The 57671-nt window shown below is 54.9% G+C and carries 53 protein-coding genes (2 of these 53 cut by a window edge); 24 read left to right on the forward strand and 29 right to left on the reverse strand.

What is annotated here, in order from left to right; all coding sequences use genetic code 11:
• The 5 genes from GXP52_06900 to GXP52_06920 form a co-directional block, all read right to left on the reverse strand.
• Positions 1-911: the 5' portion of a PAS domain S-box protein gene (locus GXP52_06900; protein ID NOY87013.1), read on the reverse strand. It extends 1612 nt beyond the left edge of the window; the window shows 911 of its 2523 coding nt (coding positions 1-911); the start codon lies at positions 909-911; the stop codon falls past the left edge of the window.
• On the reverse strand, positions 901-2103 hold the full coding sequence (locus GXP52_06905) for an amino acid ABC transporter substrate-binding protein (GenBank protein NOY87014.1): 1203 nt from the start codon (positions 2101-2103) through the stop codon (positions 901-903). Before GXP52_06905 ends, GXP52_06900 begins: the two co-directional genes overlap by 11 nt.
• A gap of 458 nt (positions 2104-2561) precedes the next feature.
• Positions 2562-4406 carry an ABC-F family ATP-binding cassette domain-containing protein gene (locus tag GXP52_06910; protein NOY87015.1) on the reverse strand — a complete coding sequence of 615 codons (1845 nt, stop codon included), beginning with the start codon at positions 4404-4406 and terminating at the stop codon, positions 2562-2564.
• Positions 4407-4488: 82 nt separating this feature from the next.
• Positions 4489-6366, reverse strand: coding sequence for a PAS domain S-box protein (locus GXP52_06915; GenBank protein ID NOY87016.1), 1878 nt, complete (start codon positions 6364-6366; stop codon positions 4489-4491).
• A gap of 251 nt (positions 6367-6617) precedes the next feature.
• A complete protein-coding gene (locus GXP52_06920) occupies positions 6618-7103 on the reverse strand; it encodes a peptidylprolyl isomerase (protein ID NOY87017.1) in 486 nt (161 codons plus the stop codon).
• A 256-nt stretch (positions 7104-7359) separates the two neighbouring features.
• Between GXP52_06920 and GXP52_06925 the strand changes: the two genes are divergently transcribed.
• Complete coding sequence (locus GXP52_06925) at positions 7360-8397, forward strand: AI-2E family transporter (GenBank protein ID NOY87018.1); 1038 nt, start codon at positions 7360-7362, stop codon at positions 8395-8397.
• 270 nt (positions 8398-8667) lie between these two features.
• Here the strand turns inward: GXP52_06925 and GXP52_06930 are convergent, their stop codons facing one another.
• The 19 genes from GXP52_06930 to GXP52_07020 form a co-directional block, all read right to left on the reverse strand.
• The gene (locus GXP52_06930; GenBank protein ID NOY87019.1) at positions 8668-10143 is read right to left on the reverse strand and encodes an NADH-quinone oxidoreductase subunit N; all 1476 of its coding nucleotides are present in this window, start codon (positions 10141-10143) and stop codon (positions 8668-8670) included.
• Between the two features lie 12 nt (positions 10144-10155).
• Positions 10156-11790 (reverse strand): NADH-quinone oxidoreductase subunit M, encoded by a 1635-nt coding sequence (locus tag GXP52_06935; protein ID NOY87020.1) that lies wholly within the window; start codon positions 11788-11790, stop codon positions 10156-10158.
• Positions 11791-11942: 152 nt separating this feature from the next.
• A complete protein-coding gene (gene nuoL / locus GXP52_06940) occupies positions 11943-13874 on the reverse strand; it encodes an NADH-quinone oxidoreductase subunit L (protein ID NOY87021.1) in 1932 nt (643 codons plus the stop codon).
• 11 nt (positions 13875-13885) lie between these two features.
• Positions 13886-14188, reverse strand: a complete 303-nt coding sequence (gene nuoK, locus GXP52_06945) for an NADH-quinone oxidoreductase subunit NuoK (GenBank protein ID NOY87022.1) — start codon at positions 14186-14188, stop codon at positions 13886-13888.
• Complete coding sequence (locus tag GXP52_06950; protein ID NOY87023.1) at positions 14185-14691, reverse strand: NADH-quinone oxidoreductase subunit J; 507 nt, start codon at positions 14689-14691, stop codon at positions 14185-14187. Before GXP52_06950 ends, nuoK begins: the two co-directional genes overlap by 4 nt.
• 16 nt (positions 14692-14707) lie before the next feature.
• Entirely contained in the window at positions 14708-15154 is a 447-nt protein-coding gene (locus tag GXP52_06955; protein ID NOY87024.1) for an NADH-quinone oxidoreductase subunit I, read from the reverse strand.
• 11 nt (positions 15155-15165) lie between these two features.
• Positions 15166-16185, reverse strand: a complete 1020-nt coding sequence (gene nuoH, locus GXP52_06960; protein NOY87025.1) for an NADH-quinone oxidoreductase subunit NuoH — start codon at positions 16183-16185, stop codon at positions 15166-15168.
• 183 nt (positions 16186-16368) lie between these two features.
• Complete coding sequence (locus GXP52_06965; protein NOY87026.1) at positions 16369-17367, reverse strand: tetratricopeptide repeat protein; 999 nt, start codon at positions 17365-17367, stop codon at positions 16369-16371.
• 5 nt (positions 17368-17372) lie between these two features.
• Positions 17373-20150, reverse strand: a complete 2778-nt coding sequence (locus GXP52_06970) for a molybdopterin-dependent oxidoreductase (GenBank protein NOY87027.1) — start codon at positions 20148-20150, stop codon at positions 17373-17375.
• A gap of 64 nt (positions 20151-20214) precedes the next feature.
• The gene (locus tag GXP52_06975) at positions 20215-23259 is read right to left on the reverse strand and encodes an FAD-dependent oxidoreductase (GenBank protein NOY87028.1); all 3045 of its coding nucleotides are present in this window, start codon (positions 23257-23259) and stop codon (positions 20215-20217) included.
• Positions 23260-23327: 68 nt separating this feature from the next.
• Positions 23328-23753: an NADH-quinone oxidoreductase subunit NuoE gene (gene nuoE, locus GXP52_06980; protein NOY87029.1), complete on the reverse strand. Its 426-nt coding sequence runs from the start codon at positions 23751-23753 to the stop codon at positions 23328-23330.
• Between the two features lie 125 nt (positions 23754-23878).
• A complete protein-coding gene (locus tag GXP52_06985) occupies positions 23879-24346 on the reverse strand; it encodes a cyclic nucleotide-binding domain-containing protein (GenBank protein ID NOY87030.1) in 468 nt (155 codons plus the stop codon).
• A gap of 13 nt (positions 24347-24359) precedes the next feature.
• A complete protein-coding gene (nuoG, locus tag GXP52_06990) occupies positions 24360-27035 on the reverse strand; it encodes an NADH-quinone oxidoreductase subunit NuoG (protein ID NOY87031.1) in 2676 nt (891 codons plus the stop codon).
• The gene (nuoF, locus tag GXP52_06995; GenBank protein NOY87032.1) at positions 27032-28387 is read right to left on the reverse strand and encodes an NADH-quinone oxidoreductase subunit NuoF; all 1356 of its coding nucleotides are present in this window, start codon (positions 28385-28387) and stop codon (positions 27032-27034) included. Before nuoF ends, nuoG begins: the two co-directional genes overlap by 4 nt.
• On the reverse strand, positions 28314-28805 hold the full coding sequence (gene nuoE, locus GXP52_07000; protein NOY87033.1) for an NADH-quinone oxidoreductase subunit NuoE: 492 nt from the start codon (positions 28803-28805) through the stop codon (positions 28314-28316). Before nuoE (GXP52_07000) ends, nuoF begins: the two co-directional genes overlap by 74 nt.
• Positions 28802-29974, reverse strand: coding sequence for an NADH dehydrogenase (quinone) subunit D (gene nuoD, locus GXP52_07005; GenBank protein NOY87034.1), 1173 nt, complete (start codon positions 29972-29974; stop codon positions 28802-28804). Before nuoD ends, nuoE (GXP52_07000) begins: the two co-directional genes overlap by 4 nt.
• Positions 29975-29985: 11 nt before the next feature.
• Positions 29986-30495 (reverse strand): NADH-quinone oxidoreductase subunit C, encoded by a 510-nt coding sequence (locus tag GXP52_07010; protein ID NOY87035.1) that lies wholly within the window; start codon positions 30493-30495, stop codon positions 29986-29988.
• The gene (locus tag GXP52_07015) at positions 30492-31046 is read right to left on the reverse strand and encodes an NADH-quinone oxidoreductase subunit B (protein NOY87036.1); all 555 of its coding nucleotides are present in this window, start codon (positions 31044-31046) and stop codon (positions 30492-30494) included. The genes GXP52_07010 and GXP52_07015 overlap by 4 nt, the downstream gene beginning before the upstream one ends.
• A complete protein-coding gene (locus GXP52_07020; protein ID NOY87037.1) occupies positions 31043-31342 on the reverse strand; it encodes an NADH-quinone oxidoreductase subunit A in 300 nt (99 codons plus the stop codon). The genes GXP52_07015 and GXP52_07020 overlap by 4 nt, the downstream gene beginning before the upstream one ends.
• A gap of 355 nt (positions 31343-31697) precedes the next feature.
• On the opposite strand from GXP52_07020, the gene hemL reads away from it, so the two are divergent.
• From hemL to GXP52_07105, 17 genes are all read left to right on the forward strand, one after another.
• Entirely contained in the window at positions 31698-33002 is a 1305-nt protein-coding gene (gene hemL, locus GXP52_07025) for a glutamate-1-semialdehyde 2,1-aminomutase (GenBank protein ID NOY87038.1), read from the forward strand.
• Positions 33003-33251: 249 nt separating this feature from the next.
• Positions 33252-33434: a hypothetical protein gene (locus GXP52_07030; GenBank protein ID NOY87039.1), complete on the forward strand. Its 183-nt coding sequence runs from the start codon at positions 33252-33254 to the stop codon at positions 33432-33434.
• A gap of 1 nt (position 33435) precedes the next feature.
• Positions 33436-33669 carry an AtpZ/AtpI family protein gene (locus GXP52_07035; GenBank protein ID NOY87040.1) on the forward strand — a complete coding sequence of 78 codons (234 nt, stop codon included), beginning with the start codon at positions 33436-33438 and terminating at the stop codon, positions 33667-33669.
• A complete protein-coding gene (locus GXP52_07040) occupies positions 33656-34027 on the forward strand; it encodes a hypothetical protein (GenBank protein NOY87041.1) in 372 nt (123 codons plus the stop codon). The genes GXP52_07035 and GXP52_07040 overlap by 14 nt, the downstream gene beginning before the upstream one ends.
• A gap of 120 nt (positions 34028-34147) precedes the next feature.
• Positions 34148-34861 (forward strand): F0F1 ATP synthase subunit A, encoded by a 714-nt coding sequence (atpB, locus tag GXP52_07045; protein NOY87042.1) that lies wholly within the window; start codon positions 34148-34150, stop codon positions 34859-34861.
• Between the two features lie 47 nt (positions 34862-34908).
• Positions 34909-35232 carry an ATP synthase F0 subunit C gene (gene atpE, locus GXP52_07050; GenBank protein ID NOY87043.1) on the forward strand — a complete coding sequence of 108 codons (324 nt, stop codon included), beginning with the start codon at positions 34909-34911 and terminating at the stop codon, positions 35230-35232.
• 192 nt (positions 35233-35424) lie between these two features.
• Positions 35425-36615 (forward strand): hypothetical protein, encoded by a 1191-nt coding sequence (locus GXP52_07055; protein NOY87044.1) that lies wholly within the window; start codon positions 35425-35427, stop codon positions 36613-36615.
• A 30-nt stretch (positions 36616-36645) separates the two neighbouring features.
• Positions 36646-37512: a hypothetical protein gene (locus tag GXP52_07060; protein NOY87045.1), complete on the forward strand. Its 867-nt coding sequence runs from the start codon at positions 36646-36648 to the stop codon at positions 37510-37512.
• 177 nt (positions 37513-37689) lie between these two features.
• A complete protein-coding gene (locus GXP52_07065; GenBank protein ID NOY87046.1) occupies positions 37690-39099 on the forward strand; it encodes an ammonia-forming cytochrome c nitrite reductase subunit c552 in 1410 nt (469 codons plus the stop codon).
• A complete protein-coding gene (locus tag GXP52_07070; GenBank protein NOY87047.1) occupies positions 39089-39733 on the forward strand; it encodes a redox-sensing transcriptional repressor Rex in 645 nt (214 codons plus the stop codon). The genes GXP52_07065 and GXP52_07070 overlap by 11 nt, the downstream gene beginning before the upstream one ends.
• 187 nt (positions 39734-39920) lie before the next feature.
• The gene (locus GXP52_07075; GenBank protein NOY87048.1) at positions 39921-40511 is read left to right on the forward strand and encodes an SIS domain-containing protein; all 591 of its coding nucleotides are present in this window, start codon (positions 39921-39923) and stop codon (positions 40509-40511) included.
• Positions 40512-40551: 40 nt separating this feature from the next.
• Positions 40552-41514, forward strand: coding sequence for a hypothetical protein (locus GXP52_07080; GenBank protein NOY87049.1), 963 nt, complete (start codon positions 40552-40554; stop codon positions 41512-41514).
• The gene (gene rfaE2 / locus GXP52_07085) at positions 41511-41990 is read left to right on the forward strand and encodes a D-glycero-beta-D-manno-heptose 1-phosphate adenylyltransferase (protein NOY87050.1); all 480 of its coding nucleotides are present in this window, start codon (positions 41511-41513) and stop codon (positions 41988-41990) included. Before GXP52_07080 ends, rfaE2 begins: the two co-directional genes overlap by 4 nt.
• A 1-nt stretch (position 41991) precedes the next feature.
• Complete coding sequence (gene mfd / locus GXP52_07090) at positions 41992-45378, forward strand: transcription-repair coupling factor (GenBank protein ID NOY87051.1); 3387 nt, start codon at positions 41992-41994, stop codon at positions 45376-45378.
• A gap of 22 nt (positions 45379-45400) precedes the next feature.
• Positions 45401-46378: a hypothetical protein gene (locus GXP52_07095; GenBank protein ID NOY87052.1), complete on the forward strand. Its 978-nt coding sequence runs from the start codon at positions 45401-45403 to the stop codon at positions 46376-46378.
• Complete coding sequence (locus GXP52_07100; protein ID NOY87053.1) at positions 46378-47292, forward strand: hypothetical protein; 915 nt, start codon at positions 46378-46380, stop codon at positions 47290-47292. Before GXP52_07095 ends, GXP52_07100 begins: the two co-directional genes overlap by 1 nt.
• Positions 47292-47585: an RNA-binding S4 domain-containing protein gene (locus GXP52_07105; protein ID NOY87054.1), complete on the forward strand. Its 294-nt coding sequence runs from the start codon at positions 47292-47294 to the stop codon at positions 47583-47585. The genes GXP52_07100 and GXP52_07105 overlap by 1 nt, the downstream gene beginning before the upstream one ends.
• 153 nt (positions 47586-47738) lie before the next feature.
• Here the strand turns inward: GXP52_07105 and GXP52_07110 are convergent, their stop codons facing one another.
• Complete coding sequence (locus GXP52_07110; GenBank protein NOY87055.1) at positions 47739-49709, reverse strand: FAD-dependent oxidoreductase; 1971 nt, start codon at positions 49707-49709, stop codon at positions 47739-47741.
• 294 nt (positions 49710-50003) lie between these two features.
• On the opposite strand from GXP52_07110, the gene GXP52_07115 reads away from it, so the two are divergent.
• Entirely contained in the window at positions 50004-50345 is a 342-nt protein-coding gene (locus GXP52_07115) for a PilZ domain-containing protein (GenBank protein NOY87056.1), read from the forward strand.
• 2 nt (positions 50346-50347) lie between these two features.
• Positions 50348-50839: a cyclic pyranopterin monophosphate synthase MoaC gene (gene moaC / locus GXP52_07120; GenBank protein NOY87057.1), complete on the forward strand. Its 492-nt coding sequence runs from the start codon at positions 50348-50350 to the stop codon at positions 50837-50839.
• On the opposite strand, the gene nadA is transcribed toward moaC, so the two are convergent.
• The gene (nadA, locus tag GXP52_07125; protein NOY87058.1) at positions 50836-51750 is read right to left on the reverse strand and encodes a quinolinate synthase NadA; all 915 of its coding nucleotides are present in this window, start codon (positions 51748-51750) and stop codon (positions 50836-50838) included. The genes moaC and nadA overlap by 4 nt on opposite strands.
• A gap of 179 nt (positions 51751-51929) precedes the next feature.
• Here nadA and tatB point away from each other — a divergent pair, with 179 nt between their 5' ends.
• The 4 genes from tatB to moaA all read left to right on the forward strand — a co-directional run bounded on the left by tatB (position 51930) and on the right by moaA (position 55212).
• Positions 51930-52307: a twin-arginine translocase subunit TatB gene (gene tatB / locus GXP52_07130; GenBank protein ID NOY87059.1), complete on the forward strand. Its 378-nt coding sequence runs from the start codon at positions 51930-51932 to the stop codon at positions 52305-52307.
• Complete coding sequence (tatC, locus tag GXP52_07135) at positions 52300-53079, forward strand: twin-arginine translocase subunit TatC (protein NOY87060.1); 780 nt, start codon at positions 52300-52302, stop codon at positions 53077-53079. The genes tatB and tatC overlap by 8 nt, the downstream gene beginning before the upstream one ends.
• A complete protein-coding gene (locus tag GXP52_07140) occupies positions 53048-54115 on the forward strand; it encodes a hypothetical protein (protein ID NOY87061.1) in 1068 nt (355 codons plus the stop codon). The genes tatC and GXP52_07140 overlap by 32 nt, the downstream gene beginning before the upstream one ends.
• 92 nt (positions 54116-54207) lie before the next feature.
• Complete coding sequence (moaA, locus tag GXP52_07145) at positions 54208-55212, forward strand: GTP 3',8-cyclase MoaA (protein ID NOY87062.1); 1005 nt, start codon at positions 54208-54210, stop codon at positions 55210-55212.
• A 28-nt stretch (positions 55213-55240) separates the two neighbouring features.
• On the opposite strand, the gene GXP52_07150 is transcribed toward moaA, so the two are convergent.
• The 3 genes in view from GXP52_07150 to GXP52_07160 are tightly spaced (at most 6 nt apart) and all read right to left on the reverse strand, a layout consistent with a single transcriptional unit that may run on beyond the window.
• Positions 55241-56410 (reverse strand): DUF362 domain-containing protein, encoded by a 1170-nt coding sequence (locus GXP52_07150; GenBank protein ID NOY87063.1) that lies wholly within the window; start codon positions 56408-56410, stop codon positions 55241-55243.
• On the reverse strand, positions 56411-57547 hold the full coding sequence (locus GXP52_07155; GenBank protein ID NOY87064.1) for an aminopeptidase P family protein: 1137 nt from the start codon (positions 57545-57547) through the stop codon (positions 56411-56413). It abuts the gene before it with no gap.
• A 6-nt stretch (positions 57548-57553) separates the two neighbouring features.
• On the reverse strand, positions 57554-57671 hold the 3' end of the coding sequence (locus tag GXP52_07160) for a cupin domain-containing protein (protein ID NOY87065.1). The gene runs 206 nt beyond the window's last position; the window shows 118 of its 324 coding nt (coding positions 207-324); the start codon falls outside the window, past its right edge; its stop codon occupies positions 57554-57556.

A 57671-nucleotide genomic window follows, 5' to 3' on the forward strand; every position in this document is an offset into this window, starting at 1 on the left:
GGACAATTTTCGCATTTTCTCCCCAGCCCATGGTAGACCAGGTGGCATTTCTTCCCCACCAGCGGCATCTGGTGGCGAAACCATCTTTCCATCGTAGGATTGACCCTGATTATGCGCATCTCGGTGTCCATGATACTGATGCCGTCCTGAATGCTGTCGAAAACCCGGGCTAAAAACCGCTCTCTCTCCTCCAGGCTTTTCCTCATCCTTCCTATACCGCCTGCCAGGTACTCGAACTCCCGGATGCCCCGGTAGACAGGGAGACCACCCTCCTCTATGGAGTGGATTATCTGTCCAATCGGCCGGTTGATATTCCAGCGAAGCAACAGGTAGAGGAGTACCGCCGCGAGTACAAGTATGAGACCTGTGGCCCACTGGGCGTAGTGGATATTGACGATCAGACCGGCGTATTGGGAAGCGTCCTTTAGATGAAAGATCTGCCATCGCCAGGGACCAAAACCAAAGTGATAGACATAATATTCCTTGCCGGCCCATTTAACCCTGGCTGTTTCGCTTTCCGGAAACTGATGCTCAATACGCCTGATAAAGTCGATGGGAAACCCACCGTTAAGGACGAGCCTGTTCTCCGTCTCTGAATAGACGATCACGCTGAAATCTTTCTGCCGGCCGAAATCCTCAAGCTCGCCCAGTGTCTTTCCCTGATAGATCCGCTCCAGATTGCGATCCCTTAGCCCTCCTGACATTACCATGCTGTAGTACTGCCGGTTGACAATGTCGTAGGAAAGCTTCGAGGTCCACACCATATCCTCTTTTATGGAACTGGCCTGAAAATCACTGAGGGTTCCAAGGACGAAAATACTCAACCCGACCCCTATGAGCGACAGCATGAGTACCACCGGCGCGATGATTCTGAAATTAAGCCTGAAGATGATATCCAGTTTACTTTTCATCGGTGGGATGGGGTGCCCCGCGGAACACGGGGGGAGCCGTCTGGAGTTCACTGGGCCAAACTGTCTCTTTTGTCCCGCTTTGCCATTGAATGATCACCGGGAACTGCCTTATCTGCATCCCGGTCCTGTCCACCCCGTAACGGCCGATCAGGCTCATGGTATCCATGTTGGCCAGGGTTTTTCTCAATCGGGGGCGGTCCAATGATTTGGCTTTCCTGACTGCAGATTCCAGGATGACGCAGGACGCGAAGGCGGTGGCGGCGTGGTAGGAGGGAAGAAGGGCGAAAGCATCTTTGAACGCAGAGACAAACTCACGCGACCCCGGGAAGGACAGATCAGGATGAGGCTCCCACTGGGAGGAGGAAAATGTCCCATCGGCCATATCGCCGAGGCGGTCGTGATATGACTGAAGAACAGGCCCCACGGAGGCATAGAAAGCGGATGGTATCCAGCCGATCTGATTCAATGCTTTTCGAGCGTTGACGGCCTCATTAAAGTGACCGCAGATGATGAGGACATCCGCCCCTGAATCTCGGGCCTGTCTAAGGATTCCCTTCAGATCGACGGTCCCCTTGACGAAGCTTCCGCTGAAAACCGTATTCAATCCGTACCGCCCGGCCCATTTCCGGGTTCCGTCGGCAATGCTTAAAGAGAAGGCGTCATCGGCGTTGATGATGGCTATCCTATCAATATCATTCATGACGAGCATCTCAAGAAAACCGACCGTGTATCTGCCCGCCGGGGTATAAACACCGAAGACATTGTCGTAGCCCTGTTCCCAAATACTGTCCGAGGAGGCTCCCCCCACAAGGAGTGGATAACCATAGCGCGCCGTTACGGGAAGGACGGCCATGGTGATCTCGCTGGAGTATGGACCTAAAACCAGATCCACCTTTTCCTTTACGATCATCTCCTCGTACAGGGATGCTGCCTTTTTCCCGTCGCTTGCGTCATCCTTGATGATCATTTCAACCTTTCGGCCGAGAAGGCCGCCGCGTTCGTTCACCTGCCTTGCCCAGAGGGTGTATCCCATCTTCTGCATTACGGACATCTCGGTGTATTTTCCCGTCAGTCCCAGTGTCAACCCGATCCTGACCGGAGCCGACGCCAGGACCGGGCCTGCCGCCAACAACAACGCCGACAGACAAACACAGACCGGAATTGACCGTCTCATCCAAAAAGCTCTATTCATTCCCATTCAACATCCCTTGCCGGAACATCATTTCAAAAAAAACCGCATAATCCATAATTTATTGGTTCATCCGGTTAATGCGTACCCTTCCCTTCCGCCTGTCATTGCGAGCCGAACCTAATGCGAAGCAATCCCGAAGAATTTCGCAGGCTGCGCCAGGATCAAAAGCTTTTAACACAGTACAGCCCCTCACAGGCTGCTCCACAGGGTTTTAAAAGAGGGTTTTACAAGGAAGATCTTAAACCCATAAGGTCCTGGTTTAGCCCGTTAAGGATTTTGATTTAACCCCGTGTACCCTGTGTTAAACAAGTTTTTCCCTGTTCCGGTATTTATCCTATCCAGGTGCTCATTCTTACGATGATTCTAATTAATTATCATTTCACATGGATTATACCTTCGTAGATTACGATTCTGCAACCAAAATGGGGCCGGCTGTTACTGGAAAATTTATATGCAATTCAAGGGATTTTCTCCCATTTCCTGTGTGCGCTCTCCAGTGCCTCGGTTGCCAGGCATAAAAGCTCGTAATGTCCCTCGATATCCACCGACAGTCCATGGTTTTCCCTGGAAAGTTCCGCGATCTTTTCTGCCATGCCGGCGGTGGATGCCTCTACGAGCGATTCTTCATTTTCCCGAAGGCCCCGTTCCATCTTTACGATCATATCCTCTAGTTCCATGACCCTGGCTTCCAGCGGACGGAGGGCAAGGGAACGTTCACGGATCGACTCGGCCCTTGCCCTTCTCGCCGCCTTGCTTCGCTTTGAGCCACCTGCCTTTTTCCCTTTTTCCCGGCCCTGAGAATCCTGTCCGGAATCCTCGGCCCGCCAGCCCATTTTCTCGATGAACTGTGGATATGTTCCCTCGAAAACAGATACCGCGCCATTGTCAAACACTATGAGCCGGTTGGCAAACGCTTCAAGGAACCGCTCGTTGTGGGTCACCATGACAAGAGCCCCGTCAAACCGGTCCAGCGCCTCGAAAAGGGCTTCGCCGGACTCCATGTCAAGATGGTTGGTTGGCTCATCAAGAAGAAGAAGGTGAACGGGATCCAGCAGAAGTTTTCCCAGAAGGACTCTGCATCTCTCGCCGCCCGACAGAACGGAGATCCTTTTCAAGGCATTTTCGTCAACGAACATCATCCTTCCGCAAATGGAGATGGATTTCTGCAGGGACCCATCAGGGTCGGAGGACCTGATCTCCTCCACCACAGTCCGATCCGATCGAAGACGTTCCACGTTGGTCTGGGCATAATAACCCACCTTGAGCCTGGGGTGGGACTTAACCTCTCCTTTTATCGGACGAAGTTCCCCGGCAAGGAGGCGGAGCAGGGTGGACTTGCCCTTCCCGTTGGCGCCGATCACCCCGATGCGGTCACCCTTCCCCACAACCACATTCAGATCATCGATGAGTTTCACCTGTTGCCCGGGGTAGGAGAAGGACATGCCGGAGATCTCCATCATCACCCTGGACCTGAAGGGCAGCGAAGTGAAGGAGAAACGGAGAGAACGGATCTCCTCGAGCTTTTCGGCAATGCCGGCCTTCTCCAGGGTCTTTATACGGGACTGGACCAGGCCACCGAGCCTTGCTTTCGCTCTGAACCTCCGGATAAATTCCTCCGTCTGTTGCCTCTTTTTCTCGAGGTTGACTCGGGATTTCTCGAAAATCTCCTCCTCCATCCTGATCTGATGGTAGTATTTCCCGGTATTACCGCGGATTTTGCGGAATTTCCTGCGGTGAATCCCCATGGTGTGGGTGGTCACCTTGTCCATGAACCCCCTGTCGTGCGTTACAAGCAGCAGCTCCCCACTCCATGCGAGAAAAAACCTCTCCAGCCATCTGATGGCGATGATATCCAGATAATTGGTGGGCTCATCGAGAAGGAGGAGATCAGGCCTGGAGACCAGAAGCCTGGCAAGGTTCAGGCGGACCTGGTAGCCGCCGGACAACTCCAACGGGGAGCGCCCCTGGTCGGCGATGGAAAATCCCAGGCCGGCCAGGACCTTTTCAGCCTTCCATAGATCGTCCCGCTCACCGTGATTCAGGTCCTGCGCAGCCTCCATGAGAACGGTCGCCTGAGTAAAATGGAGTATTTGAGCGAGATGTCCGACACGGTAACCTTTGGGGATGGAGAGGCTCCCCGAGTCCGGGGTCTCCTCTCCGGTGATAAGACGGAGGAGCGTCGTCTTGCCGTGTCCGTTTCGGCCCACAAGACCCACCCGTTCACCCCGGTTGATGTTGAAGTTCACCTCGTCGAAGAGGACATGGGAACCATATGATTTGGAGAGGTTTACTACCTTGAGCATCTTTTCAGACCAGAAAGGTTTTTTTCATGATGTTTTTCAAGAGATCATTCGGCTTTAAACATCCGGGGAATCCGAGAAATGGTCAGGTCAGGTTGATTCCCGCCTCGCGGTACTCCTTAAACGAAACGGTGAACCGTGTCCCCCCCCGCCTGTCAAGCTCCATGGTGCCGCCAAGCTGTTCGACCAGGATATTGACCAGCTGCATACCAAGGGATTTAGTCCTGGTAATATCCAGGTCCTTCGGAAAACCTGCGCCGTCGTCGGCCACGGACAGAGTGTAGCTCTTTTCGCCGTTGGATACGAACCTGACTTTCATCTTTCCGCGGCGGCCGTCCGGAAAGGCGTGTTTGAGAGAATTACTCACCAACTCGTTGAGGATGAGGCCACAGGGAATGGCTGTATCCACAACCATGTTGACATCCTCGAGATCCAGTTCAAGGGACAGGGCATCGGGATCGATGCTGTAGGATGCGAAAAGATTTTTTACCAGGCTCCTGATATAATCGGAAAAATCCACGCTTGCCAGATCCCTGGCCTGGTACAGTTCTTCGTGGATCAGGGCCATTGTCTTCACCCTGTTCTGGCTCTCCTTGAAGATGCCTTTAACCTTCTCATCCCCGATATAGTGCGACTGGAGATTAAGCAGGCCGGAAATAACCTGCAGGTTATTCTTCACCCTGTGGTGAATCTCCTTCAGAAGGACATCCTTCTCGGCCAGGGAGTCTCTAATCCTGTCCTCGGCCAACTTGCGGTCCGTGATGTCCCTGAGGATGCCCAATACAGCCATGGAACCTGAGAACTCGAAGAGATGTGAATTGACCTCCACGGGTATTTCTGCACCACTCTTGGATACCAGGACCCTTTCGAAGACAGCGCTGCCCTCGGTCTGAAATCTCTTTTCTACCTCCACCCCGTCCGTTTCGGACTCCGGTTTTATGAAATCCCGGGGGGTCATTTTCAAAAGTTCCTCCCTGGTATAGCCGAGCATGGCGCTCATCTTGTGGTTGACTTCGAGAATTCTTCCAGGCCGCCCATCCTCCAACGATTCGTAGACCAAGAGGCCGTCGTTGGCTTTATTGAAGAGTACGCGGTATTTAATCTCACTGTCCTTGAGCGCTGTCTCCATCCGTTTCCGGTCGGTGATATCCTCGAGAACGCTCAATGTGTGGGACACCTTCCCGTTGTCGTCAAAAAGGGGAAGAATGGTCTCCCTTAAGTATCGACCCGGCAGGGGTGAAACAATGTCATGGGGACCGAACCGCCGCCCTTCCTCTCTCACCCTGGTGATTCTCTCAATAATTTCCCGCTTGTTCGGTCCATCGGGCATGAATTCTTCCGGTGTCCTCCCCAGGACCTCCTCGGGGTCAAACCCCGTCACCGCCTGGTATGCGCTGCTCACCCTGACAGTATGCATATCCGGATCATGCAGGACGAAGGCCAAAGGAGACCCGTCCAGTATCTTCTCATCAATCTCCTGCAACTCCGCCAGTTTCCTTTGTGCCTCTGCCAGTTCCGTCACATCCCTGACAATGGCAAGGACCTCCCCATCACCGAAAAGGACCATGCGGGCCTCGTATTGACATGGGAGACCATCCACATGCAGCTCATATTGAAAATATTGGGGCACGCCCGTTGCCAGAGTCCGTCCAATATATTCCAGAACATTCCCCGATACATCGGGAGGGAGGACATCCTTTATGTTTTTTCCCAGGAATTCTTCGGGGGGCAGAAGAGGGCTAATCCCGGGTGCGGGTTTGAAATCCAGGAGCGTTCCATTCGCGTCGAAGACAAAAAACATGTCTGGAACGGCCTCAAGGAGAACACCGGCGCCACCATCGACCCGGCTGTCAAGGATCTTTCCCTTCCCCGCCCACCGGGGGAAAAGGATCGGCCTCAGCAAACCGATGATGAAGACACACCCGGCTCCGATGAGAATGCCGGCCAGCAAAGGCCCTGTCACCGGCGTCTCCTGATCCCTGGAATTGCAGGCCCCTTCAATTCAGTCATCAGCGTCCTAAATTTAAGGTTCATCACAATAATGCGTACCTTTATTATTTCGCTGTCATTGCGAGCCCGAGTGAAACCGTAGGCGTGGCAATCTCATGCGGAGCTGTAAAAGGTCGTTCCGGCGCCCTCCGGCCGCCACGGGATCGCTTCACCCGGATATGGTTCGCGATGACAAATAGTGGGGTATGGTCCTCATCCAGGTGGTCAGGACCCACAGGATTCTCCATGCCGGTGGGAATGACCATGGGAAAGCTCCTCATCGGTGGAATTGCGAACACCCACGATCTTCACCTGAAAATTCAGTGTCTCTCCGGCCATGGGGTGGTTACTGTCTATGGTTATCTTTTCGCCCTCTACGGCGGTTATCGTTACGATAATAAGACCATCGTCTGTCGGCACCTGGAACTGCATTCCCGGCTCAAGGTCACCATCCACATCAAGGATGGTTCTGTCTATCACCTGGGTCAGAGACTCGTCCCGCCGGCCGTAGGCATCCTCAGGAGGTATGGTGACGGTCAGCTCATCCCCTGTCTTTTTCCCCTCCAGGGCCTTTTCCAGACCCTCAATGATATTTCCAGCGCCGTGAATATAATTCAGTGGATCCCGGCCGTTAGAAGAATCGATAACAACCCCCTTGCCGTTTTTGAGTGTATATTCGATGGAAACCACCTTGTTTTTCGCAATTCGCATTTTATCTCTCCATTTAACATGGTGGCGGGATAGCCCCAGGATGCACGCTCCGCGCACATCCTGCTTGATGGACTTCTTGCAACCCTATTATCCTATCTTTCCTGCCCTTTTACGGCAAGGCCCTAAAGCCGGCAAAAAACAGCAGCTGAGATGGATTGTCAATGGAGATGAGTGGTTCCCTATGAACGGTAAATATTATAGAGTCAGCGTATGGGTGTTCCGGGCATGAAGGTAAGGACGGGGGGCATGGATGGGGATTGAACGGAGTAGAATTTCCGTGGCCCTCCTGGCGGTGCTGGCAACGGTGGCAGTGGGTTTCGTATTGCAACAGGCCCAGTCTGTGATTCTTCCCCTGATAATTGCCTGGCTCCTATCCTTTATTCTGGCGCCCGCCGTCAACATGATGGCGGGAAAAAGGGTTCCAAGACCAATAGCCATATTCCTTGTCCTGGTCCTGCTGATCGGGATCCTCTACATTGCAATCATTTTTCTGAACGGACGCATATCCACCTTTATCTCCGCGTTTCCAAAATACCATAGCCGTTTCAACGAGATAACGCAGCTTGTCAGGGACAGATTCAACCTCGCCCACAATCCTCTTACTGAATTCAACTGGATGATCACCCTGCGCACATTCCTGGTGAAGCTCTCGGGGTCTCTCCTGTTCGTCATGAACAAACTGATTCTTGTGGTTATCTTCCTGGTATTCATCCTGCTGGGACATCCCTACCTCAGGTTCAAGATCAAGAAGGCCCTCTCAGACGAAAATGCCGAGAAGGTCACCCTTATAATCAACACAATATCCTCACAGTTCAGCCGCTACCTGGTTATACAGTTCATTATCAGCCTTGCCACCGGAATTCTCGTTTGGCTTTCACTGACCGTCATCGGGGTGGATTTCGCTGTAACGTGGGGCGCGTTGGCTTTTTTGCTCAATTTTATTCCGACCATTGGATCAATAATATCCGCGGTTCCTCCCATCCTTCTTGCCTTCATTCAGTTCTTCCCGGTATTCTGGCCCGGGGTGGCGACTTTTATCGCACTCCTGACTATTCATATGGTCATTGGAAGCGTCGTTGCCCCCAAGGTGGTTGGGGACAGGCTGAACCTGAGCCCGGTGGTGATCCTCCTGTCCCTGCTGTTCTGGGGCTGGCTATGGGGAATCATCGGGGCGCTCCTCTCCGTCCCCATCGCCTCGGCGGTCAAGATCCTGTGCGAAAACGTGGAGGAGCTAAGACCAATAAGCATAATGATGGGATCCGGTAAATCTTACCAGGATGAATTTTCCGAATAGGGTTGCTGACTTCGCAAAAAGTCCCGCCGGCAGGTTTGCCCCAAGACGGATCTCAAGGTCAAAAGCTTTTAACACGGCGCAGCCCCTCACAGGCTGCCCCACAGGGTTTTTAAAGAGGGTTTTACTGAAAAGATCTAACCATAAGATCCTGGTTTAACCCGCCAGGGATTTGGATTTAACCCTGTGTTAAATTTGCTTTTTCACCAACCTGGACTTCATTCAGAATTTCATTTTCAGGATGAACAGCTTTTTAAGAAGTTATTCGGGGGGTTACATGAGAGACAGGACCGACAGTCTCGCGGCCTCGAGAACCCCGCCGGGCAGGATTCCCAGAACGATGGTGCCGGTCAATGCCAGAGCTATCCCGGCCCAGAGCGCCAGCGAGCCCTCGGTAGCAGCAAACTCGCCCTCCGGTTCCTTCATGTACATTAGGACAATAATGCGCAGATAGTAGAAGGCCGCGACCACACTGTTAAGAATTCCGATAATGACAAGGGTGTAATACCCACCCTGTATACCGGCATAAAACACATACAGTTTGGCGGCAAAACCTGCCGTGGGAGGAATTCCCGCCAGGGAGAACATAAAAATCATCATGGCCAGCGCAGCGCCGGGAGCCCGCCGGGACAGACCCTGGAAATCATCCAGATTTTCTCCTGTCATATTTTCACGCTTAAGATATATAAGAATCGAGAAAGCGCCGATATTCATGAAAGTGTATGACATGAGATAAAACATGACGGATGATATGGCCCGATCGGGGTGACCGCCCACGGAAGCAACCACTCCAATAAGGATGTAGCCTACGTGGGCTATGGAAGAATAGGCAAGCATCCGCTTCACGTTCTTTTGTCTCAGAGCCGTCAGGTTCCCCACAGTCATCGTTAAAATGCTGAGGACTATGACAAGCATCTCCCAGTCCCCTTTCATCTGGGGCATAGCCTCCATGAAAATCCGGATAAGCGCAGCCAGGCCGGCAGCTTTGGGTCCCGCTGACATAAAGGCCGTCACAGGGGTGGGGGCACCCTCGTATACGTCAGGGGTCCACATGTGGAATGGGACAACAGAGATCTTGAAGAAAAACCCTATCATTACCATGAACAGCCCGACCATGAGGGGGATGTCTTTGAGTACTGCCGGGTGGGAGGTGATAGCGTCGGCGATTTTTCTAAGATGCGTGCTGCCGGTAACACCGTAGATATAGGACATTCCAAAAAGCATGATGCAGGTAGCGAGGGAGCCGAGGATAAAATATTTCAGGCCCGCCTCGTTGGACTTCAGATTCGTCCTGAAAAATCCAGCCAGAATATAGAGGGAAATGGAGAGTATCTCCAGGCCCAGGAAGATGGTGATCAGTTCCCTTCCGATGGCCATTACCATCATTCCAACCGTAGCCAGAATGAGAAGAGCATAATATTCCGAGTGGTCCTCTGTCCCATCCTCCTTGATGTAGCGAAGGGAAAGCGTCATGGTCAGAATCAGTCCGAACAGGAATATCACCTTGAAAAAGGAAGCATAGGGGTCAAGAACAAGCGAATCCCCGAAAGTGGAGACATTCAGGTTGAATTCGAACAATGCCACCCCGAGGGCCGCAATGGCACCGGCCATACCAATAAAGAAGGAAGCGCCATGCCTCTTCGTCCGGGTGACCAGTTCCCACAGAATAACCATGAACGCAGTCAGCGTGAGTATCAACTCCGGAGCTATGACCCTGAAATCAGGGAATGGAATCGTCAGACTCTGCATGGGCACTTTTCCTTAATTCAACCCCTCGTCTCGGGGGAGGGCATTGACACCGTTGAACATAATGGACTGTTTATCCATATTCACCGTAACGTTCATCGCAGGGACATTTGCCGCCGATCCATCGGATTGCAGTTTTTTCAGCTCGATCTCCGCGGTTTTTGCCGATTCTACCCGCGAGACCACCTGGTTCACCGCCGGCTCCAGAATTCTCAAAAACGGTTTGGGATATATTCCTACCCAGAACATCAGAACAACCAGCGGCGCGAGAGTTATTATCTCCCGCATGCTGACATCCAGAAGTTTCCGGTTCTCCTCGTGGGTGATTTCCCCGAACATGATCCTCTTGTACATGTGAAGCATGTACACCGCCCCCAGGATAATTCCGGTCGCCGCTAAAACGCCGAAGACGAACATCCCCGATTTGAAGGCGCCAAGGAGTATGAGAAACTCTCCAACGAAACCGTTGAGCCCAGGCAGCCCGATGGAGGAGAATGTAGCTATCCCAAGTATGCCCGCGTAAATGGGCATCACCGAGGCCAGGCCACCGAAATCATCAAGGAGCCGGGTATGCCTGCGCTCATAGATAATCCCAACCAGAAGGAACAAGGCCCCTGTGGAAAGTCCATGGTTTATCATCTGGAGGACTCCGCCCTGTATCCCCTGGATAGAGAGGGTAAATAGTCCCAGCATTACAAAACCCAGGTGGCTCACGGATGAATAGGCGACAAGCTTCTTGGCATCGGGCTGCACCCAGGCCACCAGCGCGCCGTAGATGATTCCGATAACCGAAAGGACCAGTACCACCGGTATCGCCTTGATCGCGGCATCGGGCAGGATGGGAAGGGAAAAGCGTACAAAACCGTACGTTCCCATTTTAAGCAGAACACCCGCCAGGATGACGGAACCTGCGGTTGGCGCCTCCACATGGGCGTCAGGAAGCCACGTATGAAATGGAAAGAGAGGAACCTTGATGGCAAACCCCAGGAATAGCCCCCAGAAGGCCCACATCTGAACATCCCTGGGCAGATTGGACGTAAAAAGCCGGATGACGTCAAAGGTATAGACCCCGGTGGCCGAATGGTACGAAAAATAGATGACCAGAAAACCTATGAGCATAAAAAGGCTGCCGACCAGGGTGTAGAGGAAGAACTTCACAGCAGCATATATCCGGCGCGGCCCACCCCATACACCGATAATCAGCGCCATGGGGATCAACTCTATTTCCCAGAAAACATAGAAGAGGACCAGGTCCAGGGCGAAGAACACACCCAGCATGGCGGACTGAAGGAGCAGGAAGGCAATCATGTATTCCTTGACCCGGTCCTTGATGGCAGAGAAGGAAGACAATATGGCGAGCATACCGAGGAGCGTGGTAAGCAGGGCCAGGAGAAGACTGATCCCGTCCACTCCCATGAGGTAGCTGATGCCCAGGCTTGGAATCCATCTTGCCCTTTCCACAAACTGGAACCCGGATTGCCCGACATTGTACTGGGCCAGAAGTAGAAGAGAGACCAGGAAATCCGCAACAGCGATTACCAACGCCGAATTCCGGATGAGGTTAACCTTTTTCCCCGGCACCAGAAGAGCGAGTATCAGCGCCCCCACTGCCGGCAGGTAAACTATGACTGACAATATAGGGAAGGTCATATGTTCCATGAAACCCTTTCTCCGCCCGACGATACCCGCCTGACACGTTGCTTGAAAGTCAGAATCTCAACCAACCTGCCGGGCCGATACCGGCGAAAGATACCTTTTTTCATTTCCCTTTTAACCAAAGGACACTCCAATATTGACAATCTTTAGACAAAAAAGGTCCAGAAAAGCACCAGAACCAGTCCAACAGTCATGGCCAGAGCATAGTTCTGAACAAGGCCGGTCTGAAGCCTGGAAAGCAGCCTTCCAGACCCATTCGCGCTGTTGGCGATTCCGTGAAGCGTTCCATCTATGACCCCGCCGTCGAACCCGGTCCACAGAAGGTTGCCAAGGCGATTAAGGGGCCTGACAATGACCATCCCGTAGAGTTCATCCACCCACCACTTATGGAAAAACAGGTCGTAAAGGAAACTGTAATCCTTCCTGATCTCCTCTGCAATCTGGGGCTTTCGCAGGATAATGACCAAGGCCAGCCAGATGCCCCCGACCGCCACCACAACCGACACCCCCATCAGGCCCAGTTCGAGAGTGATGGATTGGACGGTCTCGGCCATCTTTCCGCCATGCTCGGCAACGGCATTAAAAACGGGGCCAAGCCAATTGTGCAGGAGGTGCCACTTCTCAATGATGGGGAACCCGGCAAACCCACCGACAGTCGAAAGAAATGCCAGGATGACCAGCGGGACCGTCATGACCGATGGAGATTCATGTGCATGTTCCGCAACTTCAGGGTCGAGCCTCGACTCACCGTAAAATACCCGGTAGACCAGTCTGAACATGTAAAACGCGGTCATGAAAGCAGTAACCACACCCACAAACCACAGGAGAAAGCCACCTCCGTACTTTGAATTAAAGGCGGCATTGAGGATTTCGTCCTTGGACATGAACCCCGCCAGGGGAGGAATACCCGAAATGGCCAAGGATGCCACAACAAATGTCTTAAAAGTTGTAGGCATGATTTTCCTCAGTCCGCCCATCTTGCGTATGTCCAACTCTCCCGCAAGCCCATGCATTACGCTGCCCGCACACATGAATAGCAGGGCTTTGAAAAATGCGTGTGTCATGAGGTGAAAGATCGCCGTCGTATAAGCGCCGACACCAACCGCGAGGAACATGTACCCCAATTGGCTGATTGTGGAGTAGGCCAGGACCCGCTTGATGTCGTTCTGGACAAGAGCGATGGTAGCCGCGAAAAAGGCGGTCAGAGCCCCTATTGAAGCAATCAGCATCATAGTTGGCGGGGCCATTTCAAAGAGAACATGGCTGCGGCAGACCATGTAGACGCCGGCGGTCACCATGGTGGCGGCATGGATGAGGGCGGAAACCGGTGTGGGGCCCTCCATGGCGTCAGGCAGCCAGATGTGGAGAGGCAGTTGGGCGGATTTTCCGGTCGCGCCGAGAAAGAGCAGCAGGGTAATCAGGATGATCATGGGGTCGCCCTGGTTGAACACCTGGTGGGCTCTTCCGAAAACCTCCCCGTATGACAGGGAACCGAAGCGGATGGCGATAAGAAGCATTCCCAGCATGAACCCGAAATCGCCCACCCGGTTGACGATGAAGGCCTTGCGGCCTGCCGAGGAAGCGCTCTCCTTTTTATACCAGAATCCGATGAGCAGGTAGGAACAGAGCCCCACCCCTTCCCAACCGACGAACATGACCAGGAAGCTGTTGCCAAGCACAAGCATGAGCATGGCGAAAATAAAGAGGTTCAGATACAGGAAATAACGGGCGACACCCTCATCGTGATGCATGTAGCCGATGCTGTAGACATGGATAAGGAATCCGACCCCTGTAACCACGAGGATCATCACGGATGAAAGCGGATCAAGCAGGAACCCGACGGGAACCGAAAAATTCCCGGAACTGATCCATTCGAACAGGTTAATATTGAAAACCCTGGAACCGGCATCCATTCCCGTCAATCCTAAAATCGCCACCACCGAGGCAAGGAACGCCGCCGCCACCGAACCACATGCCAGCATCCCCACCGCTGACCTTGACAGGCGCCTACGGAAGATAAGGTTGGCGATCGCCGCCAGGAGAGGGAAAAGTGGTACCAGGACTACCGCTTCTGTCATCGTCTCTTCTCCTAGCCCTTCATCAGATTGATTTCATCAACGTTGACGGTCTCGCGATTGCGGAACATGGCCACAAGGATCGCGAGACCCACAGCCGCCTCCGCAGCCGCCACCGTCATCACGAAAAACACAAATACCTGACCCGCCATATTGTGGATATAGTGGGAAAAGGCGACCAGGTTGATATTCACGGCATTGAGCATCAGCTCAATGGACAAAAGAATTATGATAACGTTCCTCCTGAGGAGCACCCCCAGGAGACCGATGACAAACAGAATAGCCCCAAGGACAAGATAGTGAGTGAGGGTAATCATTCCGTTTTCTCCCTTCGCGCCAGGACCACAACCCCAAAAATGGCCACCAACAGTACCAGGGACGCCAGTTCAAATGGGAACAGAAATGTCGTGTACAGGCTTGTGCCCACAGCTTCGGTATTTCCACCGAAGATACGGCCGACAAGCTTGACAACCGGGCGGGAAAATGAACCCTGCACTGTTAGGATGACAAGTTCAAACATAAGTGCGATACCGGCGATCATCGCAAAGAACCGCTGGCGGTGAATAATCCTCAGTTCCCTGGTTTCGGAGAGGTCCAGCAGGGCAACAACAAAAAGGTATAGGACCATGATGGCGCCGGTATAGACAAGGATCTGAATGGCAGCCAGGAATTCAGCGTCCAGCAGTACAAAAAGACCCGCCACATGAAAGAAGCACGGAACGAGGAACACCACCGAATGGACCGGATTGTGACGGGAAATCGATAACACGGCCGTCACAATCGTGGCCACCGCAAAATAGTAAAACAACAATGAATACAAATCCATCGGCTACTCCCTACAGGTCCTCGTACCGGGGGTCATCCCCCTTGGTCAGCATCGACTCTTTGGTCACGTTCAGGTTGAAGGGGTCGGTGACGGACAACTCGTAATCGTTCCCCATCCAGACAGCATCTTCGGGACAGACCTCCTGGCAAAATCCGCAATAGATACAGAGTCCCAGATTGATCTGGTAGAAATCGATCAGCTTCTCGTGTTCCTCACCCTCGGAGGTCCTGATGATAATGGCACTGGAAGGGCAGATCTCCGCGCACAAACCACAACCCACACACCTCTCCTTACCGTCGGGGTGCCGCTTGAGTACCTGTGCGCCTCTGTATCGAGGGGGTGGTTCCCAACGCACCTCCGGATATCTGAGGGTGACCGGCTTGGAGAAGAAATACCTGATAGTAAGAGTCAGCCCCTGAATCAGGTCGGTTTGAAAAATGTTGGTCAGCAGGCCCACGGAGGTCTCTCCTATAAAATTCCGGACATCCGAAGGATGCCTGATAAAAAGACATTAAAAATTGCGAGAGGAAGAAGAACCTTCCAACCAAGCCCCATGAGCTGATCATATCGGAGTCTGGGAAATGTCCACCGCACCCAGACCATGAAGAAGAGGAAAAATCCAACCTTCAACAGGAACCAGACAATGGGCATAACGTAGGCCGCAAAAGCAACGGGCAGCGCCGAATCGATGATGGGCCCCACAATGGGAAGCGGGAGCCAGCCCCCGAAGAACAGAACGACCAAAACGCAGGATATGGATATCATGGAAATATACTCGGCCATGAAGAACAGGGCGAACTTCATGGATGAGTATTCCACGTGGAACCCCGCCACCAGTTCCTGCTCGGCCTCGGGAAGGTCAAAGGGAAGACGGTTGGTTTCGGCAAAGGACGCGACCAGGAAAAGGATAAAACCCAGGAACTGGGGAATGACAAACCATAGCCCCCGCTGTGCCTCCACGATCTGAAACATGGACAGAGATCGTGAGTACATAAGCACCCCTATAATGGAAAGTCCCAGGGTCAGCTCATAGCTGATCATCTGCGCGGCGGACCGCATGCCCCCCAGGAGGGCGTACTTATTGTTGGATGACCACCCGGCCAGAACGATGCCGTAAACACCGAGAGACGAGATGGAAAGGATGTACACAACACCGATATTGAGGTCGGAGATCTGGATATACGGCCCGATGGGGATGACGGCGAACGTCAGCAGCGCCGGAACAAATGCCATCAGCGGCGCCAGGATAAAGAGAACCTTGTCGGCCTTGGAAGGCATTATATCTTCTTTGAAAAAGAGTTTGACCGCATCGGCGATGGGCTGAAGAAGCCCAAAGGGACCTACATAAAGCGGCCCGTGGCGATTCTGGATATGTCCCGACACCTTCCTTTCAATCCACACCATGACCGGCACACCCGTTAAGGCAACGATGAGGACAGCCACTATTTTCAACAGGATGATAAGCAAGAAAAGCCAGATATTATCCATAACCTTCCCTTAGTATCCAGACCCTTAATTATTGACAGGGTCGTAAAAAGTCCATTCGTGGCTTTTTGCTCCACGGAAAGCGAAAAGTGCCATTTTCTCTTTCCTCACAAATCAACAACTTGCCCTGCAAGTTTTTGATTTGCACATCCTTCAATGGGCGCGTTGATGACTTTTTCGAAGTCATCAATATTCCATGGCGCCGGACCGCTTGATTTCTCCGACCTTTTCAAGGAGGAAAAAGGCGTCCGTATTCTCAGGATTGAGCTTAATAGCATCGTTAAGCAGCTCCTCGGCTTTGTCCAGCATACCAAGATGAACGTAGCTGTTGCCCAGGTGATACAGGGCGCTGGAATCCATTGGATCGAGTTCCTTAACCCTGTTGAAACTGGCCGCCGCATCCTCATGGGCCCCTTTCCTTGCCTGAGCCACACCCAGATGATAATAGGCAGCTGTAAATTGCGGGGACAGCGCCAGCGCCTGCTCGTATGCATTTATGGCATCCTGCATGTTGCCCTTGTGGAAGTAGACCTGCCCCAGCCAGTAGTAGGCCATGACGTACCCGGGGGAGATTTCCACCACTTTCCTGAGGGCATCCTCGGCCTCCTGCAGCATTCCTTTCTGGAAATAAACGGTCCCCAACACGTACATGGACCTTGCGAAGGTGGGTGATATTTCGAGGGATCGCTGCAGTTCCTCCACCGCGTCGTCGAGCTTGGCATTCTTCTGGTGAAGGAGGGCCAGACGGTAGTGAATCTGGGCGGTGTCGGGGATCATCTTTCTCACCCGGTTGAAATGAAACTCCGAGTCGGGAAGAAGACCCATGGCGTAGCAGGTCATTCCAAGGCGATAGTGGACCGCGGGAGATGTGGGATTTGCGGCCTCAGCCTTCTTGAAACACTCCAGGGCGGCCGAGAGCATCCCCTTGTCGTAGTAGGCGACCCCCATGTAGTATCGGGTCATCTGAAAATCGGGTACCAGTTCGAGGGTTTCCTCCCATCGCTTCAGGGCCTCGTCAAAGTGCCCCTGGTGGTAAAGGGAGCTTCCCTCGCGGTAGAGCCGCTCGGCCTTCTCCTGGTTGGACAGGGCCTCCTGGTCATCGACCGTCGCTTCGAGCTTGTTGCCGCACTCTTTACAGTAGCGGCTGTCCTCCGGGATCAACAGATTGCATGCCGGGCAGATCATCTTCGTTACCCTCCCGAGACTTCCGGCCCTGTTTCATTCGAGGCCTGCAGTCTCTTTTTCTGGATCTCCTGAACAGTCTTTTTTATCTTGGTAAGCTGTCCTCCAACATCTCTCTCCTCAACCACGATTCTTTCCGTCTTCTCCACCGCCACGCAGGTAATACCCTTCTCCTTGACTGCATTGTATTCGAAAAGGGCGTTAACGTGCACATCCCGGTAGTGGGTGGGGACAAAGATAGTCCCGGGCATGCTCCGATCGGTGACCTTGGCCTGAACCTCCGTTATCCCCTTCATGCCCGTCAACCTGATCCAGTCCCCGGTCTTGATCTCAAGGGTCTCCGCATCCTTGGGGTTGACCTCCGCCACGGCGGCAGGGGCGACCTCATTGAGTCCCTTGGCCATTGTTGTAGTCGTTCCCGAGTGGTAGAGCAGGGTCCCGGGAATCAGTATGTAGGGATAATTGGCTGTGGCCTTTTTGGGCTCCTGATAGGTGACGGGCCTGGCGCGGCCCAGCCCGCTGGGAAACCTGTCCATATGGAGAACTTCGGTTCCCGGATGGTCGGTCCGTGGGCACGGCCAGTGGAGACCGTTTTTCTCCAGTCGTTCGGGTTTGATGCCCGCGTAAAACGGGATAACATGGGCGATCTCTTCGGTTATATCCATGCCGTTGGTAAAATCCATGGGGTACCCGAAAAGGGTCGACAGCTCGGCGATTATCTTCCAGTCATCCCGTGTGTGGCCCTTGCTCTTAATGGCCTTCCTGACACGCTGGACGCGGCGGTCGGTGTTGGTGAAGGTTCCGTCCTTCTCCGGGCCGCATGATGTTGGGAGAACGACATCTGCAAGAAGCGCCGTGTCGGTGAGAAACATGTCCTGAACAACAAGTAGATCCAGCTTCTTAAGGGCTTTTTTCACCGTCTCCCGGTCCGGAAAAGAGGAGAGGGGGTTTTCCCCCATAATGTACAACCCTTTCAGCCGACCCTTCAGGGCCGCAAGGATCATTCCCTCGGCGGAAAGCCCATCCTTGGCGGACAGCGTCGTTTTCCATTGCCCCTCGAACCATTCCCTTATCCCCTCGTCGGCCACCGGCTGATACCCGGGGAAAAACTCGCACAGGGCGCCCATGTCCATGGAGCCCTGCACGTTGTTATACTCCGACATGGGAATAACACCGGCTCCGAGCCGTCCCACATTCCCGGTGATGAGGGCGAGGTTTACCGCCGCCGCTACCGTGTCCTCCCCCGTATAGGGGCTCGCCGCTCCAAGGGTGATAATAATGGTGGCATGCCCGGCTGCGGCCAGCAGGCGGGCCGCTTCGCGGACCTGCTCGGACGGAACACCCGTTACATCCTTCATCTTCTCAGGAGCATAATCCTGCAGGGAGGTCCGAAGTTCCTCCACACCCGTCACACGTTTCTCACAGAACCTCTTATCCTCCAGTCCTTCATCGAAGATAGTAAAGGCCATGGAGTTCAGCAGGGCGACGCTTGTCCCCGGGGAATGCCGCATCCAGCTGTCGGCAAACCGTGCAATCTTGACTTTCCGGCTGTTGGCGACGAGAAGCCCGGCATTCCCCGACCGAACCTGTTTGATGACCTTCAGCCCCGCAACATGATCATCCTCCGTGATGTTCGAATCCAGGGTGAAGATGAGGTCCGAGTGGGTAAGATCGTTCAGGGTATTGGTGGGAGCCTCAACACCGAAGGCCTTCCTGAGGGCCTCCATGCCGGGAAAATGGGCGAACCTGGCGATGGAGTCGACATTGTTGGTGCCGACAGCCGCCCGCATGAATTTCTGGAAAAGGTAGTTCTCCTCGTTGGTGCACCTGGCCGAGGCGATGCCTCCCAGAGCATCCGCTCCCTTTTCATCGCGGATCCTTGTCAGACCGTTTACGATGTATTCGTAGGCCTCATCCCAGGTGGCGGTAACCAGTTCGCCGTCCTTGCGCACCCTGGGCTCGGTTATTCTGTCGGGGTGGTGGACGTACTCGTAGCCGAACCGTCCCTTGCAGCAGAGGAAGCCGCTGTTGATGGATCCTTCATCATCAACGCCAAGAACATGGTAAATCCGGTCACCCTTAACCTCGAGATTAAGGGTGCATCCCACACCACAGAAAGGGCATGTGGTACGGACCGGGGTCAATTCCCAGGAGGGGGCTGTGTACTTGTAGATCCTGCTGTAGAGGGCTCCCACCGGACAGGCCTGGATGCATTGGCCGCAGAATTCGCAGTCCAGCATTCTGGCAAAGGAAGGTTCAACGACCGTTGGGAAGCCGCGGTTGGTGAAATCCAGTTCCCCTTCCCCCTGCACTTCATCACAGATCCTTACGCAGCGGCCGCAGAGGATGCAACGGTTCTGGTTCATCTCTATCAGGGGAGACAGATAATCGATCCTCTTTTCCACCTTGATGTACCCGAACCGTCCGTAATCCTTCCCATGCTCAAAGGTCATATCCTGAAGGCGGCAGCGCCCCGACTGGGGGCAAATGGGGCACTCCAGCGGGTGGTAGGTCAGGAGAAGCTCCAGGATCGTTTCACGGGCCCTCCTGACCCGGGCAGTATCGGTGTGGATATCCATACCGTCGGCAACGGGTACCACGCAGGACGCGAAAAGCCGGTCAGACCCTTCAACCTCCACAACGCACATGCGGCAGGATCCGAAGGGCATCAAATGCTTGTAGTCGCAGAAGGTGGGAATATCCACATCCAGCATGCGCGCTGCCTCCAGGATGGTGGTCCCCCTTGGCACTTCTACCTTTTTGCCGTCAATGGTGACTTTGAACATGAAATTTCCTCTGCCGACGAATTCTTAACGTTGATAGGGTCGTAAAAAATCCATTAATGGCTTTTTATTCCTCGTTATCACATCGGAGACAGCGACGTGCTTCCTTCATGGCCGTCTCCACGGTAAAACCCAGATCGACCTCCGCAAAACCGAGAAGCCTTTTTTCCATCTCCATGGTCGGCATTTCAGGCCTTGCAAGATGCATGTCTTCTTCGGTGAGCTCAAGCGGCTTAATGGAATCAATGTTAGGCATGGTGATCCTGTATTGGGGGACCACATCCTCCCCGTTGAGATAGAGTTGCATGTGGGCTGCCGCCCTCTTTCCCGCAGCAATGGCGTCTATGACCATCCATGGGCCTGTTACAACATCCCCGCCGGCGAACACACCCTCAACGTTGGTCATCTGGGTAAAAGGATGGGCCTCAAGGGTGTTCCACTTGGTGATGTCCAATCCCTGGGACTTTTCTATGAAGGAGAGGTCCGGCTTTCCGCTGATGGCCACGATCAGGTTATCCAGTTCCATGTCGAACTCGGAACCCTCTATTGGAACCGGCCGGCGTCTGCCGGATGAATCCGGCTCACCGAGTTCCATCCTGATGCACTGCACTCCCGACATTTTTCCACCGGAGGTGAGGATTTTTACCGGTGCAACCAACTGAACCAACTCAGCGCCCTCTTTAAGCGCCTCCTCGATCTCCATATCGTCGGCGGGCATTTCCTTCTTGGTCCTGCGGTAAAGGATGGTCACCTCGGACCCCAATCGCCGCGCGATCCTGGAAGCGTCGATGGCCGTGTTTCCACCCCCGACAACCCCAACCTTCTTTCCGAGGAGTACCTTCTCACCGAGGTTGACCCTCCGCAGGAATGAAAGGCTCTCGTACACACCTTCAGCATTCTCACCCGGAATTCCCATTTTCAGATCCACGTGGGCCCCGGTGGCGATGAACACCGCCTCATGATCCATGCGGATCCGGTCGAAACTGATGGTCTCGCCGATGCGGGTGTTGAGATAAAACTCGACACCCATCCTCTCGATAGCGTGGATCTCATGTTTCAGGGTATCCCTGGGCAGACGGTATTCCGGAATTCCAAGGGAAAGCATTCCTCCGGCAATCGGCTGGGCCTCGAAGATGACCGGGGAGTAATCGTCCAGGGCAAGATAATGGGCCGCTGTAAGACCGGCCGGGCCCCCTCCGATGATCGCCACCTTTTTGCCTTTTCCGGAGACCTTCCGGACGTTGATCCTGTATCCGCCGGAAGACTCCTCCTTGGCCGCGAAGTCCGCAGCTACACGCTTCATGTTCCGGATACTGATGGGCCTGTCCAGCTCACCACGGCGGCACTTCCCCTCACAAGGATGGTGGCAGACCCGGCCGCAAACGGCTGGAAGCGGGTTGGTAAGGCGGATAAGTTCCAGTGACTCGGTAAACTTCCCCTCCCCTATGAGCGTGAGATAGGCCGGCACGTCGGTCTCGATGGGGCAGACGTGCTGGCACGGGGAGGAGATGATCGGTTTGCATACCACCGCGGGGCATCTCTTGTTGATAATGTGAGCCTCGTATTCCTGGCGGAAATACCGGAGGGTAGAGAGGACGGGGTTGGGAGCCGTCTGCCCAAGGCCGCAGAGAGATGCGGCCTTGATCTCCTTGCCCAGATCCTCGAGGTTCTTCATGTCGTCCATGGTACCCTCTCCCGCCGTGATGCGTTCGAGGATTCCCAGCATGGTCTTGGTTCCCATGCGGCACGGTACGCACTTTCCACAGGACTCCGCCGTGGTAAACGAGAGGAAAAACCTGGCCACATCCACCATGCAGGTCCGCTCGTCCATTACGACTACTCCGCCGGAACCCATCATGGCGCCGGCCTGGATGAGAGAGTCGTAGTCGATGGGGGTATCGATGACCTCCGAGGGCAGGCATCCGCCTGACGGGCCGCCAAGCTGGGCGGCCTTGTACTTCTTGCCGCCCACAATCCCACCGCCGATGTCGTAGATTATCTCCTTGAGCTGGGTCCCTGCCGGAACCTCGATGAGCCCGGTGTTCTGGATCTTCCCTGTGAGGGCGAAAACCTTTGTGCCTTTAGTGCCTTTCGTTCCCACCGCGGCATAGCTATCGGCGCCATTGAGGATGATGGGCGGCACGTTGGCAAAGGTCTCGACGTTGTTTATGTTCGATGGCTTGGCCCACAGACCCTTATGGGCCGGGAAAGGGGGTCTGGATCTGGGCATGCCCCGTCTGCCCTCGATAGAGGCCATCAGGGCGGTCTCCTCTCCGCAGACAAAGGCGCCGGCGCCCTCTTTTATCCTCAGGGTAAAGGAAAAATCTGAGCCCAGAATTTTCTCACCCAGGTAGTTTTTTTCTTCGGCCTGGGCTATGGCGATCTTCAGACGTTCAATGGCCAGTGGATACTCCGCGCGGCAGTAGATATAGCCATACCGGGCTCCTATGGCGTAGGCGGCAATGATCATCCCCTCTATTACGGCATGAGGATCCCCCTCCAGGACGCTCCGGTCCATGAACGCGCCTGGGTCTCCCTCATCGGCGTTGCAGATAAGATATTTGGGGTCCCCCGCGGCGTTGGCGCAGAACTCCCATTTCAGCCCGGTGGGAAACCCTCCCCCGCCCCTTCCCCTGAGGCCGGATCTTTTCACGACCTCCCTGACGATTGTGGGGGACATTGTATTGATGGCCTTCTCCGCCGCCTTGTATCCATCGGTCTCGAGGTAGTCCTCCAGTTTCACGGGGTCAATGAAGCCGCAACGCCTGAGGACGACCCGCTTCTGTTTCTTGAAGACGGGCATCTCCTCATAGGTTGGTATCCCCTCATACGGCTTGCCCCCCTTCGGAACGATCTGGCCGATAGCATAATCGGTGAGAGGCTTTCCGTTTACCAGATGTTCCTTGAGGATTTCCGGGACCATTGCGGGTTCGACCTTTGCATAGGTAACACGGGCCCGTCCGGGAAGGGATACGTCAAGCAGCACCTCTTGATAGCACATCCCGATACAGCCGGTTTTCAGAATAGGCACCTGCAAGGAGATGTCCTTCAGTTGATGCTCCACCTCCTGAAGGACTCCCTTGGCCCCCGAAGCAAGGCCGCAGGTCCCCATGCCGATTACGATCAATTTATCGCTGTCGTATCCCATCTGCTGCTATATCCTCCTGATGAAGAGTGGTTTCATTCTCCCCTCTTCATACTGTCCATTTCGCGGAGGTTCTCGATAATCTTCTCCACCTTGACCGGATCGAGTTGCCCCGACGCATCGTCATCTATCATAATGACCGGGGCCAGACCGCAGGCGCCCAGACAGGCTACCTTCTCGAATGAAGCGAACCCGTCTTCAGTGGTTTGTCCGTGTGTAATACCCAGGATCGACTCCAGCTTTCCAATGATGCTCTTGCCGCCCCTGACGTGGCAGGCCGTACCTGAACAGGCCCTGATAATGTGACGTCCCCTGGGTGTGAGATGAAACTGGGTGTAAAAGGTCAGGACTCCGTAGACCTGGCTGCGGTAGATGCCCATCCCGTCGGCAACCATGTCGGCGGCCTCCTCGGGAACGTAGCCATAGACCCTCTGAACGTCCTGAAGAACAGGGATCAACATCCCCTTGGTTTCATGGAGCGAATCGAGAATCTTCAGCACGGCAGCCAGGTCGATCTCCTCCTCGACCTCCTCGATTCCCGCGTCCTCCCTTACGTCCTCCAGTGTTACCTCGGTAACATCGGCGCTCACCGCCACCTCCACATATAGTTCACCATATCGATGTACCGTTCATTCATTCCCCTCAGGGAATCCACCAGTTCATCTATGATAAGCTTCAGAATCTTTACGGCGTCCGCCGGATATTCTTCTACAAACCGGTCGAAGGACGCACGATCCAGCAGGTACAGAACGCTCTCCCCCTTGGCGCCGGCATCAGCCGAGTGCTCCCCTCCCGAAAGGAAGGTCATGATACCGACGAAACGCCCCGCGGGAACGACACCCAGGTTCTGAGCCTCGCCCTCCTTGGCTCTCTTCGTGATTCTGACGGCTCCCTGACCAACCAGATAAAGATCGCCTCCCGTGGTTCCTTCGTTAAAGATCGGCTCCCTGTCCTGGTAGGATCGCTTCTGAAGGACGCCTGCCAGGTAATTGAGAGCATTGTCCGAAATACCCTGGAATGACTGCATCTGTTTAAGTTGGCCGATTTCAATCATCTTTCATTCCTCCTCAACACTTTTCAACCCGGACCCGAACCACAGCGGTCTCCAACCCGGCTCCGTTTTCCCCCATAAGGCGGCTGACCGGAACATCGGAGAAGTGGCGCGGGAGATAGAGCACCCCGGGCAAAAGATCGTTGGAATACTTTACACCCAGGGCAACCTCACCGCTGGGGGAAACTACCTTGACCCGGCTCCCATCCTCAATCTCCAGCCCGGCGCCCGTAACCCTGTTCATGGATAGAACCGCGCTGTTGACAAGTTGATTGAGGGATTCCGAATACCTGGTAAAGCTCCCGGAGTGGACCAACAGGTTACCGATCAGCAGTGTCAAGGGGTAATCCGGGTTTTTCGAGAAACCTCCCCATCCCTTCACCGCGGCGAAGGAGCGCTTCCCCGCCGGGACCGAATCCGGTAGAAGGTGTCTGGTCCCCAGATAACCCTCACTGTAGACGTCATGGACATCCTGCCGGGTAAAGGGCCACTGAATGCCGTTGTCGGCGAGGATACGGTAACTGATCCCGGAGTAATAAGGTACGACCTCGGCAATCTCATCGAGAACCTCCGCGGAGTTGACGTACTTGAGCCCTTCAACACCCATGGACACTCCGACTTCCGAGAAGATCCTCCAATCGGGCATGGTTTTTCCAGCGCCATCCTGAGCTTTTTTGCTCCGCTGGACTCTCCTGTCCAGACTGGTGAGGGTACCGTTCTTTTCAGGAAGGCCACATGCCGGCAGAACGACATGGGCCCTGGAGGCCGTTTCCGTCAGGAACAGCTCCTGGACCACGAGGAAGTCCACCTTGGCCAAAGCCTCCTCGACCATCTGCCCATCCGGGAACGTAATAACCGGGTTGACCCCCACGAGGTACAATGCCTGCAGCTTCCCGTCCCCGGCGGCGGCGAAAATCTCGTTGGCGTTCATCCCCGGCTTTTGCGGCAGAACGGCATTCCAGGCTTTTTCCAGGGTTTTTCTGTCCCTGGAAGATTCAACCGGAACCCACCCGGGGAGATGGTCCGGTGAGACACCCATATCCACAACCCCCTGAAAGTTGGTGTTGGAAAGAACGGGAAAAAGACCGCAACCTTCCTTTCCAAGGCGTCCGGTGAGCATCAGGAGATCGACGAGAGCGTTTATCAGGTCGTCGCCGTTGGGTCCGAAGGCGGCTTCCTCACCAAATATTATGGACGATTTTCCAGCGGAGATAAATTCCCTTGCGGTCTGAACGATGTCGTGGACGGAAACGCCCGAGTTGGAGGCTATCTTCTCAAGATCAAGGCCGCTTACCGAATCCCTTAGGGCCTTTGTGCCCTTATAATCCGCCAGGGCCTCCACATCGACCAGTTCCTCTTCCAGCATGACCCGCATCATCCCTTTGATGAACGCCACCTCGTTGCCCACGTCAATGAGAATCGTCCGGGCGGCAAGCCGTGACAGGGCTGTGCTCCTGGGCATAAGCTCGGTTACCAGAGCGCCCTTTTTGATGGCCGATTTGACCTTGAGTCCCGCAATGGGGCTCTCCACGGTTATGTCGCATCCCACGAGGAGTAAAGAGTCAACATAATTAAGCTCGTCTATGGAATTCGGTGCGGCAAAAACCCCAAGCCGTTTCTCGAGGATGGGCAGGACAACGCGGGTCCAGTTTCCAGACGGCGTGTCCACGTTGTTGCTTTCAAGAACGACCCTGAAAACCTTCTGGAACAGATAGAGCTCCTCATTGGTCAGGCGGTCCGATACGATCCCCCCTATTGCGCTGCCGCCACCCGACTTCTTCACTCCCCCAAAACCCTGGGCAACCGCGGCGAGAGCTTCGTCCCAGGAGACCTCGACCAGTTCACCGTCCTTCCGGATCAGGGGGGTTTTAAGCCGCTCGGGGTTGTTGATGACATCGTATCCGAAAAAACCCCTGGAGCACAGGCTGCCGTTGTTGATCCCCCTGTTTTCCGCATTGGTCACCTTGAGCACCCTGTTCTCCCTATGGTTGTAGAGCAGAGTGCACCCCATGCTGCAGAAGGGGCAGATGGATTCCATCTTGTCCATCTCCCATGTACGGAACGTCTCCTTCATGGCCCTGGAGGTAATAGCCCCCGCCGGGCATGCCCAGATACAGTGTCCGCAGTATTCGCAATCAAGGGACTTTTCCATGAACGGGCCCACGACCGTTTGAGCGCCGCGGTAGGACATTCCCAGGGCCGTCACCCCCTGGACCTCGTCACATATCCTGACGCATCTTTTGCACTGTATGCATCTGTTAAGATTCCGGTCGATCAGGGGGCTGATGATATGGTCCCTCAGGACCCTCTTTTTCTCGCTGAACCTGGTCTCGCCGCTTCCGAACTTGAAGGCAAGATCCTGAAGGGTGCATTCCCCGGAGGCATCGCACACGGTACACTCGAGGGGATGGTTGATGAGGAGAAATTCCAGCATCATCCTCCTGGCCTTCTGGACGCGGGGCGTGTCGGTTCTTACCTCCATGCCTTCCAGGACCGCAAGGGTGCAGGCCGTCTGGAGCTTGCCCATTCCCTCCACCTCCACCAGGCACATGCGGCAGGCACCAAGCTCGCTCAGCATGGGGTGATGGCAGAAAGTGGGAATATGGATGCCGAGTTTTCTCGCGGCGGTAAGGACATTAATATGCCCGTCCACCTTGATCTGCTTGCCATCTATTACCAGGCGGACCATCATGATGATTCCTCCAACGTTCCGCCGGCCGGGTCCTCGCCTCTCACGTAATCCATGTACTCATTCCGGAACTTTTCCATGGTGCTCGTAACACAGCTGACCGATGCCTCTCCCAGCCCGCAGAAGGATGTAGTCCGAATGCTCTCACATACATCCGAAAGCAGATCCAGGTCGGCCACGGTGCCGCGGCCTTCCAGGATTCTGTCGAATATCCTCCTGACCCAGTAAAGGCCTTCCCTGCAGGGGGTACACTTCCCGCAGGACTCGTGCTCGAAAAACCTGATGAGCACATGGGTGACCTTGACCATGTCGGCGGTGTCGTCAAGGACCATGACGGCACCGGACCCGAGCATGCTGCCGGCCGAAGCCAGGGCATTATAGTCCAGCTTTACATCAAGCTGCGACACGTCAAGGCAGGCGGAGGAAGCGCCTCCCGGAAAAGCCGCCTTAAAACTGCGATTGTCCCGCATCCCCCCGGCGTGCTCAAAGATAAGTTCACGCAGGGTAACCCCCATGGGCAGTTCATAGACCCCGGGTTTTGCCACGTGGCCGCTGACGGAGAAAAGCTTTGTCCCGGGACACTCCGGCGTTCCGATCCCGGCATACCAACCACCGCCTCTCAGAAGTATTGGAGCTATGGAAGCGAGCGTTTCAACGTTGTTTACAACGGTAGGCAGGCTGCTGTAGCCGACGTTGACCGGGAACGGGGGGCGAATTCTGGATTGCCCCCTCTTTCCCTCCAGGGATTCGATGAGGGCGGTCTCCTCTCCGCACACGTAGGCCCCGGCGCCCCGGTGTACGGTTACCGTGAAATTGAAGCCCGAGTTCAGGATGTTCTCTCCCAGAAATGATCTGTCCTCAGCCTCTTTAATGGCCCTTTCCAGGACCTTGGCCCCGAAGGGGTATTCACCGCGAATATAGATAAAACCATGCTCGGCCCCCACCGCATAGGCAGCCAACGCCATGCCCTCCAGGATGGCATGGGGGTCGTTTTCTATCAAAATCCTGTCCTTGAAGGTCCCGGGTTCACCCTCGTCCGCATTGCATATGATAAACTTCGGGCTACGCCGGTCCCGGGATGCAAAGTCCCACTTCATGCCCGCGGGAAACCCCGCCCCGCCCCTTCCTCTGAGCCGGGAAAGCTTGACCTCTTCAATGACTTCGTCGGGCGCCATTTCGTTCAAGGCCCTGGGGAGAGCAATGTATCCCTCGTTGACCAGGTAGGAATCTATATGCGCAGGATTGGGCCGGTCGATATTTCGGGTCAGGATTTTCAAAGCGCTATGCCTTCTGCCTGTATGATTCAAGGATAGACCCCACACCGTCGGCCGAAACCTGCCGGTAAAGGTCCGCATCAACCATCAGGGCCGGAGCCTGGTCGCATGCCCCTATACACTCCACTTCCACCAGGGAGAATGCATTGTCGGGGGTGGTCTGTCCTACCTTTATGCCTAATTCCTTTTCAAGCGCCTCGAGGACCTCATCCGATCCATTGATAGAACAGCTCATGCTACGGCAGATCTGGACCAGATGCCTGCCCATCGGCTCCGTGAAGAACATGGTGTAGTAGGTGGCCACCTCAAAGGCCCTCACGTGGGGGACCTCAAGCAGGTCTGCGACAAAGACCAGATCCTCCTCAGCCAGAGATTTTTTCTTTCCCTGGATGAAGTGAAGAAGAGGCATGATGGCGGATGCCTTCATCGGGTAGCGGCCGGCAATACTTTCCATGGCCCTGACGTCGTCGGCTTTGAAGTATCCCGGGGGCGCCGTCATCGGTCAATTTCCCCTAAAACGATATCAAGGCTTCCGATGATGGCCACCACGTCGGCCAGCATATGCCCCTTGGCCATGTCCACGAGGGACTGTAGGTTAACGAATGAAGGTGGACGGATTCTGAGGCGGTATGGTTTTGGGGTTCCGTCGCTGACGATATAAAAACCGATCTCGCCCTTGGGCGATTCGATGGTGGAATATACTTCCCCCCTGGGCGGAGCCAACCCGTCCACCACCAGCTTGAAGTGATGGATCATGGCCTCCATTGAGTCTTTCAGGCGATCCTTGTCGGGGAAGACGTACTTGGCGGTGCGCTCGATAAAAGGTCCTTCGGGAATGCCCTCGACCAATTGTCTTATCATCCGGGAGCTCTGCCGCATTTCGGCGAGCCGGACAAGATACCTTGCGTAGATATCTCCATCGGTCCTGACGGGAACGTCAAAGTCAATCTCGTCGTACGCCTCGTAAGGCTCGTCCCTCCGGATATCCCAATCTACACCTGACGCACGCATGGCGGGTCCGGAAAGGCCCAGGCTGACGGCGTCCTCCCGACTGATGACCCCGATCTTTCTGGTTCTCTTCATCCAGATGCGGTTCTTGGTCAAAAGCCTCTCGTACTCATTGACGCGGACATCGAACTTGTCAAGGAAGGCGATGATCTTCGCCTCAATACCCACCGGGAGGTCACGGACAACACCTCCGGGACGGAAGTAGGTCATCATCATGCGGGTACCGGCGGTCTCCTCTATGATATCCAGGATGAATTCCCTCTCCCGGAATCCGTAAAGAAGGACCGTCAGGGCGCCGATGTCGGCCGCGTGGGTGCCCAGCCACACCAGGTGACTCATCATTCGGGACAGTTCGGCAAAGATGGTCCTGATATACCGGGCCCGGCGCGGGGCATCTATCCCCAGGAGTTTTTCCACTGCCAGGATGTATGAGAGGTTGTTGGTTCCGGAGGAAAGATAGTCCAGCCGGTCGGTGAGAGGAAGGACCTGAAGGTACTTCTTGTCTTCGGCGAGTTTCTCAACACCCCTATGCAGATACCCGATGTCGGGGACCGCATTGACCACCACTTCGCCCTCGAGCTCCAGGATGATCCTGAGGACACCGTGGGTGGAAGGATGCTGAGGTCCCATGTTGATGGTCATTACCTCCTGCTTGGCCATCTATTCCTCCCTCACCACTTTTCCCGTCCTCCGACGGGAAATTCCTTACGCAGGGGATATCCTTCGAAATCACTCGGCATGAGTATCCTTCTCAGGTCCGGATGGTCCGCAAAGGGAATACCGAAAAGGTCGAAAACCTCCCGTTCCAGCCAGTCGGCCCCCCGCCACAACCCGCAGACGCTGTCGACCTTCTGCCCTTCCGAAACCCTTATCTTGAGCCGGAAGCGCATTTTGTTGGCGATGGAGAATATCTGATAGACAACATCGAAGGGGGCCTCTTTCCTGGCGGGCCAGTGGACGGCCGTAACATCTGAGAGAAAATCGAAGGCCAATTCCGGGTCAGTCTTGAGAAAACGTAACGCATCCCTGCACTTTTCGGGCGCAATAATCACCCAGACCTCACCGCGAAACGATTCAACCTCCCGAACAGCGCCTGAAAATGCTTTTCGAAGTGCCAAAACCGCGGGATGCTCCTCCGGATCCTCCGCCGCGAAGTTCTGACGATTCCAGTTAACCGTCAAATCGTCTCCTTTTTATCCGGGCCCGTAAAACCAGGCGCAACCTTGCGGGGCAGCGCGGAAAAGTTCGACTGGCCGTCAATCTTCATCTGAAGGGTCATGAGCCCATGGATGAGAGCCTCGGGACGCGGAGGGCATCCGGGAACATAGACATCAACCGGAACAACCTTGTTCACCCCGGGGACAACACTGTAGGTCTGAAAGACCCCGCCGCAGGTTGCGCAACTTCCCATGGCCAGGACCCATTTGGGGTCGGCCATCTGATCGTAGAGCTTCTTGAGCACCGGCGCCATTTTATTGGTCACGGTCCCGGCCACGATCATAAGGTCGGCCTGCCTGGGAGAAGATCTGAATACCTCCATGCCGAAACGGGCGATGTCATACCGTGCGGCCGCGGAGGCCATCATCTCGATGGCGCAACAGGCCAGGCCGAACCCAAGGGGCCACAATGAGGATCTCTGCGCCCAGTTGATGGCGCAACTGGCCGTCGTGAGAATGATATTGCCCTCATCGGGGTGCGGACCTTTATAAACGTGGGTGGGGTTTTTGCTCATGACCAGTCCAGGGCGCCCTTCCTCCATACATAGATATAGCCGAAGAGGAGGACTGCGATAAAGAGGGCCATCTCGATAAAACCGAAGATAATCGGATCGAAACGATCAAACAGGACCGCCCATGGATACAGAAACACTATTTCGACGTCGAACAGGATAAACAGCATGGCGATAAGGTAGAATCGGACGTCGAAACGTCCTCTGGCGCCCTTGATGGGCACCATGCCGCATTCATAGGTGGAATTTTTTTCCTCGGTGGGATTTTTTCTGCCCATAAAAACGGACATGAGTATCATCCCACCGCCCACGCATCCCACGACCAGAAGGAAGATGAAGACAGGTAGATAACTGAGGACAAGTTCCTCTTTCACCGGAAATACCTCCCCCCCCGGATTAATACCACAGCAGCCGGGAATTCGAATCAGATCGTGTCTAAAGTTCCGGGAAGAATGTATACAAAAAACAATGCCGGATGTCTACATATAATTGATTCGGATGTGAAATTTTTTGCAGCCAAGCGCCAAGGTAGCCAAACGCCAAGAAGAATAGTACAATTTGAGGGATTTTGCCACCTTTTTTCTTGACAGGGTCCAACGGCTATGGTAGATGGAAACTCATTGAATTTTAAGGATATTTTCCCAAACAGGGGGTATCGGGATGACCAGATCCGCCGATCTTTTTTCCGAGGCGCAGGCCGTAATGCCCGGCGGCGTCAACAGTCCGGTCAGGGCCTTTAAATCCGTTGGGGGGGTTCCACTTTTCATCAGAAAGGCCGTTGGATCCTCCATAGAGGATGTCGATGGAAAGGTTTACGTGGACTATGTAGGTTCCTATGGCCCCATGATCGCCGGACACGCCAATGAAAGGGTCCTCGACGCCATTATAAGCGCTGCCGGGAACGGTACCAGCTTTGGCGCTCCCACGGAGATGGAAACGGAACTCTCCAGAATGGTAATCTCCGCCGTACCTTCCATGGAGAAGGTACGCATGGTCAATTCCGGGACTGAGGCTACGATGAGTGCAATCCGGGTTGCCCGTGGGGTCACGGGGCGGGACCGGATCGTCAAGTTCAACGGCTGCTACCACGGGCATTCCGATGGCCTATTGGTCCATGCAGGATCAGGCGCCCTTACGCTCGGTGTACCCGACAGCCCCGGGGTACCCGCCGATTTTGCACGAAATACCCTCGTAGCTGAATTCAACGACCTTCAATCCGTAAAGGATCTGTTCCGTGAGAACGCGGGTGAGATTGCCGCGGTAATCGTTGAGCCCATTCCCGGCAACATGGGCGTCATCGTGCCCCGTGAGGGATTCCTCCAGGGGTTGAGGGATCTGACTATTGCTGAAGGCGCTTTACTGATCTTCGACGAGGTCATGAGCGGTTTCAGGGTCTCCTACGGCGGGGCCCAGGAGCTTTACGGTATTGATCCGGATCTGACGACGCTGGGCAAGATTATCGGAGGCGGGCTGCCGGTGGGAGCATACGGCGGAAAGGCCCGGTACATGTCCCAGGTGGCGCCTGAGGGAGCCATCTATCAGGCGGGAACTTTATCGGGTAATCCCCTGGCCATGGCCGCCGGCATCGCCACCTTGAAAATCCTATCCCAACCGGACACATACGGTATATTGGAAAGGACCTCCGCAGCCCTGGAGAAAGGGTTCGCCGACATTAACCGGAAGCTTGGGGCGGACCTTGCCTTCAACCGGGCAGGTTCCATGTTTACCACCTTTTTTACCACCGGGATTGTGGACAACTTTTCCAAAGCCAAATCCTCCGATACCGCAGAATTCAGCGTCTACTTCACCACCATGCTCAAGGAGGGGATCTACATGGCGCCGTCACAATTCGAGGCGGCATTCGTTTCCCTGGCACACACCGCTTCCGATGTCGCGCGTACCCTTGAGGCCCACGAAAAGGCCCTCAGTACCGTCCTGACGGCGGAGCGTCCTACATAGTCGACCCTTGCCGGTGTCATAGGCTGAATTCCGGAAAACTGTCGGTGGTCGGGTATTGATGACTTCGCAAGAAGTCATCAATATGCCCTTTGAGGGGCGCTCAAATCGAAGATTTGTGAGGAAAGTGAAAATGACACTTTTCGCTTTCCGTGAAGTAAAAAGCCATGTATGGACTTTTTACGACACTATCATATTGACAATCTGAAAATCACTCTGCTAGGTTGTGGCCTGATTTTCCGGGAGTCCCTGATGGAACTTTTTGTCCTGATTTTCGACCGAGTTGAACTCCCGGATGAGGTTCTGTCCTATTTCGTCGAAACGAGGGCCGGCGGCGCGACGGTAGTCGACAGTGCGGGTACGATGAACCCGCAAACAGTCCATCAAGCAGGATGTGCGCTAAGCGTACATCCTGGGGTGGGGGTGGAACCTTAGGATGCCAAAGCCGCGCCATTTCTATGATCTTTTAAAATACAGCAGCCTCGGGCTGGAAATGGGAGCCGCTGTCATCATAGGGCTTCTTTTGGGGATCTTTCTGGACAGGAAGTTCGATACCTCTCCATGGCTCACTCTTCTGTTCCTTGGCCTGGGTTTCGCAGCGGGTGTCCGCGCGTTGATAAGGGCCGTTCGCGACGGGGCCTTCGAGGAAGAAACGGATGATCACTTCTGACGGTGGACCCCGGCTCAGGCGGATCAAACTCTGGATTCTCGCACTCAGCCTGATTCCCGCCGGAGTTTCCCTTGCGTTTTCTTCGGGAGAGTATGCTGCCGGGTTTACCCTGGGCGGTGTTCTCATTCTCCTGAATTTTATTGGAACCGAACGGGCCATCCAGAATTTTGTGGCCGGCGACGGAGCGGGCAGGGCGCTGATAGCGTTTCTGCAGTTCTTTAAACTCGGAATTACAGGGGCCGTTATCGCCGGTATCCTTTACTGGAACGTGGCATCACCCATTGCCATGATCCTGGGTCTGTCGGCGCTTCCAACCGGCTTAATGTTTGACATTTTTTTCTTTCCCGTTAATAAATAACGGGCTAGTAAGAAAACCCATCAAGCAGGATGTATGCGAAACGTGCATTCCGGGGTGGGGATGGAAGCAGGCAAAGAGACTTTTACGGGGTTGTCAAAAAGGGATGCAAAGGAGTTATAAATGGCATCGGAGACGTTCGTCTTTCTGGATCACACCCCCCTGTTTACAGCCCTTGCGCGGGTTGAGGGGATAGATCCTGCACCCATCATCCACGGTGCCCTGGTTTCCATTATTATCATCGCTCTTGCCGTCCTGGTTAACAGATCTCTGAAAGATCGAAGGATCATGCCCCATGAGAAGACCCTGTCCCTTACCAACCTTCTGGAACTTGCCATTTCGGGAATTCTCACATTCATGGAGGGCATGATGGGCAAAGAGGCCAAGCGGTTTCTTCCCCTCATCGGGACGACGGCCTTCTTTATCCTCTTTTCCAACCTGCTGGGCAACATACCGGGCTTCGAAGCCCCAACGGCCAACTACAACACCACCCTCGCGTGTGCCATCGTCATCGTCGTGACGACACATATTGTCGGCATAAAAACCCACGGGGCAAAATACATCAAACATTTTCTCGGACCAGCCTGGTGGCTGGCCTGGTTGATTTTACCCATCGAGATCATAGGTCACCTTGCGCGGGTATTGAGCCTGTCTGTCCGTCTTTTCGGCAATATGTTCGGGGATCACCTGGTTCTCGCGACATTCATGAGCCTTGTTGCGCTATTGGTCCCTGTAATCTTCATGGGACTCGGGCTTTTTGTCGCCTTCATCCAGACTTTCGTATTTACACTGCTGTCAATCATCTATATAACTGGAGCCCTTGAAGAGGCTCACTGACATACCAACTCGACAAAAATAACATTCGAGAAAGGAGGCAGAACTCGATGAAAAGACCTTACATCACCACGCTTCTTGCCATACTCTTCCTGCTTATTCTGGCACCTGCGGCCTTCGCGGCCGAAGCCGGCGCTCTTCCGGAGCTGGTAGGTTTAGGCGTTGCCGTGGCCGCGGGCCTGGGCATCGGCATTGCCGCCTTGGGCGGCGGTATCGGCCAGGGCCTGGCTGTAAAAGGAGCCGTAGAGGGGCTTGCCAGGAATCCCGGAGCATCCGGCAAGATCATGACGTTCATGATTATCGGATTGGCCATGATCGAATCTCTCGTTATCTACGCCCTGGTTATCTCCTTCCTGCTGGTTTTCAAGATCTGAATGACGGGATCGCGAGGAATTCAGCAATAGGCCGACGACGGCGATTAAGCCTTGGCCTGGAACAGAAATGGACCCCGGGGAGGGAATCAACCCCCTCCCCGTTTAAAAAACCGTTTATGTGAAAATGTGAACTATTTCAAGCTGTCCGGGAGCATCGCCGCCCCGGGCACGACAAGTGGGAGGTTGGAAATAATGAGGCCCTTTCTTATTGCCGCCACGGTCCTTCTTCTCATTGCTTCGCCCGCCGCCGCTTTGTCAACATCCGACTGCCTCGATTGCCACTCCGACAAGGATCTGACAAAAACCGTCGATGGACAGGATAAATCCCTTTACATCGATGAGAAAACCTTCGCCGGTTCGGTCCATGGGGATCTGGATTGCACGGACTGCCACGAGGACCTGGCGGATGTTGAGGACGAACACGGTGAGACCGTGAAGAAGGTTCAGTGCGCCAACTGCCACGATGATGTTGCCGAATCGGTGGCAAACAGCATTCATGCCAGGAGCAACGCCGAGGTCGCATCCGATCTGCCCACCTGCAGCGATTGCCACGGCAAGCATGACATCCTGCCCCCCGACAATACCCGTTCCCACGTTTTTGCCCTTAACATCCCCGCAACCTGCTGCAAGTGCCACGGTTCTGTGGAGATTGCCTCTAGACATCCCTCACTGGATTCGAAGGTCTGCAGCGATTACGAGGCCGGCATGCACGGGATCGTCCTCATCAAAAGCGGGATAGTCTCCTCGGCCGTATGCAACGACTGTCATGGAAGCCATGACATCAAGTCCTCGAAGGATCCGGCCTCCAGGGTGAACCGTGCAAATGTCGACGACACGTGCGGAAAGTGCCACGCAAGCATCGTTAAGACCTATAGGCAAAGCGTTCACGGTAAACTGTATGCGTCTGGATCGAAGGATGCGCCCACATGCCCCTCCTGCCATGGGAATCACCGAATAGACAGGGCAATGGACAAGGAGTTCATGGTTACCGTAACGAAACGCTGTTCCCAATGCCATCCTGAGGCTGATGCCACCTTCAAGAACACGTACCATGGCCAGGTCACCGGGTTGGGCGACACCGCTGCGGCCCAATGCCCTGATTGCCACGGAGCCCACAACATCCTGCCCAAGGAGGATCCGGCATCCATGATCAACCCGGACAATCTTGTAACAACATGCGGAAAATGCCATGTGGGAGCCAACGAAAACTTCGTCCGGTACATGCCCCACGCTGACTACCACGACGTGAAAAAAGATCCCGGCCTTTACTATGTCTATCTGGCTATGGTGATCCTGCTTTCAGGGGTATTCATCTTTTTCGGAATCCACACCATTCTCTGGTTCCTAAGAGCCTATCATGATGAGCGGAAAAAGCGGGATTAAGCGCGGGCATCGCCCTGGGAGGGTTGCAAAATGAACGATTCAATGCATGTTGACCAGGCGGGATTGGAGGACAAGTGGTATCTTCGCTTCACCTACTATCACCGATTCCTCCACGCCCTTATAATTATCAGTTTTCTCGGGCTCGTGCTCACCGGAATGCCCTTGAAGTTCAACGAGTCCGCGTGGGCCAAGGGATGGGCAAATCTTCTTGGCGGGATTCAGACCGCCGCCTATATCCACCGCTTTTTCGCGTTAATTACGTTCCTATACTTTTTCCTGCATCTCGCATTCGCCCTCTACTACATCGTCAGGGTGAGGAAGGAACCGTTTTTCAAATGGTTATTAGGCCCCAATTCGATGATGCCGTGGATAAAGGATGTAGATGACATAATAGCCCACTTCCGATGGTTTCTGGGGTTGGGGGAACGGCCCAGATTCGACCGGTTTACCTACTGGGAGAAGTTCGACTACATGGCGGTCTTCTGGGGGGTGGGAATTATCGGAGTCTCGGGACTTTTACTCTGGTTCCCGGTATTTTTCGCCAAATTCATGCCCGGATGGGTTTTCAACGTCGCCATTATTCTCCACTCCGACGAGGCCCTCCTGGCTGCCGGTTTCATCTTTACGATCCATTTTTTCAATACCCACCTCAGGCCGGAGAAATTCCCTCTGGACTTCGTTATTTTCACCGGCAGGGTCACAGAGAAAGAACTGCGGCACGAAAGACCCCTGGAGTACGAGAGGCTTGTCGAAAATGGCGAACTGGAATCCATCAGCACGACCCCACCCAGTAGGATGACCCTCATCTGGGCGCGTATAGTCGGATTCACCGCCTATGGAATCGGTCTGATCATGATCATACTCATTGTCTATTCGGCCATTCAGGAGTTGCACTGATCATTTGTATTTGTACCCCACCAGAGCGCCATATGCGCAGGTGGGGTATATCTCCCCTCCTGCATAAAACCGAAAACTCCCATCTCCATTGACACCTCTCGCACAGGTGTGCTAAAAATCTCAAACGGTAGGGTTGTTCACAAGCTCCGGTGAAACAATATTAGGGTTGGGGTATGGGTGAGCCTGTCAGAGGACGTGCCGTTGGACTTCAAGCGACCGGTGGGGAAGATGTTTAAAGGGAGGAGAAAACTTCGTTTTTACGAGGTGCTTCTCCTCGTTCTCATCGCCCTTATTATCGGCGCATGGAGCCTCCTGGAGATCACACGATCGCCCCTTTTCTGCGGCAACGCCTGTCATATCATGCGTCCTTACTACGAGGATTGGAAGAAATCCACCCACAACAAAGTACCATGCGTTGAGTGTCACAACCCGCCCCCGACCGCCGGACAGTTGACACCCGATTGGGGCGCCATTAAACAGGTAGCCGGCTACATGACCCGCTCCTACAGTGAAAGGCTCAGGGCTAATGTCAGCGATGCGGGTTGTCTGAAAGAGGGATGCCACTCAAAACGCCTTCTTAACGGGAAGGTTTCCTTCCGCGAGGACATCCTTTTCGACCATCGTCCCCACCTTGGACAGCTGCGAAGGGGTAAGATCCTCCGCTGTGCCACCTGTCATTCCCAGATTGTCATGGGCAACCATGTCACTGTTGATGAAAACACCTGTTTCATATGCCATTTCAAAGACCGGGATGAAAGTCAATCCACTGCCAGATGCCGCCTTTGCCACGGCACGACACAGGAACACACCTTGTCCATGAACAGGAACTTCGACCACACCGATTACATGGCGAGAGGTGTCCGATGCACCAGGTGTCATCCCGACATCATCAGGGGCAACGGCGATGTATCGGAGGACCGATGCATTGGATGCCATAAACGGCGCATGAAGATCGACACGTCGCAGCCGGAGATGGCGCTGCACCGAAAGCACGTCACGGACCATAATGTCAAGTGTGAGGATTGCCATGATCTTATCAGGCATTCCATCCCCAAGGGTTCCGAACTGGGACGGCTGGACTGTTCATCCTGCCATGAGAACAAGCACGGAGCTATTTTATCCCTTTACAGGGGACTGGGCGCCGACGGGATTGATCCGATGCCCTCACCAATGTACATCAGCCAGGTAGGCTGCAACGGTTGTCACATCCCCTCCCAGGACACCACGGGTTACGGTACGGCAGTCAGCGGCCCCTCCACGAAGGACATCTCCGCCGCCTGTGATTCATGTCACGGCGATGGCTACGGAGTTCTGGTCACAAAGTGGAAAAAAGAGCTGCTAGAGAAGATTGAGTCGGTCGACGTAAAACTCAAGGAAGCCAAGAAAGCGATCGCCCGGTCGCAGGCGGGCTCCGGGAATATCACCAGGGCCAGAAATATCCTGAAAAAGAGCCGGCACAATTTTCTGTTCATACGGGCAAGTGTGCCCGTTCACAATCCCGATTATGCCATAACCGTCCTGGACAAGACCGTGCAGGATTTGGAAAAGGCCATAACCCTTGTGAGGCAGGTGAACGATGGTGTTTAAAAAGGTAAGCAGAATCAAGATACCTGATGCGACCATCAGGCGGTTATCCCTGTATGATCGCTGTCTGGAGGAACTCAGGAAATCGGGCAGCAAGATTGTATCGTCATCCGACATTGCCCGTAAGTGCGGGACCAATCCAGCCCAGATCAGGAAGGATTTCGCCTATTTCGGGGAGTTCGGGGTAAGAGGGGTGGGATATTACGTGGAAAACCTCCAGATGGACATCAAAATGGCGCTTGGGATAGATCGCCCGTGGATGTGCGCCCTTGTAGGGGCGGGGAATCTGGGCTTCGCCCTCCTGGGAACCGATTCACTGGCCAAGCGAGGCTTCAGAATATCGGTTATCTTTGAAAAGGACCCGATTCTGGTGGAGATGGGTTCCTTTCAGGACATTCCACTTTTCGGCATGGACATGATGCCGCAGGTGATATCGGACCTCGGGATTCACATCGGCCTTATCGCCGTCAATCCCGAGACGGCGTTGAAGGTCGCCCACGACCTCATTGACGCCGGTGTAAAAGGAATCCTGAACTTCACTCCTGCAACCCTCAAGGTTCCGCCCGGGATTGTCCTGAAAAACATGGACTTCGCCATTGACCTGGAAGGAATCGCTTTCCAGTTGAGCAATCAGTAGTGATGACTTCGCAAAAAGTCATCAACGCGCCCACTGAAGGGCGCCCAAATCGAAGATTTGTGAGGAAAGTGAAAATGACACTTTTCGCTTTCCGTGGAGTAAAAAGCCATTAAGGGACTTTTTACGACCCTATAAATAGAGATATACCGGCGGGGCGCGAAACGGAAGGGCGGGAGAGAACAACCGGATGAAGAAACTCGAGGATCTGATCAGGCAAAGGGGTCGCGAGAGTGCTCAGACCCAGCAGGAATACTGCGAATCGGCCGCCGGAAAAATAGATTACGCCGCCCGCAGCCTGACCAGAATTCTCAGTGAGGGCGGGAAGATCCTTGTGGCCGGAAACGGAGGCTCCGCGGCGGATGCTCAGCACTTCTCCGCCGAGCTTGTCGGCCGCTTCCTCATGGAAAGGCATCCTCTGGCCTGTCTGGCGCTTACCACAAACTCCTCCGTCCTCACCTCCATCGCAAACGACTATTCCTTCGAACAGGTATTCAGCAAACAGGTGGCGGCCCTGGGCCGGGAAAACGACGCACTGGTGGCCATATCCACCAGTGGCGCGTCCCCCAACATCCTCCGTGCTCTGGAAAGCGCCAACACCCGATCCATGCTGACCGTGGGACTTACAGGGGCCGACTGCGACCGGATGGCCCCTCTATGCGACATCTGCCTCAATGTGGATAACACATCCACCCCCCGCATCCAGGAGGTCCACCACCTGATCCTCCATATCATTGCCGAACTTATTGAGATCCGGCTTTTCGCCCGGCAGGAGGCCTGAAAATGGAACTGAAAGGCCTCCGGCCTATCACAAGACAATTATGAGTGGTTCATATAAAAAGACCCCCTTGGCGGACCTTGACCTTTCCGGCCTGAAGACCTATTCGGTGTTCACAAGGGATTGCAAGGTGAGTTCCGGAGAGCTGGGCACCCCTTATCTCGGGAAATCGTATCTATCGGATTTTGTAAACGGGTTGCCGACAATCCTGGCATCAAGGGATTTCCAGGAGGTGGCCGAGGCCATTGTACGCGCGCGTGGCGACGGAAAGGGGGTACTCCTCGGCATGGGCGCCCACCCCCTGAAGGTCGGATTGGGACCTCTCCTTGCCGACGCCATGGAATCCGGGATTCTCACCGGAATCGCCACCAACGGCGCCGCAATCATTCACGATTATGAACTGGCACTTCTCGGAAGGACATCCGAGGATGTCGGGGCGGCGCTGGGTTCCGGGCTATTCGGGATGGCTGAGGAAACCGCGACCGCCCTGAACGGCGCTATCCGGGATGGGACCAAGGTCAACGAGGGGATCGGTCTTGCCGTGGGACGCCTCATAGAGGAAGGAATGCTTCCCCACACATCTTCCAGCATCTTCGCAACGGCCTATCGGTGCACTATCCCGGCAACGGTTCACGTGGCCATCGGCACGGATATTATCCATATGCACCCTTCCTGCGACGGTGCATCCACCGGAGCGGCGACCTTGAGCGACTTCCGCCTCTTCGCACGACAGGTAGCTGCGTTGGACGACGGTGTATTCATAAACCTTGGGTCCGCTGTCATTATTCCCGAGATTTTTCTCAAGGCGTTTTCTCTCGCACGCAATCTGGGCAATCCCATCGCCAACCTGACAACCGTCGACATGGATTTTGTTCAGCACTATCGGCCCCGGGTCAATGTTGTGCAGCGCCCCACCTCAGAATCCGGGAAAGGGTACTCACTCGTCGGCCATCACGAGATAATGCTTCCCCTTCTCCTGGCCACGGTTAAGGAACTCATGGAATGACACCAGGCTTCTATACCATGGAGTCCATTTCCCGCGCAGCGGCGGACTGGAGGGCCAAGGGGAGAAAGATCGTTTTTACGAACGGTTGTTTCGACCTGCTCCATCCGGGACACACGAGATATCTTAAACAGGCCAGGGACCTGGGTGACATCCTGGTCGTTGGGATCAACTCGGATCAGTCCGTCCGAAGACTCAAAGGACCGGGCCGTCCTATCCTTACTGAAGCCGAGAGAGCGGAGGTTCTCCTCTCCCTGAGATGGGTTGACGCGGTGGTTCCATTTTCAGAATCGACTCCCCTTGAACTGGTCAAGGTGGTGATCCCTCACGTACTGGTCAAGGGTGGAGACTGGTCCGTGGAAGATATCATCGGACGTGAATTCGTAGAATCTCACGGGGGCGAGGTTTACAGTCTTCCCTTTTACCCCGGGATTTCCACATCGGACATCATCGATCGTATCAGCGACGCCGATTCCTAGGATGTTTCCTCTCACAGAGATCCTGGAGGATCTTGATCAGCGCAGGGTTTCGTCCATCTCCGGCCTCGGCCTCCCGGCCGCAGCCTGTCTGGCCGCTTCCCTTCCGGATCCGAACCATCTTGTCATCGTTACCCCGGACGACGAAAGGGCCAGAACCTTCAGGGATGATCTCTCCTTCTTCCTGCCCGGACGCAATGTCGGCTTCCTTCCTCCGGAGGAAGCGCTTCCATACGAGAGGATGCTCCCCGACATTGAGCGATCCTCCCTTAGAATCAGTTGTCTTCTCGCAGCGGGGTCCGGTGCCGCGCCGATAGTAATTCCCGCTCCGGCTCTCCTCCAACCCACCATCCCTCCAGACCTGCTGGCCCATATTTCCATGACAATCAACTCCGGAGAGGACATGGACCGGGAACCGGCCCTTCAGAATCTGTCGACCCTGGGATATACAAGGGTGCCTTCGGTCTCCCAGTTGGGCGAGATGGCGGTGAGAGGTGGTATTCTGGATATCTTTTCCCCCGGACACCTGTTTCCCGTGCGGATTGAACTTTGGGGAAACTCCGTGCAGTCCATCCGGACCTTCGACACTGAGAATCAGCGCAGCCTGAAACAGGTGGATACCGCCGTTGTGCTCCCTGTGACGGAAGTCCTGCGAACCCCTGAGATCCTTTCCCGGGGCCGTAAACGCCTCAGCGATCTTCTCCTGGCTCAGGGGCTTTCATCCAGGGAACGGGAGAGGGCCCTGATCCCATGGGATCAGGGCCTGGATTTTCCGGGTATTGTCAATTTTCTTCCGACTATTTACGGAATCCAAAGCCTCCCGACGGATCATTTTTCCCCGGGATGCATCGTTGTCCTTCTGGAACCGGAGGAGATCCTCCGTGGGATGGAGGATTTCATGGCCTCCGCCGGCCTCCGGCACTCGAAGGAAGCCCCTTCTCCCGACAAGGTCTACGCCAACCCGAAGGCGGTTATGGCAGATCTTAACCGTAACAACATTCTGCAGATCCGGTCTTTCGACTGCGGGGACAGCCGTTCCTACAGATGTCCGCCCCTTCTGCCACCCGGTGCACCCTCGTCCCAGCCGGACAGATTCCGTGAATTGGGACAATTTCTCGAGGAAGGCCGGTATGATCGAATTGTCATTGCCGCCCATTCCAACGGGGCCGCTGACAGGATACTTGCGCTTTTTTCCGGCATCAGCCGGGAGATCAACAGACGGACGACAACGGATGGGCTGAAACAGTGGCAGGGCATTAATGTGGTGAGCGTTCCCCTGTCCAGCGGGTTTTCCATCCCCGGGCGAAAAATCGGCTTCATCAGCGACTCGGACCTGTTCGGTCGGGTCAAAAGACATAAATCCAGGCGGCCTTTTCTCCCGGAATGGGACCTCCCCATAGGGTCTCTTGCTCCGGGTGATTTTGTGGTCCACATCGAACACGGGATCGGTAGATATCTGGGACTAAAACAGATGGAGGTTGCGAAATCCAGCGACGACTATCTCCATCTGGCCTACGCCGGAGGGGACTCCCTGTACGTACCCGTTGAGGACATGAACCGGGTTCAGCGATTCCGGAGTTCATCGGAGAATCCACCCGCACTCAGCAAACTCGGGGGTGCCGCCTGGACACGGGCAAAGAACCGGGTCCGCCGGTCTTTGAAACTGATGGCTGACGAACTGCTGGCGATGGCGGCCAAACGGCAGGCCGCTCCGGGCATATCCTTCCCGGAACCCGACGCCATGTTCAGGGAGTTCGAGGCCTCTTTTCCCTGGTCGGAGACACCCGATCAGGAGAGGACCATCAACGAGGTCATTTCCGACATGATGCAGCCCCATCCCATGGACCGTCTTGTATGTGGGGATGTGGGATACGGGAAGACAGAGGTCGCCCTGAGGGCGGCCTTTCTGTCCGTTCTCGGAGGTAAACAGGTGGCGGTCCTCGTTCCGACGACAGTTCTGGCCCAACAGCACTACGAGAACTTCACCCAGCGTCTCGGGCCGTTTCCGGTTACCGTCGGTCTCCTCAGCCGCTTCGTATCCCCCAGAGACCAGAAGCGCATCCTCAGGGACGTTAAGAAGGGTGTCGTGGATATCGTTATCGGGACACACCGCCTCCTGTCCACGGATGTAGAATTTCAGGACCTGGGCCTGCTGGTTATCGACGAGGAGCATCGTTTCGGGGTTAAAAACAAGGAAGCACTGAAAAGGATGCGGGAGACAGTGGACGTCCTGACCCTTTCCGCCACTCCCATTCCCCGAACACTGTTCCAGGCATTTTCCGGCATCCGGAATCTTTCTCTTATCCACACCCCTCCGGCCGACCGCAAGGCGATCCATACGGAAATCCGACATTTCGACGAGGACCTGATCCGGGACGCGGTGGTCAGGGAGATGGCAAGGAAAGGGCAGGTATATATCGTTCACAACCGGGTTGCGAGTATTGTGGCATTCAGGGATATGGTTCAGAGGCTCATACCCAACGCCCGTTTGGGAATGGCCCACGGCCAGATGGCGGAGGGCGCACTGGAAAAGGTCATGGTCCGCTTCCTCAAGGGGGAGCTGGATGTTCTGATAACCACGGCCATTATTGAATCCGGGCTCGACATTACCAACGCCAACACACTCATCATCAACCGGGCTGATCGTTTCGGTCTGGCTCAACTCTACCAACTCCGTGGTAGGGTCGGACGCTCCGCGGCCCTGGCATACGCGTACCTTCTCATCCCCTCCCAATCATCGCTGACATCCAAGGCCAGGAAACGCCTCGCAGGCCTCAGGGATCTGACTGACCTGGGATCAGGCTTTAAACTCGCGTCCTACGATCTGGAGATACGCGGGTCGGGCAACCTCCTTGGACAGGAACAGTCCGGGCACATCGGTGCGGTGGGCCTCGACCTGTATTCCCAACTCCTGGAGCGGGCCGTCAGGGAAACAACCGGACAGGTTACGGAAGATCCCGTGGAACCCGTTATCCACCTGGAGATTCCCGCCCTTCTCACAGAGGAATACCTGCCCGACGTTGGGGAACGCCTTACCCTTTACAAGAGGCTGGCGAGTGCCGGAACCTTAGACGAGCTGGAAGATCTCCGGGCGGAGACCGCGGATCGTTTCGGGAAGCTTCCGACAGAGGTTCTCGGCCTGTTCACCCGGATGGAGGTTCTCATTCCTGCCAGAGGACTCAGGGTGGAACGCATAGACGTGGCAGGAAGCTATTACCTTGTCACCTTTCATCCTCAGGCCAGGATATCTCCGGACGCCCTTCTTGGCCTGCTTTCCGCCGACAGTCGGCTTGCCTTCATGCCGCCGACCACACTCAGGCTTGATGTCTCCGCCATGGAAAGTTCGGGAGATCGCATAGGGTATCTTAAGGAAACCTTGCGGTCCCTATAACGATCTGATAATAACCTGCCCTATGAACAGAAAAACCATTGTAATCCTCTCGATTTTCTTACTTGCAGCTTTGGCCGGCGGCATCTTTTTCCTCGCGGTAAACCGCCCGGAGTCGCCACTTCCAGCCGGACCCGCAGAAAAACCGGTTGCCTCGGTTAACGGTCAAGTCATCACCATTGAAGCCTTTCAGGCGAAATTCGACAGATTCGCAAACCGCCTTCATTTACCATGGAAGGAAAACGCCGCCGCCGCAAAAGAGCTCAAAATGAGTTTCCTGAATAAACTCATTGAAACCGAACTGCTGCTGCAGGAAGCGCGTATGCGGAATTTGACCGTAACCGACGATGAACTCAACAGGGAGATCAACCTTCTCAAGGAGGATTATCCAAAGGACACCCTAGACGAGGCCCTGACACAGATCGGGATGAAGCTTGACGAATGGAAGGCGGACCGAAAGGAAAAACTGCTTATCGACAAGGTCATAGAAAAAGAGGTGGACAGCGTTATCCACGTCAGTGACGATGACATTAAGGAATACTACGACAGCCATAAAAAAGATTTCAAACTCCCTCTCATGGTAAGGGCGCGGCAAATTGTTGTGGCCACCGAAGGAGAGGCCAAATCCCTGAGAGCGAGATTGCTTCGTGGGGAGGATTTCGCCACGCTTGCCGAGCAGTTCTCCCTGAGCCCCGATGCCAAACAGGGGGGTGATCTTGGCATTTTCGCAAAAGGACAGATGCCCGAGGAGTTTGACAAAGTGGTTTTTCGGTATCGGGTCGGCACCATCAGCCGGGTGGTCCATTCCCCATACGGTTTTCATATTTTCAAGGTGGAGGATCGAATTCCACCCCATACGCTCCCCCTTAAAGACGCGGCTGAGGAGATCAGGAAGGACATCTTTCAGTCAAGGCAGGAATCATTTTTTCACGAGTGGCTGGATTCCCTGAAAAAGGATGCCCAGATAACGATCTATCCCGACAACCTCGAGGAATCGCAATAGTGTTCAGAAAAAGCTTTCTTTCCAGTATGGCTGTTCTCCTCTTATTTTCCGTTGCCGCCAACGCGGGCGATAGGGTCGTCGCCAGGGTTGGACCATCAGCCATAACCAGTCGGGATGTGCGCAATTTTCAGTCGGAAAACCGGAACCTGCTTTTTCCTGAGGCGTTACAGGCTTTGGTAAAACAACGCCTCATCCTCGCATGGGCCACCGACAACGGGGTCAGGATAAATGACGGTGAACTGAAAGACATCATAACCTCTATCCGCGAAAGGAACAACCTGACCAAAAAACAGTTTTCGGAGACTCTGTCACAACAGGGAGTGACCATGAAAACCTTCATGGACGGGGTCCGGGATCAGGTCACCGCATCCAGGGCAGTGTCACTGGCTGTGAGCAGACGGCTTAAGGTTAACGAAGCGGATATCAGGAAGATGTATCGGAAGAAGTTCCGGGAGACCAGTTCCGTCACGGTTCGCCACATCCTTTTCGCGGTGGACAAGAACGCCCCGGACCTGGAGGTAAACAGGGCCAGAGAGAAAGCGGACAAACTGTTGGCCCGGATAAAAAGTGGGAAACCGTTCGAAGAGGCTGCGGCGGAGTTCTCCGAGGATGCCACGACAGCCGCCAAGGGAGGGTATCTCGGGACCTTCGGCGAAGGGGAACTTCTACCGGAACTAGAGAAGGTGATCAAAAAGATGCATCCCGGGGAGATCGGTGGCCCGGTCCGGACATCGGCGGGTTTTCACCTGATTCAACTTGTCAAAAGGGAAACTGTTCAGCCGCCGTCTTTTGCTGACGTGCGCGAGGACCTCATCAAAAAGTGGAAAGAGAACAGAAGAGAACCTGAGGTAAAGAAATGGCTCAAGGAACTTCGGGAGAAATATTACGTCGAGATCTTTCCTGACGAGCAATAATGATAATGATGACTCCCCCGGTTGAACGCCTTCGCCTTGACCTGTACCTTAAGCGATCCCGCCTGGTGAAGAGAAGATCCCTTGCGGCCACTCTCTGCAAAAACGGCCATATTAAAATTGATGGCAGACCGGTCCCTCCAGGAAAAGCCGTTTTTGTGGGCAACCGTATTGAAATCCGATATGCCAGGCAGCTGCTTTTGGTGGAGGTAACCGAGATACCGGCTGACGCCAGGCGGGGCCGGAATTGCCACGAAATTATCTCGACGAAAAGACTGGAGGAAGAACTCTTCTAGAAAGTTCTCCCCTGAAAAAGGTCCCTGGATGAAGACCATAATTGGTGAAAAACAAACTCTTAACACAGTGCAGCCCCTCGCAGGCTGCTCCACCCTTCGGCAAGCTCAGGACAGGCAGGGTTTTAAAAGAGGGTTTAACAGGGTAAGGATCGTCTATAGCTTTGAGTTCCTTTCGACATCTTCCCCCTCATCCTTCAGAGGATCGTCGGAACGCAGGAACCTCTTGACTTTCGATTCCCTCATGAGGGGCCAGTCGCACCTCATGCAGCGGTCGGCCTCCTCCCTTGCGCTCATCTCCGCAAATCCCCCATAGATCTCGTCAAACGATTTTGTCTCCCGTGCTTTCTTACTCACGAACTGTCGGCGCCTTTGCCTTTTGTTCAAGCTGTCCGGGTAGTTAGGCCATGGGTGCATGATCCTTCTGTTCCGATAACGGATGCTGATCTTCGGTTCACCTACGATTCTTTGGTACAGATACATGGCTGCTTCTCTCCCTGCGGTAATCCCTTCGATGATCGAAGCCGGGCCCGTAGCATAGTCGCCGCCGACGAGCACCGGGAAGGTGCAGCCCTCGGGCTTGCGAAGCAGGGCGATTGGAACTGTATCCGAAAGAAACTTCATTTTGGGGCGTCCTCCGCTTGAAGAGTAATCGGGGGTCGAACCCACTGCCGTGATAACCCAGTCAGCCTTCAGCGTAAAGTCCGATCCCTCCTTAAGGACCGGGAGGAGGTTTCCCCTGGCATCCGTATCTATTCGCTCAACTTCCAGGCAATGGACTTTAGCCACACGGCCCCCTTCAATGTCAAATGAGACCGTCGAACCTCCACCGATTATCTCAACCTTCTCCTCAAGGGTGTCATCTATCTCCCACGGCCACGCCGGCATGATCTCACCGGTTGCCTTCGCCTTTATTTCCCGCCACTCATTCTTGAAGTAGTGAAATTGTTTCTCGCGGGGAACGGGTCTTTTCTCCAGACAGATGATCCGGACCTTGCCGGCTCCGCACCTGACCGCCGACCTGGCAACATCCATGGCCACGTTGCCGCCCCCAACAACGAGAACATCTCCTGGAAGCTTAACCACATCGCCACGGACGACGCGTTCCAGGAACGCCCTCCCGTCGAGGAATCCTTCTCTCTCCTCGCCGGTGTGAGGAAGACCGATGGCTCTCATGGCTCCAAGGGCGAGGTAGACGCCGGAAAAACCCTGTTCCTGCAGGTCCCTCAGGGAAAAATCCCTGCCAATTGCCTTTCCGAAGTTAAGGTCAAGATCAAGGTCCAGTATTCGTTCCACCTCCGAACGGTAGACCTCTTGCGGCAGACGATAGCCCGGGACAAAGATTGCGGGTGTGCCTCCCCCAAAATCCCCGGCCTCGAAGATGGCAACCCTGAACCCAAGGATACGGAGGAACAGCGCGCCGCTCAGGCCCGAAGGGCCGGCGCCGATCACGGCGATTCTGTGGCCCAAAGAGACTGGAGCAGCCTCGATTTCCCGCCTGTAGAAATTGAAGGCCCGCTCGGTACGATCATTCACGAAACGTTTCAGCGCGCAGATGGCAACAGGCTCTCCATCCTTGCCGCGATTGCAGTCCGTTTCACATGGATGATGACATATCCTGCCGATGGTGCCTGGAAAAGGGCATACAGCCTCCACCAGTTCCAGAGATTCCTTGTCCTTTCCCTCCGCGGCCAGGTGAACATATTGGGAACAGGGCACCTTGCCCGGACAGGCCGCCTGGCAGGGTGCTTGAAAGTGGTGGGACCCCCTCCGGGAATCGACCAGGGCAAGGAGCCATACCAGAAAGATGGCAACGGAGAGGATGGCAAGCCCCCAGTTCCATGGGGAATAGGTGGCGATGACCAGACCAACCGCCAGGGGCGCCATGGCCATGAAAAATGTACCGACATACCGCCTCCCGGTGTACCAGTGACCAGCCCCGGGGACGATGGCTGAAAGGTAGGGGGCCCTTTTTCTTCGGCGGCGCTGTTTGATTTCAAAGTACATCCTGTCACGCAGGCCCAGGTTTCCCGTACAGTAGAAACACCTGCGAGCGCGCATTTTGTTCTTTACGGCGCAGATGTGGCATTCCCTATATCCTTCGGTCATCGAGGATTGTTCTTTCATGGCTTCCCGCCATTGATTTCAGGAAAAATTATCTTATCTGCCATGGGAGACGGAATCGGCCTCAATTTACCGGTTTTGAAATGAAAGTGGAAACATGGAACACTCGTGTCCCATGAAAAAACCTGTTGACTATAAATAATACCCCTCTGAAAGTCAAAGGAAACGGGCAAACTGTTTGCAATATATAGGAAAATATGGTATCGGTTCAGCTAATGTAAGACGGTTTTTATCCCGTAATTCATGCCAATTAACCATGCCGAAGACCAATGCCGGACTGAAACGAGGGGAGATATTTTGGGCAAAAGAAAATATGTTGACCGCCTCAAACGTCTCGAATCGCTGAACCTGGTTTCCTTTTCCCATAAAGACACAAAAGGGCGAACCGATTTGGAGATAGCCGGCAGGACCCTTGACCTTTCCGAGGGAGGCATTCTCCTTGAAATCCCGGCCCCCCTGCCCTCAACCAGTGAAGAGGTGGAGGTAACCCTCGGGGTTCGTGGCAATGTCATCAAGGCCAGGGGGAAAATCATTCACCAGCGGGAACTTGACAACGGCCATTTCGGTCTTGGAATATCTTTCATCGACCTCTCTGATGGGGACAGCGTAATTATCACCCGGTTTCTCAACGAGGAGTGAAAATGACACTTTTCGCCAGCGGTCCCCTCACCCACCTGGACGACCTGGGGCGGGCCCGCATGGTGGACGTCGGCGAAAAAAAACCGACTCGCCGAACCGCCGTGGCCCGTGGTGAAGTGCGCCTTTCCGCCGACACTCTTCAGGCCGTTATCAGCGGCCATGTCCCAAAGGGGGACGTACTGGCCGTGGCGCGCATCGCGGGGATCACGGGGGGTAAAAGAACCTCCGACCTTATCCCGCTGACCCACCCGATCGGGCTCGATTATCTGTATCTGGACCTGACCCCCGACGAGACACTGCCTGCCATTCGCATCGAAGCTACTGCATCGACCCACGGTAAAACGGGCGTGGAAATGGAGGCCCTGACCGCCGTATCGATATCTGCTCTCGCGATTTACGATATGCTCAAATCGGTGGAACGGGGTATCAGAATCACAGACATCCGCCTGGTATTCAAAGATGGCGGGAAAAGCGGTGTGTATGATGCAGACTAATCCCGTGGCGCGGCCAGCATCCTGTCCAAGGCCATGACAGCCCTGATCCTGATATCCTCCGGCACCCTCACCACAGGCGCCATGGTCACCAGTGCATCCCGGACATCCTCGAGCGTCGTCAGTTTCATGTTAGGGCAGATCATCTCCTCGGAGAGGGGAATAAAGGTCTTGTCGGGGTTTTCCCCGCGCATTCTGTAAAGCACACCCTTCTCTGTACCGACGATAACCTCTTTCGCCCCGGTCTCCCTGGCGAATCGATACATCCCCGACGTACTGGTTATATGATCCGCCAATTCGAGCACCTCAGGCCTGCATTCAGGATGGGCGACAAATACCGCTTCCGGATAAAGCCGTTTGACTTTAAGAACGTCCTCGGCCCTGTATCGATGGTGAATGGGGCAAAAACCATCCCACCAGACAATCTTCCGGTCCACCTGGGAAGCAACGTACCGGGCCAGGTTCTGATCGGGAATCATAATAATGGGATCCTCGGACTTCGGAAGGGACAAAACCACCTTCACGGCATTGGCTGATGTACAACAAATATCGCTTCGGGCCTTGACGGCCGCCGAGGTGTTGACGTACGCGACAACGGTACCACCGGGGTAACGCCGCCTCATTTCCTCCACATCTTCCGGGGTAATCATGTCGGCCATAGGACAGCCGGCCTCCGGCCTGGGAAGCAGGACGGTGCGTTCCGGCGCAAGAATGGCCGCGGACTCGGCCATGAAGTGGACGCCGCAAAAGACGATAACCTCGGCATCCGAAGAGGCCGCAATCCGGGAAAGGCCCAGTGAATCTCCGGTGTGATCGGCGATTTCCTGAATCTCATCCCTCTGATAATTATGCGCCAGCAGCACAGCCCGCCGCTTCCTGACAAGTTCCCTGATCTCCGATTGGAGCTGATCCATATCTGTAGCGCCTCCATTGGGGGTTCGTTGACAGTGTATATTAAATAACATATAAATCCCTTTGAATCCAAGCGGGTTAGCCTGACAGCGGCTTCAGGCCCCGAGTTTCAGAAAAACGGCCCACTTGGCAGAAACGCGTTCAGGGATCGTTATCGGGGAGGAAAGGTCAGGTACTGGCGATGCTCGGCATGGGAATGCAGGAAATACTCATCATCCTGGTGGTCGCTCTGATCGTCATCGGTCCGAAACGTCTCCCCGAACTGGCCAAAACCCTGGGGAAGGGCCTTGCCGAGTTCAAAAAAGCAGCTGACGACCTTCAGGAGACCGTACGCAAGGACCTGGAAGTGGAGAAGCACAAGGACCTCGTCAAAAAATATCCCGACCTGATACCGAAGGATGAGGAAAACGGAGAAGGCGACGACCAGGCCGCTGCCTCCACCACGCCTGAAGCACCGCCTGAAACACCGCCTGAAGCGGTGCCTGAGGATAAGGGTTCCCCATATTCCCTCGACGAGATCGAGGGCGGGGATTTTGATGACGAAGGCAAGGATGCCTGATCAGAAGCTTCCCTTTACCGTCCATCTCGAGGAACTGCGGCGGCGATTGATTATCTGCTTTATAGCCGTGGCTATCGGATTCCTCATAGCCTATGCCTTCAGCGATAGAATTTTCGATATTCTCCACAAGGATTTAATTTCCACCCTTCGTGAGCACGGTGAAACCCTCCAATATATTAATCCTACGGAAGCTTTCTTCACCTCCATAAAGGTTTCGATCCTGGCGGGGGGATTTTTTGTTTTACCCATTATTTTTTACCAGTTCTGGATGTTCGTCGCTCCCGGTCTCTACAGCAAAGAAAAAAAGATGGTCATCCCGTTCGTCATCTTTTCCACGCTGTGCTTCCTGTCGGGGGCCCTCTTCGGATATTTCGTTGTTTTCCCCTTCGCCTTCAAGTTTCTGCTGGGGTACTCCATAGGAGGCGCAACCGCCCGACCAACCCTGTCGTCGGCCCTTGCCTTTGTCTCTAAACTCCTCCTGGCTTTCGGGTTGATTTTCGAACTCCCGATCATCACGTTCTTTTTTGCCAGGATCGGTCTCATAACCCACAAAACCCTGACGAAGAACCGGCGCTATTTTATTGTGGTAGCTTTTATCGCGGCCGCGGCGTTGACCCCTCCCGATGTCTTTACTCAACTGTTGATGGCCGGTCCTCTGATCATTCTGTTTGAGATCAGCGTAATTGTCGCCCGTGTCTTCGGGAAGAAACCCTTAACGGACAGTCAGGGAGATATGGTGGATGAGGAAGAACCTGGGCACCCTGCTGGTTGAAAGGGGCCTGATCACGAAGAAGGTACTCAGTGAGGCACTTCAACGCCAGGTCATCTTCGGTGGCCGCCTTGGAACCAACCTCATGGAGATGGGCGCTCTTCGGGAGGACGCCGTTTTGAAGATGCTGGCGGACCAGCACAGGGTACCCTATCCCGAAAATCGGTATTTCGAAAATATTCCCCGCGATGTCCTGGATTCCATTCCCAAATACCTCCTGGAAAAGCACCTTATTATCCCTATCAGTGCGAAAAAAAACCGTGTGACCCTTGCCATGACCGACCCAACTCGTCTTGATGTCATCGACGAGGTTTCGTTCCGCACCAACAAGGTCATAGATCCTGTTGTCGCCACCGAACTGCGCATCACCCAGGCATTGGAGCGTTATCTCGGCATCAGGAGGAAAGCGCGCTTCATATCCACCGGAACGGCGCAGGCCCCGGCGGAAATTAAGGCGGAGCCCGAAGCCATCCGGACGCTCGGGAAAAAGGACATCATTTCTCTGGAAGAACAGGAACTCACGGAAACCGGGATCAAGTCCGCCGAACCCCTGGACATGTCCGACCTCAACCGTATGTTCTGGTCGGTAGGCACCAGGGATGATGTCGCGCAGACCGTTATCCGGGCAGGCCTCCAGGTAATGGATGACCTGTTCATCCTTCTCCTGAAAGGGGACACGGCCATAGGGTGGATGGCAGGCGGCAAAATCACCCCGCCATTTGATTTCGGCAGTTGGAGGCTGGGGATTGATCAGGCCAGAATCCTCGATTCGGTACGTCAATCCCGGGAAATTGAAAGGGGAGAGGGTGCCGGTGTTTTTGCATCCAACCCATGGTTAGGGGAAATATCCACAGACATTCCCCTGGAGGTGATCGTCTGTCCGCTGGTACTGAAAAAGCATCCCGTTGCGGCAACGATCGGCTTTTCCTGGCAACGCAGGTTAGGCGATGATGAGATCGAATATCTCGCCCGCATTATGAGGAAAGCATCCATCACTTTTGAAATCCTGATCCTTAAAAGCAGGATAGTGATGCTGTAAAACACTCCGCGATCGCGGTGGCTTTGATTTATCATTCGGCCTCGCCAAAGGCGAGCTTTTTAAAGGAGAAAACGGGAGTGTCGGCAACCGGCCTGATCGACAGCGACAACAGGCGGATCCGTTATCTGAGAGTATCGGTGACGGACCGCTGCAACCTTCGATGCCGCTATTGCATCCCATCGGCCGATTTCGTCTGCCTGCTTCACAGCCAGGTTCTCACCTACGAGGAGATCGTCCGAACAGCCGGGGTCCTGGCCCCTTACGGGGTGAGCAGTCTCAGGCTGACCGGAGGAGAGCCGTTGGTGCGAAAGGGCCTGGATCATCTGGTGTCATCCCTTGCATCCATCCCCGGCATCAAGGATCTCAGCCTTACAACGAACGGCATTCTCCTGGGAAAATATGCTGAATCCCTTAAGAAGGCAGGATTATCCAGAGTCAACGTCAGCCTTGACACACTGAAATCGGAAAGGTTCAGCTGGATAACCGACCCCCAGGGGTCAAGGTCGGTCGACGATCTCAAGACCGTGTTGGATGGCCTTGAGGCGGCCCGCCGGGCGGGGCTGCGCCCGGTAAAGGTCAATGTGGTCCTTATGAAAGGTTTTAATGACGATGAACTGGAGGATTTTGCCGGCCTGACCCTGGACAGGGACTGGGAGGTCAGGTTTATAGAGTTCATGCCCCTGGGTCCCAACGGTTTCTGGAATCGCGACAGAGTCATCACGGCCGCGGAAATCGCGTCGAGACTGCGCCGATCCTTCAGAGGCTTGGAACCGCTGGACAGAGGAGAGGGGTCGGGACCGGCCACGAGGTATCGGATTCCCGGCCACAAAGGGGCGATCGGGTTCATCACCCCTGTTTCCTCCCACTTCTGCGCAACCTGCAACCGCCTGCGCCTGACCGCGGACGGCAAACTGCGGACATGCCTTTTCTCTGACCATGAGACGGACCTTATTCCTCTTCTTCGCGGTCCGGCCACCGATGGGGAGATCCTTAAAACCATTCGGGAAGCCATTCGGGGAAAACCCCGTGGCCATGGAATCACGTCGGAGTTTATTCCATCCGTTTGCGCAAGGACTATGAGTCATATCGGCGGATGATTGAGTCAGCCGAACGCCGCACTGCTCCTTATGCCACCCCCAGCCGCCTGAGGAGTTTAAGCAACCTGCCCGGCACCGGCCGGATCGCCCCCTCCGGGCACATCTCCTGACAACAGAAGCAACTGATACACCTGTTTTTGTCCACATTCCCTCCCCCGCCGTCAAAAAGTGAGATGGCGCTTACCGGACACGTCTCCTCGCAGATACCGCAGGTTGTGCAGACCGCCGGGTCCAGAACGGGGTAGGAAGAGGAGGATCGTTTCAGCGGGCCGGAAATAAAATCGGGCAGAGAAAAATCCACCCTGGTGTAGCTGGCCGGCAGGATGAAATTATCGACCGATGCCTCTTCAGGGGATAACCCGATCATCCTCACCTGCTCCGGAAGAGATCCGGGTAGACCTCTTCCCATGGCCCGGCGAAGCACCGGGTTTTCCGCCGGGCCCACCCCAAGGAGAGATGACACGATCATGTCCAGGGCCAGGGCCGAAGGAGAGGCCGCCAGTAATCCTACCTCCCTTGGGTCGCCGGAACCGGGTCCATTGCCCTCCATTCCCAGGACGCCGTCAAGGATGTTCAGCCTGGGGGCAACGGTCCGATAGATATCAAGCAACAGTTCAGCCATATGGTCATCATCCCCCGTCTTCAGGTGCCAGGACGGTTTGGCCGCGCCTACGACTGTTCCGAAAAGATTCTTTACCGCCAGGGTCAGAACCATCTGGGCATGTGTCTTCAGCTTGGGGAGATTAACAACCAGATCAAATTCAAAGACCTCCCCGGCAAGTTCAATGGAATGATAGACACCGCCTTCAGGCACGGATACCGGCGTCGGGGTCCCGAACGGGACAACCTCGATCCCAAGCCTTTCGATGACCCTTGCGATCCCACTTTTCGAGAGTACCGACGCCAGCGACCCCGATCCCGGGCTGTCCCCAAGAAACACAGAACCTCCGGCATCCATAATCTCCAGGGCTACGGCGTGGACTATTTCGGGATGGGTTGTAACCGCTTTTTCAGGAGGTTTTCCCTGTAGGAGGTTGGGCTTGAGAAGCACCTTCTGTCCCGGGGAAACCAACGTCTCCATCCCCCCCAGCGACCCAAGGGCTTCCCGGATGGATCGCCGGACACGGCCGGGTTCGTAGTCAGGACACCGGACGAGAGATACGGGAATCGGGGTCACAATGTTGGACGTTGACCCCATTTACACTATTTCCAGTTCCCGGTCGAACCGGGTAAGGTTAATCACCTCCCCGCCGGGGGTCAGAGCAACCACATCTTCGATACGGACACCCCCGACCCTTCTGTCGTAAAGCCCTGGTTCGACCGTCACCACGTCGCCCGGAGAAAATCGGTCCGGGCCTGAGGAAATCGATGGGGCCTCGTGGACGTCCAGCCCAAGACCGTGCCCGGTACCGTGGAGAAACCCCCGTCTCGGCAGCGGCCTGCCCGGCTCCGGGATGCCGAACCCCCGCTGCTTGAAAACCTCGCATACGGCCGTATGGACCTCCGAGAGATTGACGCCGGGCCTCAGCCTTTCCAAGGCAACGTCCTGCGCCTCCTTTACGGCATTGTGCATCCGGCGAACCGCATTCGAGGCGCGGCCAACCACGAAGGTCCTGCTCATGTCGGCATGGTAACGGGTGATGCTGTCCCTGGGGAACAGATCAACCACAATGGGTACACCGGCATGAATGGGGCCCGATCCGCCCCAGTGTGGATCAGCGCCTCCACGGCCCGGCGCGATAATCTCGCTGGTCGACTCCAGCCCCCTTTCGAGGAGATAAACATCCACAAGGGATCTCAGGCGTTCGGCCGTCAGGTCCCTTCCCTCATGCTGCAGGATACCTCTCGACACAGGGCAACCGGCCAGGGTGGACCGGATATATTCCATGGCTTTTTCGGCCTGCCTCTGGACCGATTCGATGGCCTCTATCTCTCCGGCCGTTTTGGCTCTCCGGCGCGAGCTGATGTCCGCTCCGTCTACCTCAAGACAAATCTCCTCCACCTCCAGTTCCCTGGCCAAACCCAGCGGAAAACCCGGCGGAACCCGTGTCCTCCCTGCGCCATGGTCCTTGAGAAATCGGGCCATGGCCCGAGTGGGGGATATGCCATTTTTCCTGTACATGGAAAATGGAAGGATGGAGTCGACCTTGGCCTCCTTTTCAGCCCGCCCCAGCTCCATGTCCGAAACCCAGACCGTGGTGTGGCCGGAAGGCGCAATAAGCACACCGAAGGGATCGGAGCAAAGAAAACGGGACAGGTAGAACTGGTCCGCATTATTGTTGCTCTCGGCGAAGTTAAAGAGGGGAAAGACCGCTGTTTCACATGGTGATTTCACTTCCGGTCAATATCTCTTCGGGTCCGCGAAGTAGTCCATGGCCAGAGCACCCTCCGGAATCCTGCCGGAGTGAACGGCTCCCTCGGGGATGGTGTAGCTGTCTCCCTTCCGGTGGATCCTCGTC

The sequence above is a fragment of the Deltaproteobacteria bacterium genome (assembly GCA_013151915.1).
In the GTDB taxonomy this organism is placed as follows: domain Bacteria; phylum BMS3Abin14; class BMS3Abin14; order BMS3Abin14; family BMS3Abin14; genus BMS3ABIN14.

Excerpts from the sequence above, each read along its gene's own strand:
- nuoE (NOY87029.1), bottom strand. The coding sequence starts at position 23,753 with ATGTTGATCCCTGTTCTTCAGGACGTTCAGAGGGTCTATGGCTACGTT.
- GXP52_06910 (NOY87015.1), bottom strand. The coding sequence starts at position 4,406 with ATGCTCAAGGTAGTAAACCTCTCCAAATCATATGGTTCCCATGTCCTC.
- GXP52_07040 (NOY87041.1), top strand. The coding sequence starts at position 33,656 with ATGATCACTTCTGACGGTGGACCCCGGCTCAGGCGGATCAAACTCTGG.
- GXP52_07030 (NOY87039.1), top strand. The coding sequence starts at position 33,252 with ATGGAACTTTTTGTCCTGATTTTCGACCGAGTTGAACTCCCGGATGAG.
- nuoF (NOY87032.1), bottom strand. The coding sequence starts at position 28,387 with ATGCGGACCTTTACCGGCAGGTTTCGGCCGACGGTGTGGGGTCTATCC.
- moaC (NOY87057.1), top strand. The coding sequence starts at position 50,348 with ATGACACTTTTCGCCAGCGGTCCCCTCACCCACCTGGACGACCTGGGG.
- mfd (NOY87051.1), top strand. The coding sequence starts at position 41,992 with ATGTTTCCTCTCACAGAGATCCTGGAGGATCTTGATCAGCGCAGGGTT.
- GXP52_07110 (NOY87055.1), bottom strand. The coding sequence starts at position 49,709 with ATGAAAGAACAATCCTCGATGACCGAAGGATATAGGGAATGCCACATC.
- GXP52_07095 (NOY87052.1), top strand. The coding sequence starts at position 45,401 with ATGAACAGAAAAACCATTGTAATCCTCTCGATTTTCTTACTTGCAGCT.
- GXP52_06970 (NOY87027.1), bottom strand. The coding sequence starts at position 20,150 with ATGTTCAAAGTCACCATTGACGGCAAAAAGGTAGAAGTGCCAAGGGGG.
- GXP52_06905 (NOY87014.1), bottom strand. The coding sequence starts at position 2,103 with ATGAATAGAGCTTTTTGGATGAGACGGTCAATTCCGGTCTGTGTTTGT.
- nuoD (NOY87034.1), bottom strand. The coding sequence starts at position 29,974 with ATGGCCAAGCAGGAGGTAATGACCATCAACATGGGACCTCAGCATCCT.
- GXP52_07060 (NOY87045.1), top strand. The coding sequence starts at position 36,646 with ATGAACGATTCAATGCATGTTGACCAGGCGGGATTGGAGGACAAGTGG.
- GXP52_07140 (NOY87061.1), top strand. The coding sequence starts at position 53,048 with ATGAGGAAGAACCTGGGCACCCTGCTGGTTGAAAGGGGCCTGATCACG.
- nuoK (NOY87022.1), bottom strand. The coding sequence starts at position 14,188 with ATGATTACCCTCACTCACTATCTTGTCCTTGGGGCTATTCTGTTTGTC.
- GXP52_06985 (NOY87030.1), bottom strand. The coding sequence starts at position 24,346 with ATGATTGAAATCGGCCAACTTAAACAGATGCAGTCATTCCAGGGTATT.
- GXP52_07080 (NOY87049.1), top strand. The coding sequence starts at position 40,552 with ATGAGTGGTTCATATAAAAAGACCCCCTTGGCGGACCTTGACCTTTCC.
- GXP52_06930 (NOY87019.1), bottom strand. The coding sequence starts at position 10,143 with ATGCAGAGTCTGACGATTCCATTCCCTGATTTCAGGGTCATAGCTCCG.
- GXP52_07105 (NOY87054.1), top strand. The coding sequence starts at position 47,292 with ATGATAATGATGACTCCCCCGGTTGAACGCCTTCGCCTTGACCTGTAC.
- tatC (NOY87060.1), top strand. The coding sequence starts at position 52,300 with ATGCCTGATCAGAAGCTTCCCTTTACCGTCCATCTCGAGGAACTGCGG.
- tatB (NOY87059.1), top strand. The coding sequence starts at position 51,930 with ATGCTCGGCATGGGAATGCAGGAAATACTCATCATCCTGGTGGTCGCT.
- GXP52_07055 (NOY87044.1), top strand. The coding sequence starts at position 35,425 with ATGAGGCCCTTTCTTATTGCCGCCACGGTCCTTCTTCTCATTGCTTCG.
- GXP52_06935 (NOY87020.1), bottom strand. The coding sequence starts at position 11,790 with ATGACCTTCCCTATATTGTCAGTCATAGTTTACCTGCCGGCAGTGGGG.
- GXP52_07150 (NOY87063.1), bottom strand. The coding sequence starts at position 56,410 with ATGGGGTCAACGTCCAACATTGTGACCCCGATTCCCGTATCTCTCGTC.
- GXP52_06920 (NOY87017.1), bottom strand. The coding sequence starts at position 7,103 with ATGCGAATTGCGAAAAACAAGGTGGTTTCCATCGAATATACACTCAAA.
- GXP52_07035 (NOY87040.1), top strand. The coding sequence starts at position 33,436 with ATGCCAAAGCCGCGCCATTTCTATGATCTTTTAAAATACAGCAGCCTC.
- atpE (NOY87043.1), top strand. The coding sequence starts at position 34,909 with ATGAAAAGACCTTACATCACCACGCTTCTTGCCATACTCTTCCTGCTT.
- nuoG (NOY87031.1), bottom strand. The coding sequence starts at position 27,035 with ATGATGGTCCGCCTGGTAATAGATGGCAAGCAGATCAAGGTGGACGGG.
- GXP52_06965 (NOY87026.1), bottom strand. The coding sequence starts at position 17,367 with ATGATCTGCCCGGCATGCAATCTGTTGATCCCGGAGGACAGCCGCTAC.
- GXP52_07075 (NOY87048.1), top strand. The coding sequence starts at position 39,921 with ATGAAGAAACTCGAGGATCTGATCAGGCAAAGGGGTCGCGAGAGTGCT.
- nadA (NOY87058.1), bottom strand. The coding sequence starts at position 51,750 with ATGGATCAGCTCCAATCGGAGATCAGGGAACTTGTCAGGAAGCGGCGG.
- GXP52_06975 (NOY87028.1), bottom strand. The coding sequence starts at position 23,259 with ATGGGGACCTGCGGCCTTGCTTCGGGGGCCAAGGGAGTCCTTCAGGAG.
- GXP52_07020 (NOY87037.1), bottom strand. The coding sequence starts at position 31,342 with ATGATACTCATGTCCGTTTTTATGGGCAGAAAAAATCCCACCGAGGAA.
- atpB (NOY87042.1), top strand. The coding sequence starts at position 34,148 with ATGGCATCGGAGACGTTCGTCTTTCTGGATCACACCCCCCTGTTTACA.
- GXP52_07015 (NOY87036.1), bottom strand. The coding sequence starts at position 31,046 with ATGAGCAAAAACCCCACCCACGTTTATAAAGGTCCGCACCCCGATGAG.
- nuoH (NOY87025.1), bottom strand. The coding sequence starts at position 16,185 with ATGGATAATATCTGGCTTTTCTTGCTTATCATCCTGTTGAAAATAGTG.
- GXP52_07070 (NOY87047.1), top strand. The coding sequence starts at position 39,089 with ATGGTGTTTAAAAAGGTAAGCAGAATCAAGATACCTGATGCGACCATC.
- nuoE (NOY87033.1), bottom strand. The coding sequence starts at position 28,805 with ATGACGGCGCCCCCGGGATACTTCAAAGCCGACGACGTCAGGGCCATG.
- nuoL (NOY87021.1), bottom strand. The coding sequence starts at position 13,874 with ATGACAGAAGCGGTAGTCCTGGTACCACTTTTCCCTCTCCTGGCGGCG.
- rfaE2 (NOY87050.1), top strand. The coding sequence starts at position 41,511 with ATGACACCAGGCTTCTATACCATGGAGTCCATTTCCCGCGCAGCGGCG.